At 37.6% G+C, this 46,145-nt stretch carries 37 protein-coding genes, 2 tRNA genes and 5 pseudogenes; 18 read left to right on the top strand and 26 right to left on the bottom strand.

Annotated features, from left to right (window positions below; translation table 11 throughout):
- The 3 genes and pseudogenes from V757_RS20580 to V757_RS20570 all read right to left on the bottom strand — a co-directional run.
- Positions 1-1,326 (bottom strand): RNA-binding domain-containing protein (locus V757_RS20580; RefSeq protein WP_218184491.1); only part of this gene is annotated, 1,326 nt, incomplete at its 3' end.
- A 207-nt stretch (positions 1,327-1,533) separates the two neighbouring features.
- The gene (locus V757_RS20575; protein ID WP_023950613.1) at positions 1,534-2,385 is read right to left on the bottom strand and encodes an undecaprenyl-diphosphate phosphatase; all 852 of its coding nucleotides are present in this window, start codon (positions 2,383-2,385) and stop codon (positions 1,534-1,536) included.
- 11 nt (positions 2,386-2,396) lie between these two features.
- Positions 2,397-3,174, bottom strand: a pseudogene (locus V757_RS20570) (inositol monophosphatase family protein).
- Positions 3,175-3,348: 174 nt separating this feature from the next.
- On the opposite strand from V757_RS20570, the gene V757_RS20565 reads away from it, so the two are divergent.
- Positions 3,349-4,134, top strand: a complete 786-nt coding sequence (locus V757_RS20565; protein WP_147628855.1) for an RNA methyltransferase — start codon at positions 3,349-3,351, stop codon at positions 4,132-4,134.
- Positions 4,135-4,318: 184 nt separating this feature from the next.
- Here the strand turns inward: V757_RS20565 and V757_RS20560 are convergent, their stop codons facing one another.
- A complete protein-coding gene (locus V757_RS20560; protein WP_023950609.1) occupies positions 4,319-5,149 on the bottom strand; it encodes a mechanosensitive ion channel family protein in 831 nt (276 codons plus the stop codon).
- A gap of 170 nt (positions 5,150-5,319) precedes the next feature.
- On the opposite strand from V757_RS20560, the pseudogene mutS reads away from it, so the two are divergent.
- Both mutS and V757_RS20550 read left to right on the top strand, forming a co-directional pair.
- Positions 5,320-7,969, top strand: a pseudogene (mutS, locus tag V757_RS20555) (DNA mismatch repair protein MutS).
- 12 nt (positions 7,970-7,981) lie between these two features.
- Positions 7,982-9,157, top strand: coding sequence for a JmjC domain-containing protein (locus tag V757_RS20550; RefSeq protein WP_390621559.1), 1,176 nt, complete (start codon positions 7,982-7,984; stop codon positions 9,155-9,157).
- A gap of 132 nt (positions 9,158-9,289) precedes the next feature.
- Here V757_RS20550 and bamC read toward each other — a convergent pair whose 3' ends face one another.
- The 10 genes and pseudogenes from bamC to kdpF form a co-directional block, all read right to left on the bottom strand.
- On the bottom strand, positions 9,290-10,408 hold the full coding sequence (bamC, locus tag V757_RS20545) for an outer membrane protein assembly factor BamC (protein WP_023950605.1): 1,119 nt from the start codon (positions 10,406-10,408) through the stop codon (positions 9,290-9,292).
- A gap of 20 nt (positions 10,409-10,428) precedes the next feature.
- Positions 10,429-11,334 carry a 4-hydroxy-tetrahydrodipicolinate synthase gene (gene dapA / locus V757_RS20540; RefSeq protein WP_023950603.1) on the bottom strand — a complete coding sequence of 302 codons (906 nt, stop codon included), beginning with the start codon at positions 11,332-11,334 and terminating at the stop codon, positions 10,429-10,431.
- 125 nt (positions 11,335-11,459) lie between these two features.
- Positions 11,460-12,092 (bottom strand): L-threonylcarbamoyladenylate synthase, encoded by a 633-nt coding sequence (locus V757_RS20535; protein ID WP_023950601.1) that lies wholly within the window; start codon positions 12,090-12,092, stop codon positions 11,460-11,462.
- A gap of 83 nt (positions 12,093-12,175) precedes the next feature.
- Positions 12,176-12,853, bottom strand: a complete 678-nt coding sequence (locus V757_RS20530; RefSeq protein ID WP_023950599.1) for a response regulator — start codon at positions 12,851-12,853, stop codon at positions 12,176-12,178.
- A gap of 77 nt (positions 12,854-12,930) precedes the next feature.
- Positions 12,931-14,673 (bottom strand): DUF4118 domain-containing protein, encoded by a 1,743-nt coding sequence (locus tag V757_RS20525; protein WP_052019294.1) that lies wholly within the window; start codon positions 14,671-14,673, stop codon positions 12,931-12,933.
- Positions 14,674-14,698: 25 nt separating this feature from the next.
- Positions 14,699-15,592, bottom strand: coding sequence for a histidine kinase (locus tag V757_RS28905; protein WP_052019292.1), 894 nt, complete (start codon positions 15,590-15,592; stop codon positions 14,699-14,701).
- Between the two features lie 18 nt (positions 15,593-15,610).
- On the bottom strand, positions 15,611-16,102 hold the full coding sequence (gene kdpC / locus V757_RS20520) for a potassium-transporting ATPase subunit KdpC (protein WP_315970374.1): 492 nt from the start codon (positions 16,100-16,102) through the stop codon (positions 15,611-15,613).
- A gap of 168 nt (positions 16,103-16,270) precedes the next feature.
- Positions 16,271-18,318: pseudogene (gene kdpB / locus V757_RS20515) on the bottom strand (potassium-transporting ATPase subunit KdpB).
- A 115-nt stretch (positions 18,319-18,433) separates the two neighbouring features.
- Entirely contained in the window at positions 18,434-20,143 is a 1,710-nt protein-coding gene (gene kdpA / locus V757_RS20510) for a potassium-transporting ATPase subunit KdpA (RefSeq protein WP_023950597.1), read from the bottom strand.
- Complete coding sequence (kdpF, locus tag V757_RS29945; RefSeq protein WP_071058186.1) at positions 20,143-20,223, bottom strand: K(+)-transporting ATPase subunit F; 81 nt, start codon at positions 20,221-20,223, stop codon at positions 20,143-20,145. The genes kdpA and kdpF overlap by 1 nt, the downstream gene beginning before the upstream one ends.
- A gap of 313 nt (positions 20,224-20,536) precedes the next feature.
- On the opposite strand from kdpF, the gene V757_RS20505 reads away from it, so the two are divergent.
- The 8 genes from V757_RS20505 (at position 20,537) to V757_RS20475 (ending at position 25,919) form a co-directional block, all read left to right on the top strand.
- A tRNA-Arg gene (locus tag V757_RS20505) sits at positions 20,537-20,613 on the top strand.
- Positions 20,614-20,925: 312 nt separating this feature from the next.
- Complete coding sequence (locus tag V757_RS29230) at positions 20,926-21,357, top strand: ABC transporter substrate-binding protein (RefSeq protein ID WP_245586981.1); 432 nt, start codon at positions 20,926-20,928, stop codon at positions 21,355-21,357.
- Positions 21,263-21,913, top strand: coding sequence for an ABC transporter substrate-binding protein (locus V757_RS20500; protein WP_315970375.1), 651 nt, complete (start codon positions 21,263-21,265; stop codon positions 21,911-21,913). Before V757_RS29230 ends, V757_RS20500 begins: the two co-directional genes overlap by 95 nt.
- A 17-nt stretch (positions 21,914-21,930) precedes the next feature.
- A complete protein-coding gene (locus V757_RS20495; protein ID WP_023950595.1) occupies positions 21,931-22,938 on the top strand; it encodes a FecCD family ABC transporter permease in 1,008 nt (335 codons plus the stop codon).
- Entirely contained in the window at positions 22,935-23,981 is a 1,047-nt protein-coding gene (locus V757_RS20490) for a FecCD family ABC transporter permease (RefSeq protein ID WP_023950593.1), read from the top strand. Before V757_RS20495 ends, V757_RS20490 begins: the two co-directional genes overlap by 4 nt.
- A 7-nt stretch (positions 23,982-23,988) precedes the next feature.
- On the top strand, positions 23,989-24,786 hold the full coding sequence (locus V757_RS20485; RefSeq protein WP_023950591.1) for an ABC transporter ATP-binding protein: 798 nt from the start codon (positions 23,989-23,991) through the stop codon (positions 24,784-24,786).
- A 30-nt stretch (positions 24,787-24,816) separates the two neighbouring features.
- Positions 24,817-25,626 carry a class I SAM-dependent methyltransferase gene (locus V757_RS20480; RefSeq protein WP_023950590.1) on the top strand — a complete coding sequence of 270 codons (810 nt, stop codon included), beginning with the start codon at positions 24,817-24,819 and terminating at the stop codon, positions 25,624-25,626.
- A gap of 217 nt (positions 25,627-25,843) precedes the next feature.
- Positions 25,844-25,919: transfer RNA gene (locus tag V757_RS20475), tRNA-His, on the top strand.
- 54 nt (positions 25,920-25,973) lie between these two features.
- Here the strand turns inward: V757_RS20475 and V757_RS20470 are convergent.
- Positions 25,974-26,294, bottom strand: coding sequence for a hypothetical protein (locus tag V757_RS20470; protein WP_023950588.1), 321 nt, complete (start codon positions 26,292-26,294; stop codon positions 25,974-25,976).
- 68 nt (positions 26,295-26,362) lie between these two features.
- Entirely contained in the window at positions 26,363-27,271 is a 909-nt protein-coding gene (locus tag V757_RS20465) for a LysR family transcriptional regulator (protein ID WP_023950586.1), read from the bottom strand.
- Positions 27,272-27,377: 106 nt separating this feature from the next.
- On the opposite strand from V757_RS20465, the pseudogene V757_RS20460 reads away from it, so the two are divergent.
- Both V757_RS20460 and gdhA read left to right on the top strand, forming a co-directional pair.
- Positions 27,378-30,904 (top strand): annotated as a pseudogene (locus V757_RS20460) (indolepyruvate ferredoxin oxidoreductase family protein).
- A 456-nt stretch (positions 30,905-31,360) separates the two neighbouring features.
- Entirely contained in the window at positions 31,361-32,716 is a 1,356-nt protein-coding gene (gene gdhA / locus V757_RS20455; RefSeq protein ID WP_023950584.1) for an NADP-specific glutamate dehydrogenase, read from the top strand.
- A gap of 173 nt (positions 32,717-32,889) precedes the next feature.
- Here gdhA and pnp read toward each other — a convergent pair whose 3' ends face one another.
- The gene (gene pnp / locus V757_RS20450) at positions 32,890-35,070 is read right to left on the bottom strand and encodes a polyribonucleotide nucleotidyltransferase (protein WP_023950582.1); all 2,181 of its coding nucleotides are present in this window, start codon (positions 35,068-35,070) and stop codon (positions 32,890-32,892) included.
- Between the two features lie 148 nt (positions 35,071-35,218).
- The gene (gene rpsO / locus V757_RS20445; protein WP_023950580.1) at positions 35,219-35,488 is read right to left on the bottom strand and encodes a 30S ribosomal protein S15; all 270 of its coding nucleotides are present in this window, start codon (positions 35,486-35,488) and stop codon (positions 35,219-35,221) included.
- Positions 35,489-35,647: 159 nt separating this feature from the next.
- Between rpsO and V757_RS20440 the strand changes: the two genes are divergently transcribed.
- Entirely contained in the window at positions 35,648-36,169 is a 522-nt protein-coding gene (locus V757_RS20440; RefSeq protein WP_023950578.1) for a hypothetical protein, read from the top strand.
- A gap of 117 nt (positions 36,170-36,286) precedes the next feature.
- Here V757_RS20440 and pssA read toward each other — a convergent pair whose 3' ends face one another.
- The 3 genes from pssA to V757_RS20425 all read right to left on the bottom strand — a co-directional run bounded on the left by pssA (position 36,287) and on the right by V757_RS20425 (position 39,227).
- Complete coding sequence (gene pssA / locus V757_RS20435; protein ID WP_023950577.1) at positions 36,287-37,078, bottom strand: CDP-diacylglycerol--serine O-phosphatidyltransferase; 792 nt, start codon at positions 37,076-37,078, stop codon at positions 36,287-36,289.
- A gap of 71 nt (positions 37,079-37,149) precedes the next feature.
- A complete protein-coding gene (locus V757_RS20430; RefSeq protein WP_023950575.1) occupies positions 37,150-38,301 on the bottom strand; it encodes a methionine aminotransferase in 1,152 nt (383 codons plus the stop codon).
- Positions 38,302-38,435: 134 nt separating this feature from the next.
- The gene (locus tag V757_RS20425) at positions 38,436-39,227 is read right to left on the bottom strand and encodes a transporter substrate-binding domain-containing protein (RefSeq protein ID WP_023950573.1); all 792 of its coding nucleotides are present in this window, start codon (positions 39,225-39,227) and stop codon (positions 38,436-38,438) included.
- Positions 39,228-39,575: 348 nt separating this feature from the next.
- On the opposite strand from V757_RS20425, the gene V757_RS28900 reads away from it, so the two are divergent.
- Positions 39,576-39,848, top strand: coding sequence for a hypothetical protein (locus V757_RS28900; RefSeq protein WP_218184490.1), 273 nt, complete (start codon positions 39,576-39,578; stop codon positions 39,846-39,848).
- Between the two features lie 41 nt (positions 39,849-39,889).
- Positions 39,890-40,228 carry an alpha/beta hydrolase family protein gene (locus V757_RS28750; RefSeq protein WP_081710665.1) on the top strand — a complete coding sequence of 113 codons (339 nt, stop codon included), beginning with the start codon at positions 39,890-39,892 and terminating at the stop codon, positions 40,226-40,228.
- Positions 40,229-40,927: 699 nt separating this feature from the next.
- On the opposite strand, the pseudogene V757_RS20415 reads toward V757_RS28750, so the two are convergent.
- Positions 40,928-41,262: pseudogene (locus V757_RS20415) on the bottom strand (transposase); the annotation flags it as partial.
- Between the two features lie 37 nt (positions 41,263-41,299).
- On the opposite strand from V757_RS20415, the gene V757_RS20410 reads away from it, so the two are divergent.
- Positions 41,300-41,872: a PAS and helix-turn-helix domain-containing protein gene (locus V757_RS20410; protein ID WP_023950569.1), complete on the top strand. Its 573-nt coding sequence runs from the start codon at positions 41,300-41,302 to the stop codon at positions 41,870-41,872.
- Between the two features lie 312 nt (positions 41,873-42,184).
- Here V757_RS20410 and V757_RS20405 read toward each other — a convergent pair whose 3' ends face one another.
- Both V757_RS20405 and V757_RS20400 read right to left on the bottom strand, forming a co-directional pair.
- Positions 42,185-43,690, bottom strand: a complete 1,506-nt coding sequence (locus V757_RS20405; protein WP_023950567.1) for an aldehyde dehydrogenase family protein — start codon at positions 43,688-43,690, stop codon at positions 42,185-42,187.
- On the bottom strand, positions 43,687-44,568 hold the full coding sequence (locus V757_RS20400) for an NAD(P)-dependent oxidoreductase (RefSeq protein WP_023950565.1): 882 nt from the start codon (positions 44,566-44,568) through the stop codon (positions 43,687-43,689). Before V757_RS20400 ends, V757_RS20405 begins: the two co-directional genes overlap by 4 nt.
- A gap of 120 nt (positions 44,569-44,688) precedes the next feature.
- Between V757_RS20400 and V757_RS20395 the strand changes: the two genes are divergently transcribed.
- Positions 44,689-45,582, top strand: a complete 894-nt coding sequence (locus tag V757_RS20395) for a LysR family transcriptional regulator (RefSeq protein ID WP_023950563.1) — start codon at positions 44,689-44,691, stop codon at positions 45,580-45,582.
- On the opposite strand, the gene V757_RS20390 is transcribed toward V757_RS20395, so the two are convergent.
- Both V757_RS20390 and V757_RS29940 read right to left on the bottom strand, forming a co-directional pair.
- Positions 45,560-45,970: a hypothetical protein gene (locus tag V757_RS20390; protein ID WP_023950561.1), complete on the bottom strand. Its 411-nt coding sequence runs from the start codon at positions 45,968-45,970 to the stop codon at positions 45,560-45,562. The genes V757_RS20395 and V757_RS20390 overlap by 23 nt on opposite strands.
- A gap of 33 nt (positions 45,971-46,003) precedes the next feature.
- Positions 46,004-46,145 (bottom strand): integrase core domain-containing protein (locus tag V757_RS29940; RefSeq protein ID WP_023950559.1); only part of this gene is annotated, 142 nt, incomplete at its 5' end.

Genomic DNA, 46,145 nt, shown 5'->3' with positions numbered 1-46,145 from the left:
ATCTTGGGGGGTATCTTGAATACTCCTCTCATCATTATCCAAAAAATCAGCATGAATTGGTAAATGAATTAGAAAATAGCTACGTTCATCATCAGTTTCAAAAATAGGTTCCGGAGAACCATTTTCCATCATTACTCGTAAAATTTTCGGAATACCTGTCGACCGACCTTCTGTTAAATCCAATTCTTTCAAAAACTCACCTATCCGACGGTTTCGATATCGGCGACTCACTGCTTTACCTAGTTGTAGTTTATCTAAGCTAATAGACCTATCAGGACCAGGGTAACTCAAAATACTTATTCCTGTCCGTTCTATTCTTACTTCTATCGGTTCACGAATTTCATAGGAACGATGATAAACGGCATTTACCAATGCCTCTTCGATCGCCTCAAATGGGAAGTTGAAAAATCGTTTAGATTCTGCCTGATCTGGTAATTTATGAATTCTTTCTTTCAGATATAGATTTTTGATAAATATTAAAGCATCCTGAACAATACGTCCAACAGGACCTTTAAATACTTTTTCATCAATCTGATTGCCACCAGTACCATCAGGAAAATACACCACTTCGATTTGACTATAGGGAAAAAAGCGTTCTGGCGTACTATTAAAAAACATCAGACCTACATTTTTAGGAAACAATGTTTCAGCTGTACCACCAATGATATTCATCCGTTGTCCTAATTCTATTACTGATAAAGATTTCGCTTCTTTAGCTAAATCACTTTTTATTTCTGTTAAAAACTCACGAATTAAGTGTGGCTCTAAATCATCAAGACTAGAGGCAATCTGCAATCTATCATCAAATGGAACTGAATTGGCAAGACTGATTAATTCTTGCTCATCAGCTCCAGTAGCTACCACTGTACTTGTATGCTTACGAATATAGTAAGCCCAACCTTTATTTTCTTTACCCAAGCTTTTTTTTGCTTTATATGGACGAACTTCACCACCTACAACCCAAAGTACCAGAATTAGTTTACCTTGAATATTATAAGTAGCTGTTAATGTATTGAAACTCGGCTGAATTGCATTTTTTTCTAAACTCACCAATTCTTTTTGAATAACATCAATCTGTTCGGACCGCAATCCAACTGGTGGAAGTTGAGGAATACCATCTTTTTCTTTTACCCCAATTACAATATACCCACCACCTAAATTATAAAAATCATTAGCAAAAGCACAAATTGTATGTAAAATACTTTCAGGATTCCAACCCTCTTTATACTCAATACGCTCACTTTCAATACTATGGTTAGCTAATAAATCATTAATATTAATGGGTAATTGATGCATACAAGTTCCTGTTAATTTTCCATCAATCATACATAGTTTTCAGTATTGATGGGATAGCCGTAGCAACTAGATATTACTCTATTGATAAAGTAATAGTTAATATATCATTTCTTAGATAAATTCGTTTAAATAGAGATAGATATAAATATCCATACCAGTTCATATTGCAGACTAAAAAAAACCTCTTGCCACTACAAGAGGTTTAATCTTTAAATTTATACTTATATCAGTTCAAATTTAAACCAGATTATAAGCCCATATCCCGACAATCAAACCAAAAATAATTCGATACCAGCCAAATGGTTTATATGAATACTTTGCCACAAAGCTTAATAACGCTTTTACCACTAGCAAAGCACTCAAGAATGCCATTACAAAACCAATCACAACGGCTAATAAATTACTCTCAGATAAATAAGAGCCATATTTGTAAAGACTCAATACCGTTGCAGCAATCATTGTCGGCATAGCTAAGAAGAAAGAAAATTCTGTCGCTGTTTTACGGTGAATACCTGCTAACATGCCAGCAATAATTGTTGATCCTGAACGTGATGTCCCCGGTATCATCGCTAAACATTGTGCAAAACCGACAACAAGCGCCTGTTTCACAGAAATATCTTCAATACGTTGTGTTTTATGACTTAAATCATCATCTGTTAGATGGGTATGCTTCGCCATTTCAGGGCGACTTTCTACCCATAACATAATGAGACCACCCACTACTAATGTAATGGCATAAACCATAAACTGACCATCTAATAATTGCTTGATATATTTAATCAGTAAAAGACCTATAATTGCCGCAGGTAAAAAAGCCAATAATAAATTACGGACAAAAAATAAATCACTACGGTTACGTTTAATCGTCCCTACACATACGTCACTAATTTTTTGGCGATAAATCCACATTACCGCTAAAATCGACCCCAATTGGATTACTATTTCATAGACCTTATCTTGACCTGCATCAAAGCCTATCCAGTCACCAACAATCAATAAATGGGCTGTACTTGAAATTGGTAAAAACTCAGTAACACCCTCTACAATACCTAAAAAAGCGGCTTTTAGTAAAAATAAAAAATCAAGCATTTTATATCCAATTAACCGTTAATGGCACTAACTAGATGGGGGAATAATTTGGGGGAGCCTGCAAGAACATTGCCTGTTCTCATCCAACCTTGCTCACCGTCAAAGTCACCAATTAATCCACCTGCTTCTAATACGAGTAGACTACCGGCAGCGACATCCCACGCTTGAAGATTGGCACCACAATAGCCGTCTAGACGACCACTTGCCACATAAGCTAATTCTAATACTGTTGAGCCTAAGCGACGATAAGCATTTACTTTTTTCAATTAAGTGATAAAAACGTGCTTTATCCTCGTCTGAAGAATTATAAGGTAAGCGCCCAGCAATTAATGCATCCTCTAATCGCGTACGATGACTAACACGGATACGACGATCATTTAAAAAAGCCCCTACACCACGAGAAGCTGTAAAAATCTCATTACGGTTAGGATCATAGACTAAACCATGCATAATCTTGCCTCGTTCGGCAACAGCAATAGAAATAGCATAGTCAGGCAGACCATGGATAAAGTTCTTAGTACCATCTAATGGATCAATAATCCATTGAAACTCAGGCTCACTCTTAGTACCCTTGGTAAGACCTGTTTCTTCACCTAAAATTGAATGTTCTGGATAGGCTTCGTGAATAATTTCGATGATGGCATTCTCTGATGCTCGATCAATATCTGTGACAAAGTCATGAGCCCCTTTGCGTGCCACTTGTACTTTTTCTAATTCAAGACTAGCACGATTAATAATATTACCCGCACGACGGGCAGCCTTGGTGGCAATCGTTAGAAACTGATGCATTTTTTTACTATGTTAAAGAGATTAAAGATAGTGCCAATAATACTGTGTCAAGGAATCAATCGTGAATCGAAGAGTCAAAGAATTATGGCTAAATAAGATAAACCATTATTTTAAAGGAGTATGTTCTTATATACTAGTGAAATTAATATTTTTTACTTATTTTTAAGGGTTATTATGCAAGACTATTTTAATCGTACTCGTTTTATTATGGTGGGAACTAGTCATCCAGGTAATGTTGGATCTGCTGCCCGTGCTATTAAAACGATGGGATTTAAAGAACTTGTGTTAGCAGCACCTCAATATCCAGATTTGCATAAACATCCTGATGCTATTGCCCTTGCTAGTGGTGCTGTCGATATTTTAGACACAGCCATTATTTGTAACACCTTAGAGCAAGCTTTAGCTCCTATTACTCTTGCTTTTGGCCTAACCGCACGTTCACGTGATATGGGACCGCCCGTTGTTGATATTCGACAAGCCGCCATTGAAAGTACCCACCACCTTAGTGACAATAGCAATACTCAAATTGCGATTATTCTAGGACCAGAAAGGATTGGGTTAGATAATCAACAGATAAGTCTTTGTCATCGTATCTGTCATATCCCCGCTAATCCAGCCTATAATTCTCTCAATGTTGCCCAGGCATTGCAATTAGCCGCATGGGAATTACGCTATGCTTATTCAAGCCAAGTAAAAGAGTCTACCACTCATGACCATCATCCACTTCTCGCCTCCCATGCAAAAGTAGAAGCATTAATTCAACATTGGCAAGAAGCTCTCGAACATATTGGTTTTCTCAATCCTGCTCATCCCAAAAAGCTGATGCCTCGTATGCGTCACTGGTTCAATCGTAGCCAACTGACTCAAGAAGAAACCGATATGATGCGCGGGGTATGCACACAAATTTTAAAACTACCTTCATCCTTTTCTAATCATCAAGAAAGCGATAACAATAAATAGCTCTATACACAATTAAATCTAGTTAGTTCACTAGTAAATTTTTTCAATCTAAAATATTTTTTGTTGCATAAGCTAAAACCTATTATCACCCCTAAAAAACAACTTAGCAAAAAGCTAAAATACCCTTTAGATGAAACACCTAAAGGGTATTAAGCCTTAATAGTAAATCAAATACACAATTTAATTACACTGTAGCATCCACCGTATTTTTACTAATTCTAGCTGGTACGGGTAATTGGAAATGCTGTTCTTCAAGTGCGATACGTACTTTTTTCATTAACGCTGCATTTACTGTCCAATATACATTAGCTGGCGTCCATAAACGTATAGTGATAACGACGACTGATTCACGATACTCGCTAACATAAATATCTGGTATAGGTTCATCTAGAATAAAATCTTGTTTATCCACTACCTCTTGTAACACTTGAATAGCTTTATTTAAATCATCACCATAACTCACTGTGACCAATATATCCATACGACGATTTTTATTCCGACTATAATTTGTGATAGTACTCCCCCATACAACACTATTAGGGATAGTCACTTGAATACCGTCATACTTGATAATTCGGGTCAAAAATAGACTAATTTCAGATACTACGCCTGAAACATTCGCACTAATAATATCTACACTCTCACCTGTTCTAATGGGTCTTAGCATAATTAACATAATACCTGCCGCAATATTTTGTAGAGTTCCTTGGAGAGCTAAACCAATCGCTAAACCTGCTGCACCTAAAGCCGCAATAAAAGAAGTTGTTTTAATGCCAAACTGAGTGAGTACACCCATAACAACAATAATGCGGATTGTCCAGAGAACAATGGCTTGTATCATAGGAACTGCCGTGTTATCAATAACACTGGACTTCATCGCCATTCGACGGATACCCCTAGCTACCCATTTAGAGATAAACCAACCAATGATAAAAATAATTATTGCTGAAAAGAAATTAAGCACAAAGTCTTCTACTAAAGGAGAATATCTCTCCCACATTTTCACCCAATCCATCAAGATAACCTTTTAAATTTTATGATTCCTATTATTGTAGTTTGTTTTTCTTTTTTTACTATTTCTAATCAATTCTAGTCCACATGAAATAATACTATTCATTACTGTTTTAACTATTGTGCATGTTAAAATTACCACAATGATTAATAGCAAAAACACGATATAACAGCATGTCTGATCAAACTACAGAACAAAATCCTTTTTCAGGGCATACCCCTATGATGCAACAATACTTACGCCTTAAAGCTGAGGTTGGCAACGTATTGTTATTCTATCGTATGGGTGACTTTTATGAAATGTTCTATGATGATGCGATTGATACAGCACGTTTGCTCAATCTAACATTAACCAAACGTGGACAATCTAATGGAGAGCCTATTCCTATGGCAGGTGTACCGGCTCATGCCATGGAACAATATTTAGCCCGTTTAGTCGCTATGGGGAAATCTGTTGCTATTGGTGAGCAAATAGGTGACCCAGCAACAAGCAAAGGACCTGTAGAGCGTAAAATTGTTCGTATTGTGACTCCAGGTACATTAACGGATGAAAATCTTCTTCCCTCTCGTTCCGACAAAACACTTCTCTCTGTATTTAAGCCACATAAAGGTAAACAACCTAAATTTGGTCTTGCATGGTTAAATCTAGCCAGTGGTGAATTTAAAATTTGCGAAACAGATGATGAAAATATTGAATCTGAAATCTTTAGAATTGCTCCTGCTGAAATTATCACGGCTGATTCTTTCAAATTTGAAACAACCTACTCAGCCGCAATGAGCAAAACAGCTGATTGGCATTTTGACTTAAAAGAAGCTACTCATCAGCTCACTCAATTTTTTCAGATTTCCTCATTAAGCTCTTTTGGAATTGAAGAGTTTACTAGTGCAATTTGTGCTGCTGGTGCATTATTACGTTATGTACAACGTACACAAAACCAATCACTCAGCCATATCCATAGTATTACTCAAGAACATAGCTCAGACTATATAATTCTTGATCCTGTTAGTACGCAAAAATCTTGAGCTCACAGAGACATTAAGCGGTGAAACTTCGCCTACGCTTTTTTCTCTATTGGATCATTGCCAAACTCCTATGGGTAGTCGTTTGCTTCGACATTGGTTACATCTCCCTTTGAGAGACAACTTAGTACGTGTTGAAGAAAGATTAAATTTTATTGAACACTTTTTAAGCCCTCGTACCTTAGAATTGCATCCTGACCAAGTATTGCAAACCATACGAGATAAATTAGCTATTTTTCCCGATATTGAGCGTATTAGTACACGTATTGCATTACTTTCTGTCAGACCTCGTGAATTAGCAAGCCTACGCGAAGCGCTTGCTAGCTTACCTGAATTAGCTGAGTTTCTAGTTCACTATATAAACTTAGACACAGAGACTGAATTAATTAACCCTTTATTGACACCAGCCCCTCTATATCCATTACTAGCTAAAAGCTTAGAACAAGAGCCTTCAGTGATGGTACGCGATGGTGGTGTGATTGCCAACGGGTTTGATATGGAGTTAGATGAGCTCAGACTATTAGCGAGTGATAGCGGCGCATTTCTCCTTGAATTAGAAGCACGTGAAAAAGAAAGTACAGGCATTCCCAATCTCCGTGTAGAATACAATCGCGTACATGGCTTTTTTATTGAGGTCACCAAATCGCACATAGATAAAGTCCCTGAACATTATCGTCGTAGACAAACACTTAAGAATGCTGAACGCTATATCACACCAGAATTAAAGTCATGGGAGGATAAAGTTCTTTCCGCAAAAGATCGCGCCTTAAGTAGAGAAAAATTTTTATTTGATCAATTATTACAATCCCTTCAACAATGGGTAACACCATTACAACAATTAGCTAAAACGCTAGCCTTAATTGATGTATATACAAGCTTAGCTCACCACGCTCGTGAATATGAATGGGTGCGCCCTGCTCTCACTGATCATCCTACTATTCATATTGAAAGTGGTCGTCACCCTGTCGTAGAACGTACTATAGAGCGCTTTACACCTAATGATTGCCATATGGATCCGCAGACCCGAATGTTATTAATTACGGGACCAAACATGGGGGGTAAATCAACCTATATGCGTCAAGTAGCGCTGATTGCTTTATTAGCCAGAATGGGAAGTTTTGTCCCTGCCACCTCAGCCTCCATAGGGACTATTGATCGTATTTTTACCCGTATTGGTGCAGCTGATGACCTAGCTGGTGGGCGATCTACCTTTATGATGGAAATGATTGAAGCTTCTGCTATTTTAGCTAATAGTACAGCACATAGTCTTGTTTTAATGGACGAAATTGGTCGTGGTACATCAACCTATGACGGTCTCTCTTTGGCATGGGCAATTGCATGTCGCTTATTAACCCATAATAAAGCACTTACTTTATTTGCTACGCATTACTTTGAAATCACTCAACTACCTGAGCAACTAGACGGTGTAAAAAACGTTCATCTTGCAGCTACTGAAACTTCTACGGGTATTGCTTTTTTACATGAGGTTCAAGCCGGCCCCGCTAGTCGTAGCTATGGTATTCAAGTCGCACAAAAGGCAGGTCTTCCTGCTGCAGTCATCAAACAAGCTAAAAAAGAACTTGAACGATTAGAGGCTAATACCGATCATACACCCACACCGCAGCTAGACTTATTTGTTCAAGCCCAGATTCAAGATGAGGAACAAAATGATAATTTTATGGAATTACAAGCCTTGCGCCAATTCATTAATGAATTAGACCCTGATAATATGAGTCCTCGAGAGGCACTCAATGCTTTATACAAACTTCGCAATCTTTTTGGAGACGACGAAGGTCGTCAATAAGCTATGACAATGATTAATTTAACGGAAAATACAGATTTATTAGGTGGCATTAGTCCAGAGAAATTTATGCAAGAATACTGGCAACGCAAACCAGTACTAATACGTCAAGCATTTAAAAATTTCTCTCTTCCGATCAGCATACCCAATTTAAAAAAACTCGCCAAGCAAGAGAATGTCGAGTCTCGTCTAGTATCCAATTTTAATGGTGAATGGAAGCTAAAAAAAGGACCTATTTCACGATTACCGAAAATGAGTGAAAATGACTGGACACTATTAGTTCAAAGTGTTGACTTACATGATGATAATGTGGCTAATCTAGCTCAATTGTTTCGCTTTGTCCCTGATGCACGTTTTGACGATGTGATGATTAGTCTTGCTTCTAAGGGTGGTGGTGTAGGTCCTCATTTTGACACTTATGATGTATTTCTACTTCAAGGTCATGGACAACGTCGCTGGAGAATCAGCCAACAAAAAGATCAAACGCTTATTCCAAACTTACCTTGCCGTATTCTTGAAAATTTCCAAGTAGAAGAAGAATGGGTACTAGAGCCAGGAGATATGCTCTATTTGCCACCACAATGTGCTCATGACGGTATTGCTGAGACAGAAGACTGTGTGACAATTTCTTTTGGATTCAGAACACTATCGTTTGCTAATATGGTCCGCGGCATTTTTGAAGCCGCTGCCGATCAAGTCAGTGTTAACTCTGGCTTAGGAAGTGGTGTCTATTCCGAACCAGCGATAAAAGGTTTTAAGGTTTCTGGCTACTATCACGACAAGGGTGCTAAAGCGAGCAGTCACCCTGCTGCATTACCTGAAAAAATGATTACAGATGCCCTAAAAGCAGCTGAAAAAATTAAATTCACTGAAGATCTAGCTGTACGTTTTCTTGGCTGTTGGCTAACAGAGCCCAATCAATTAAGTGTATTTGATTTTGCTGAAGAGGAAATAAATATTGAGGACTTACCAGCATCGACCTTAATTAAAACCGATAGAAAAACTCGCATCATTTATCGTGATAAACAATTGTTTATCAATGGGGAAGCTGTCACTATCAAATTAAATAAACTATTAAAACAGTTAGCGGATAATCGTTATATTACGGCTGGTGAAGCTTGTCTATCAGATATGGAAACCTTTGAATTGTTACATCGCTGGATTGATGATGGTTGGCTAGTATTGGCTTAATTTGAATAATAATTGGCTAATTAGCTTACTCTAATACAATCTAATTAAAACCCCGTAAGTAAATTCACTTACGGGGTTTTATATTCGATAAGCAGTATTCAATCGGAATGACTTTATACTTAACTCATTAAATTAAAGTTTTTCTCGTAATACGGAAAGGATTCGACGTGCCGTTTCAGATTGATCAACAGCTCCTTGTGCATTACGCACACTGATAACTGACTGAGCTCCTTCCCCAGTAACATTAATTGTATATGGAACAGCAATCTTATTACCCTTGTCACCAAACAAGCGCGAAATAATATTTGATGACTTACGTTTTTCGCCTGTATCCGTATCTAGATAACGAACAATATAATCCCCTTTACTTGCATCTGAACTATCAATGGTAAAACCAGCACTTGAAAGGGCTTGACCAACTTGGCGATAAGCGCTTTCTTGATTCGCATTCATCCCTAAAGCAACATTATTTCCTACAAAGTCTGCTTTATACGCCTTCTGTGATGCTGTCGAATTAGTTGCTTTCACGGCTTCACGAGCTTTCTCTTTGGGAGCCCCCATAAATGCCATTAAACGAGATAACATAATTGCATTTAACTCTTGCTGCTCTTCTGCTGGTAACCATTTAAATGATGTACCATCTCTATCCATAGATGTTTCTACCATACGCTCATGGCTAATGAAAACTTCTGTTTTGCCATTAACTCTTTCTAGGCGAGTAGTAAAACGCTCGCGCTCACCACTATCAGCCACCATATCAATAATAGAGCCTAAAGCACGACGTAAGAGTCCTCCTGGAATTTTGGCACGGTTCTCAGCCCAATCAGTTTCAACAATACCTGCTGCTGGATTGTCTCTGTTGATAGTAAACCCCTCATTGCCCCAGAAAGCAATGACATCTCGATAGACAACATTGGGATCACGATTAACTTGTAGCCATCGTTTATCACCTTCTCGTAGCACTTGCATCTCACCGTCAGTCGGTAAAACACCACCATTAGCACGTTGTTTTTGAGATTTAGCTAAAGCTTGATTATAAGCTGCTGCTGATGCAGCCCCATCATGTGTTGAATATTGTGGGTTAATCTGTGCAGATGATAAATCTGGCGGCAATGTTAATGGATCACCTCTTACTGTACTTTTATAATCGACTTGTTCTGACTCCATTAAATCATCAATCGTACTACATGCTGATAAAGAAAAACCGACTAATAAAACTGAAGCAATACGTTTCATGGTCATCATACGCATTTATTTATAACCCTTTTTAATTATTGAATCAAACCGGCTTGTTTCAATGCCTGTTCAACTAAAACTCTATTACCTTCTGACATATGAGATAAAGGTAAACGATAACCTAATTGAGATAAACCCATTCGTGCTACAGCATATTTCACTGGAATAGGATTAGCTTCAACAAATAATAAACGATTCAAGGTGGCTAAACGTCCATTTAATTCTCTAACTTTTGCCAAATCTCCTTGAGCTGCTGCTACACATAAATCATGCATCGCTCTTGGTGCAACATTAGCCGTCACCGAAATATTGGCACTACCACCAAGCAAAATTAATGCAGCGGCCGTTGGATCATCACCAGAATATACTTGAAAATGATCTGGCTTATCACGAAGAAGCTCACCTAGACGAGAAATATCACCACTAGCCTCTTTAATCCCCATAATGCCCGGGATTTGTGCAAGACGAATAATCGTCTCATTAGTCATATTAACCGATGTACGACCAGGAACATTATAAAGAATGATAGGTAACGATGTATTTTCGGCAATCGTTTTAAAATGCAAATACATCCCCTCTTGCGTAGGTTTATTATAGTAAGGAACTACTGATAAACCCGCTTGAGCACCTGCTTTTTCAGCATGTTGTGTTAAATAAATGGCTTCTTTTGTAGAATTACCACCAACACCAGCGATGATTGGAATACGACCATTAGCATGAGTCACAGCGACACGAATAAGTTCACCATGTTCCTCAAAATCAACGGTGGGTGACTCACCAGAAGTACCTACCACTACTAAAGCATCTGAACCCTCTTGCACATGCCAATCAATTAATTTTTTGTAAGCCTCAAAATCGATCTCACCATTTTCTAGCATCGGTGTGATTAACGCAGGAATACTGCCTTTAAACTGAGGATAGTCAAAAGCATTTGCTACCATAACTCTAGTCCTAAAATAATAGCCAAAATATAATTATGTTCTAGTTTAAATGAAAATGACCGTTAGCAATAGCAATAAAATGAAAAAAACAAAAGAAAACAGTCAATTTATTGATTCTTCATGTTTCAATCACTAAAGATACCTAATTTTTCGGGATCACCCATACCTAGACGAAGTACCTCTGGCACCTCACCAGTTAAATCAATCACCGTCGTTGGTTGAGCAGAAACAGCACCCGAAACGATTACACCATCTAACTGCCCTTTATAAAGATCAATAAAATCTTCATGATCGGTAAATGGATGTTCTTCATCTTTAGCAATAAACGTAGTTGATAATAAAGGCTCTCCCACCTCTTCAATCAATGCAAGTAAGACTGCATGCTGTGGTACCCTGATACCAATTGTCTTACGTGAAGGATGAGACACACGACGAGGAACCTCTTTACTTGCTTGAAGAATAAATGTCCACGGCCCCGGAGTCGCCAATTTAAGCAATCGATATTGCTGATTGTCTACTTTAGCAAAATGGGCAATTTCTGCTAAATCTCTACATAACAATGTCAATAAATGCTTATCATCCAGCCCCCTAATATGACGCAATTTTTTCGCTGCATCACTATCATCTAAGCGAGCCACTATTGCATAGCTAGAATCTGTTGGGACAGCTACTACTCCACCCTCTTTAATAATAGTCGCTGCTTGATAAATAAAGCGTTGCTGAGGATTGTCTGGGTGAATATCAAATAAAACAGTCATAGTGTCAAAATCAGTAGAATTTTTGAATTTAAATAAACATAATTACTAAAAACTTCTTTATAGTCTAGAAGTTTTTAACAGTATTACATTCTTAATCGATAACCCACGCCAATCTCAGTCAGTAAATAGTTAGGGCGTGACGGTTCATCCTCTAGTTTTTGACGTAAATTTGACATAAAAATACGTACATAATGCTCTTGTGTTTGATGCCCCTTTCCCCATACTTCATTCAAAATTTGCTGGTAAGTCAGTACTCTTTGAGCATTACGTAATAGTACGATTAACAACTTATATTCAATGGGGGTTAAATGTACAATTTCATTATTCTTAATGACTTGACGACAACTCAAATCAACCTCTATATTGCCTATATTTATGATGGCATTATCATTTTCACCATGTTGATAGCGTCGCAATTGGGCATTAATTCTTGCGATTAATTCACCAATGCTAAATGGTTTAATCAAATAATCATCGGCTCCTTGATTTAAGGCATTGATTTTATCTTGCTCATCTACTCGAGCAGATAAAACGACAATTGGCACATTCGACCAAGTACGTACATCACGGATAATATCCACACCATCACCATCAGGTAGACCTAAATCTAAAACGATTAAATCAGGTCTACGTGATGCCGCCTCAATCAGACCTCGCTGACCATTGAGAGCCATAAATGTTTGATACCCTTCATCTTCAAGAACTTTTAGGATAAATCGAGATATATGCTGTTCATCCTCTATAACTAAAATTTTTTTCATTTAAGTATGTTTCTAATTCTTAATCATTGAAAAATAGTTAACACCTATAGAACGCTATCATAATACGCCTTTCTGCGTTATTCAACAAATAATGGTAATTCAATGGTAAAACAAGCACCATGAGGAACGATATTATGCATTGTTAATGTCCCCTCTAATCGTTTGACTAAATCACGGCTTAATGCCAAACCTAAGCCTAAGCCAGTCACTGTGCTTTCTGTATTTATTCGTGTAAATCTTTCAAAAATTTTTTCTTGCATTTGTAAAGGTACCCCCATCCCCTCATCAATAACATTAATGTGATAATGTGATTTATCAGCAATCATTGCTTCGATATAGATTGGTGAGTGTGGAGGTGAATAATTAATAGCATTATTCAATAAATTATTTAAGATTCTTGCCAGTAGTAATTCATCTGTATAGACAAACTGTAATTCCTCGGGAATCTTTACACTAACATGCCGGTTATCCAGAGCAAACTCTAATTGATGTAACAATCCTCCTATCAACTCCTCTAAACTTATCCATTGCTGATTCACAGTTACCCCCCCTGATTGCAATACAGCATAATCCAAAATATTTACAACTAATCGTTGAATTGCTCTACTTTGTTGTTGAATATCTTTTACTAGCTGATATTGTTGTTGCTGATCTGTGACCTTTAACAAGCTATCCGCTAGCGTTGTTAACACGGTTAGAGGCGTCCGAATATCGTGGGATAACGCTGATAATAAAGTACTCCTAAGCTGTTCAGACTCTGCTTTCACCACAGCCTCTTGGGCGATTTTGGCAAAAAAAATTCGCTCTAAAGCCAAAGCTATTTGGGCTACTGCCACATCCAAAAAACGCTGTTGTTCTGGTGCGTTAAAAGAAGTCAAATCTTTAGGATATAAGGCCAATACTCCCAAAACATTTCCTGATGCAATCAATGGTCTATATTGCATTTTATTTGCCGCTAGTGTATGTGTGCCAACACCCGCTTTTTGCTTATTATCATAAACCCATTGAGCTACAATCCAGTCAAATTCTAAAGAAGCTTGAGTATTATTTGCTATTTTTAAACGTCCTTGATGATTTGGGGTAATTATCAATACATTTTGAGCTAAGTATTGTAATAACCATGCTGTTGCATGACTGGCTATTTGATCGGTTTTACGTGAAGCACTTAACCCTTGCGCTAATTGGCTGATTGATTTAGCTTGTTGTTCTCGATATCTCGCTGAATGTACTTGAAAACGTAAATTTACCGCTAGATTATTAATCAATAATGATACAATAATCAAAACACTAAAAGTTAATAGGTATTGTACATCTCTCACCGAAAAAGAAAATTTTGGTTCAACAAAGAAAAAATCAAAACTTAAAACACTAATAAAAACTGCAAAAATACCTGGTAAACGGCCAAATTTCACTGATACAAATACAATTACCAACAGATATAGCATTAACACATTCGCTAAATCAAGCCAATGAGTAATGGTTGCTAAAGAAATAACAACTATACATCCTAAAAATGCCATTAAATAACCATATAAGTTATCTTTAGACCAATAATTGCTACCATTATTTGAGCTCTCAGATCTAACCTCTTGAGATATAGGCTTATCATTCTCAGCTACTTGATTAACTAAAATTAAATCAAGCTTAGCATCTTGATTGGAAAGTTGATTAACCAATGAAGATCCAAAACTCATAATTTTGGGGCGCTGTTGTCCTATAACAATTCTACTTATATTAAATTGGTGTGCATAACTAACTAGCCCCTCAGCAATAGTATTAGCATTAATAATTTGCGTTGTAGCTCCAAGCTCCTCTGCCATTCTTAAAGCGTCTAATACTTTTTTTTTATTTTTTATTTATATAATGGGGAGTTTCAACATAAACCACATGCCATTTTGAATGTAAGCTGCCTGCCAATCTATATGCATGACGTATTAATACCTCATTATTTCCAGTGCTTGTTACTCCAACAAGTAATTGATCAGTTGTATTCCATATAGGCGATATTCGAGCTCTTTTTCGATAATCTCGCATATCTGCATCCACATGTTCCGCTGTTCTTCTTAAGGCCAATTCCCTTAAAGCAATTAAATTCCCTTTACGAAAGAAATTTTTAACCGCTTTTTTTGCTTGATTCGGAAGATAAACTTTTCCACTGTGAAATCTGTTTAATAACTCATTAGCTGACAAGTCTACTAATACAACCTCATTGGCTGAATCAAAAAACCAGTCAGGTACTGTTTCTCTTACCGTGATACCAGTAATTTGATTAACTACATCATTAACACTTTCCAGGTGCTGAACATTAAGAGTAGTATAAACATTGATACCTGCATTAATGAGTTCTTCCACATCTTGCCAGCGTTTTGCATGACGTGAAGTTGGTACATTACTATGTGCCAACTCATCAACTAGTAAAATATCAGGGCGTTGTTCTAAAGCAGCGTCTAAATCAAGCTCCTTAAGATCTTGTCCACGATATTGAATGGTCTTCAGTGGCAATACTGTCAAACCCTCAAGCAAAGCTGCTGTTTCACTACGACCATGAGTTTCAACAACTCCTACTACTACCTTAAGCCCCTTTTCTTGTGCTTGATGAGCAACCATGAGCATATCATATGTTTTACCAACACCAGCTGATGAGCCAAAAAAGATTTTTAGTTTACCTTTTTGGGTTTCAATAAATTCTTGATGTATTTGATCTAGTAATTCATCAGGTGATGGACGACTATCATTCATATCAGCTCCACATTTAGCTTACTTAATCATTGCATCTAACTCTAGGTTAACTCCGAGAACATTTACCGTAGGGTCACCTAACAATCCTATTATAGGAAAAGTAGTATGGTTTTGTATAATTTGTTGCACAATGGTTTGACTCACTCCACGCTCCCTAGCAATACGACCTACTTGCCAAGCAGCTGCCTCAGGAGATATATGTGGATCAAGTCCACTTGCTGAAGCTGTCACAAGATCTAAGGGGATAGGATTATTATTATTTGGGTGACTACTTTTCAAGGCATCCACATTCTCTTGAACATTTTTGACAAGTTCAGGATTCAATGGTCCAAAATTACTACCACCAGACGATTTTGCATCATATCCACTAGCCGAAGGGCGCCCCCAAAGATACTTAGGGGAATCGAACTTTTGTCCTATCAATTCAGATCCTATTATTTTTCCATTCGAATCATAGTACAAACTAGCATTCGCTTTTTCTGGTAACAATACTTGTGAAACAACTGTCATTCCCAAAGGTAAATAAGACCTAAAATAAGACTCAATAAAAAAAACAAATAAAAAGTAGGCTTCAAAAATGAAACTTTAGTCATTACACTCTCTTTGTTAGTTACCGTAATGGCACTATTTGTACTATTAAGAATCGTTGTATTATTCATGATATAACATTCTCCAATCCTAAACTAAATGAAAAACATTTAGAAAAATATCTATAGCTTTAATACAAACAAAAGGAAGTATTACCCCCCCAAAACCATAAATTAAAAAATTAATTCTTAGTAAAGTAGCTGCTTTAGTGGCACGATACCTTACCCCTTTTAAGGCAAGAGGAATTAGACCCACTATAATCAATGCATTAAAAATAATAGCCGATAAAATAGCAGATGAAGGGCTACCTAAATCCATAATATCTAGCACTTTTAATTCTGGATATGTACTAGCAAAAGCTGCAGGAATAATAGCAAAATATTTTGCAATATCATTGGCTAGACTAAACGTCGTTAAAGCACCGCGAGTCATTAACATTTGTTTTCCAATCTGCACTATTTCAATAAGTTTAGTTGGATTTGAGTCTAAATCAACCATATTAGCTGCCTCTTTAGCTGCTTGAGTACCACTATTCATCGCTACGGCAACATCAGCTTGAGCTAAAGCGGGAGCATCATTAGTGCCATCTCCTGTCATTGCTACTAATTTGCCCTGCTCCTGATAACTACGAATGCGCGTCAATTTTTGCTCAGGAGTAGCCTCTGCCATAAAGTCATCTACTCCTGCTTCTGCAGCAATAGCAGCTGCTGTTAACACATTATCACCAGTGATCATTACCGTACTAATACCCATATTGTGCAATTCAGCAAAACGCTCTCTAATACCTGCTTTCACTGTATCCTTTAATTCAACTACACCCAATATTTTTTTTTCTATCGGCAATTACCAACGGTGTACTACCTTGACGCGCAATACTTTCAACATGAAAAGTAATAATTTCAGGGACAATCCCCCACCAAATTTGTAACCCACCGAGAGATTGAATCAAACGCCCCCTTACGGATCTTACGCTCGTCTATATCTATACCACTCATTCTAGTCTGAGCACTAAACTCTATTACAGTAAAATCTTTTGACTCAGTCACTTCATTAGTGAATTTAAATTTTTGCTGAGCCAATTTAACAATACTTCGTCCCTCTGGCGTTTCATCCATGAATGATCCTATTAATGCTGCCTCAGCTAGTTCTTTATCGCTAACATCTGGAGCAGCTATAAATTGCGATGCCTGACGATTTCCGTATGTTATTGTCCCTGTCTTATCTAATAGCAATACATCTACATCCCCCGCTGCTTCAACAGCACGACCAGAAGTAGCCACTACATTAGCTTGCATCATACGGTTCATACCCGCAACACCAATGGCTGAAAGCAAGCCTCCAATTGTGGTAGGTATTAGACAAACTAGTAAAGCCACTAGTATAACTACTGTCACAGGCACACCTGTTCCCGAAGAAAGTACAGCAAACTTAGAGAACGGTAGCAAAGTCACACACACCATCAAAAAAATAAACGTCAATGCAACTAATAAAATAGTTAATGCAATCTCATTAGGCGTTTTCCTACGTTTAGCACCATCAACTAAAGCAATCATTCGATCTAAAAAGCCCTGCCCTTTATCTTGGGTAATCTTTATTATCAAATAATCAGATAAAACTCTTGTACCTCCTGTTACGGCACTGAAGTCTCCCCCACTCTCCCGGATAACAGGAGCAGACTCTCCTGTTATCGCAGACTCATCTACAGAGGCTAGTCCTTCTATTACCTCTCCATCAGCAGGAATCATTTCTCCTGCTTCTACAATGACAATATCACCCTTTTTTAAATCGCTCGCAAGTATCTCTGTGAACGTCTCTTTGTGGACTACACTCTCCAACTTTCGTGCTTTGATATCTTGGCGTGTTTGCCTTAAGCTATCTGCCTGCGCTTTACTTCGCCCCTCAGCTAAGGCCTCTGCAAAATTAGCAAATAAAATGGTAAACCATAGCCATAAACTAATGGATAAGTTGAAATAAGAGTCTGAATTATGACCTACAGCCCACATTTGAATAGTAAGTAATGTCGTCAATATGCTACCCACATACACAACGAACATGATTGGATTGCGCCACTGTTTTTTAGGATGCAACTTAATAAATGCCTGTTTTATTGCCTCTTTGATTAACTTTGCATTAAGCATGTTTTGTTTTGTTGCATTACCATGTGTATTGAAAGTAGTAGACTCACTATCATTCTTAGTTTTAGTTAATGATTTTATTTCTGGTTTCATCATACAAAATCCTTTAAATAATTCTTTAACGGTTTATCCAGATTTGTTCAATAATTGGACCTAAGGATAAAGCTGGAATAAAAGTCAATGCCCCCATCAATAGAACAGTACCGATTAACAAAATCACAAACAGCGGAGTATTTGTAGGTAAGGTACCAAGATTGACGGTTAAGCGTTTTTTTCTTCCCAGAGAACCTGCCAATGCTAGAACAGGCAAAATAACCCCAAAACGCCCTGCTAACATTGCAAAAGCTAACATTAAATTATAGAAAGGAGTATTAGCGCCTAAGCCGGCAAAAGCCGATCCGTTATTATTAGCCGCTGAACTAAACGCATAAAGTACTTCACTAAAACCATGTGCTGATGAATTAAAAATCCCATCTTGTCCCACTTGTAAAATAACACTAAGTGCTGTACCACTTAAAATAACTAAAGGTGACACTAGGAGTCCTATAACAACCATTTTCATGTCAAATGGCTCAATTTTTTTGCCTAAATATTCTGGCGTACGCCCTATCATTAAACCTGAAACAAAGACAGCTAGAATGGCAAATAACAACATGCCATACAATCCTGATCCCACTCCACCAAATATGACTTCACCTAATTGCATTTGAAGCATCGGTACTAACCCACCTAATGGAGTAAATGAATCATGCATAGCATTAACCGCTCCACATGAAGCAGCTGTAGTCACCGTAGCAAATAAACTTGAAGATACTATCCCAAAACGAGTTTCTTTCCCCTCCATATTTCCACTAACTGATGGATCAACCAATCCATGAACTTGATGAGCAAGCCATGTATTACCTGTTGACTCACTACTTAGTGTCAATAAGTACATTCCTATAAACAACACCGTCATAGCGGCTAAAATCACTATTCCATGACGTAGATCTCCACTCATCTTGCCCAAGCAAAAAGTTAATGCCGTTGGTATCAAGAAAATAGATAACATTTCAATTAAGTTTGATAATCCCGTTGGGTTTTCAAATGGATGCGCAGAGTTGGCATTAAAAAAGCCCCCCCCGTTTGTGCCTAACATTTTTATTGCCTCTTGTGAAGCAACAGGTCCTAAAGGAATAGATTGATGATCACCCTGTACACTTAGAAAATCTAAGCTTGGTGATAATGTTTGTATAACTCCCTGACTTACTAATAACAAAGCAACTATGATAGAAATAGGAAGCAAAATATAAATATTACTGCGCCATAAATCTACCCATGCATTACCAATGCCTTGTGAACCCTTACTAATTAACCCTCTAATTAAAGCAAATGCTACAGCGATACCGGTTGCTGCTGACAAAAAATTCTGCAAAGATAAACCTAACAACTGTGTCAAATAACTCATTGAGGATTCGCCACTGTAGCCTTGCCAATTAGTATTGGTCACAAAACTTACAGCCGTATTTATTGCTGAATGCCAGGTCGGTGCCTTAAAACTTTCAGGATTTAACGGTAAGAAGCCTTGTAACATTTGTAAAGCAAATAGTGTTATTAAACCTACTCCATTAAAAAGAACAATTGCATATGCATATTGTTTCCAATTCATTTCACTAAAGGTATTCCCAGAAGAATCCTTATATAGCATTCCCAAGCGACTGAACCACTTCTGTTCGGATGTAGATAAAGGTGCTTGCATTTTCCTTACAATAAAACCTGACAATGGATAAGCCAGGGCAAAAAGTATTAATAAAAATACAATAAGCGATAATATTGAAGAGGTACTCATTAAAAATCCTCCGTATATATCAATACATAAATCAAATAGATGAACAAGCCAAATGCCATCAATCCTGCCAATAATTGCATTTCATGCTCCTAAAAACAATAAAATTGGACGAAACTTATTATTTCAAAATAAATATAAAAATGGCATCAAGATTAAAATCAAAGATATAAAGAAAATGTAAAAATTAATACCATCACAAATGCTACTGGCAAGAGTTTGCAGATAAAGAGAGCCTATTAATGAGTTATTATTCTTCTCTAAATAGTAGACTGAGAATAAATTGCTTTTCCCTAAACTTAGCTTAAATAAACGTCTTCATTTTTTATAAAAGAATATTAATTAAGTTTGTTTTTAGAAATTATTTTAAAAATACAGTATAATTACCGACTTAGCGTCTCCATAGCTCAACTGGATAGAGCAACCGCCTTCTAAGCGGTAGGTTGTGAGTTCGATTCTCGCTGGAGGCGCCATCTTCTTATTACAAAATATTATTGTATACCCCCTGACACAAACTCATTTTGCCACTATGTGGGTATCCGTCATTTTGTCTAGACCTCTTTTCTTTCTAAAATTAACTTCCAATATACAAATAAAATAATTTCCCTTTCCACTAAAGTAACCTCATAATAAACAATTAACTTAGCTTCCTATAAAAGAATATTAGCTGCTTATTAAATTAAATAGCCATCTTAATAATATCTTGAAATAATAATTATTATCATTTATAATTATTATTAAAAATGATAATCATTTGCTTTATTATTTATAAAAGGCTTATTAATATGAAATTTCTTCACTCCAAAAGGTTTTTGTTAATTTTTGCTTTAGCCAATATATTTGTCTCTACATCAGTTGCGTCGCAAAATAATAACACGCTATCAATTACAGATGATCGCAATGTTACTGTTGAAGTCCCTGCTAAACCACAACGTATTGCAGCAATTTCGTATTTAGCTGTTGATGTTGGTTTAGCATTAGGTATCAAACCTGTTGCTACTACCTATATGATTCCGGGTCGTGATCCTGACTTTTTAGGAGGATTAACTAAAAATATAAAAAAAAATAGGTCAACGTGCCAGACCAAATTTAGAACTTCTCTCCGAAACAAAACCAGATACTATTATTGCGATAAAACGTTATACCGCTGCAAATGCAGAACAATTACAGAAGATTGCTCCTTATGTTGCATACAATATGGAACTCCTAAACGGTAGCTACAAAGAAGTAGCTGAAGTTGCCAAGATTATGGGTTATCCAGAACGTGGTAAACAACTTAATGAAGAATTTAAACAGCATTTAGCTAACTACCTAACAAAAGTCCCCAAAGATAAACATCCTAGCTTTGTTATTATGTGGGCTGGGTCATACTCGGCTTTTCACGATGAACAAACAGCAGCATCTATTATGACAGCTCTTGGTGGTAAGAATATTATGGGGTCTATGCCAGTTAACGGCCGCTTCACCTCAAATATCAGTTTAGAGACTTTATTAGAAAAGAATCCAGACATTATCATAGTATTAGAATGGCTAGTAGATGACAAGGGTAATACTGTTCGAACACATGAGGATAATCCTATTTGGAAACAACTATCAGCAGTAAAAAATGGGCGTGTAATTTATGCCGGGGATGAATGGTCTGAAGCTAATGGTCCAATTGCGCGTGAAATATTGCTAAAAGAGTCTGCCCATTATCTTTATCCAGAGATATTCCCTAAAATTGATGTAAAAGCAGAAGCTCTAAAAATGATTCCTGTAGAACTTCATAAATAACTTTTGTTCCAATCAATATGCGTACATCACGATCAATGGTGATAGGAATAGCTTCTATCTGTACGGCCGTTGCTGTCATATTTATTGGGTTAATGATTGGAGCACGGCCACTCACATGGGATACTATGATTAACGCTCTTTTCTCTCCTGATAATAAAATTGATTCTATTTTTGTTTGGACGCTACGTTTGCCTCGGAGCATTTGTGCTTTTATGGGAGGAGCCAGTCTAGCAGTCTCTGGTTATTTATTACAAACATTGACTCGCAACCCATTAGCAGGACCAGGATTGACTGGCGTAACATCTGGAGCCGTTGCAGCTATTGTATCCTGCTATATCTTTTTTCCAAAAATATCATCTGGCTCTTACTCTTTCATTGGTCTTCTAGGAGGACTTACTGCCGCATTGATGGTCTTTTGGATTACTCGTGGTAATTTAAAGCGTCCTTTACATTTAGCATTAGCAGGCATTAGTATCTCATTATTTTTCAATGCGATAACTACCTATTTACTCATCTCAATTGGTCCACAAGCTTCTTCATTATTATTTTGGTTAACGGGAGGTTTTCAAGGGCGAACTTGGTTACAACTAGCCTACATGTTACCTTGGATGACTATTGGCATTGGTGGGGCATTGTTGACTCGACGTATTTTTAGCTTAATGGTATTGAGTGATGAGGCAGCTAGCAGTATGGGACTACGTCTCAATCTCTGGAAGTCTATTTTTCTAGTTTTAGCCGTTATTTTAGTTGCAGGTGTTGTCCCAGTTGCAGGTCCAGTTGCTTTTGTTGGACTAGCAACACCACATATTGTCCGCTTATTGCAACCTGATGATCCCTGTTGGAGTGTGATATTAGCAGCTAGTTTGGGCGGTTTAATAGCAACAATAGCAGATATTATTGCACGCTCTATTGCTGCCCCCCAAGAATTACCTATCAGTATCATCATGGCATTAATTGGTGGGCCAGTATTTATTTATTTGATACAAAAGCCAAACTTTTCTTTGAATAAAGGATCAAAGAAATGAAGTCTATGCTAAGCACTAAAGAACATATCATACCTCAATATACATCTTGGAAACTGATTGTTGGTTGGGCCGTTTTAGCACTTATTTCAATTTTTTTGGCGATATTTTTGGGTGTTGTAGATATCCCCATAAGCGATATATTAGCGACTTTTACAGGTCAAGGCTCTAGCACTGCTCAGTCAATTATTATGGATATTCGATTACCACGAATTATTACAGGTATGCTAGCAGGTGTGCATTTGTCCGTAGCAGGTTTTATTTTACAAACTATCACTAGAAATCTATTAGCTGACCCATCAATTATGGGAATATCACAAGGAGCTACGCTAGCTATTACTATTTTTCTATTATTTACTGTTTACACTGGTAATGTAAGTGAATCTCAACCGGTAATGCCTATTGCTTGGCTACCAGGAATAGGGATGATTGGTGGTCTAATAGCCGGTGTAATTATTTATTTTTTTGCTTTGCAACGCGAATTGGGACCTCTACGAATTACTCTTTGTGGTATTGCGATAGGAGCAATTCTTCATGCTATAGCGCTAGGATTGATGGTTGGCTGGGGATCTCATCGGATTGAGGTTGTACTCGAATGGCTATCGGGATCACTTTATGCTCGTAGTTGGCAACATGTTTTATTTTTATTACCTTTTACAGTATTTGGGTTACTTAGTTTACCTCTATTGTCTCGCCCACTAAATCTACTACACTTTGAAACAACTGTAGCACAATCTTTTGGTTTATCCTATAAACGGCATTTTTCATTTGCATTAATACTCGCTTGTAGTCTTGCTGCTAGTGCCGTAGGTGTAGTAGGACCAATCATTTTTGTAGGTCTAATTGCGCCTCATTTAGCACGTTTTATTGCTGGTCGTCATTTATCTTTAGTTTTGCCACTAAGTATTGTATCGGGAATTATTATTGTCACCTTTAGTGATTTAATCGGACGTATGGTCGGGCAGGATTTTGAAATTCCTATCGGGGTTGTCACAGCACTGTGCGGTGTACCTTTATTAATTACATTATTACGCCGTACGATTTGAGGATACCATGTTACTTTCTTGCAAACAATTATCAGTCTCCTATGGTTTACACAAGGCACTTAATCAATTTGATTTTGAGCTAAATCCCGGAGAAATACATGTGCTTATCGGTCCAAACGGTTCTGGTAAAAGTACTGCTTTACAAGCTATGGCAGGATTGCTTTTACCTACTGAAGGAAGTGTGATACTAAATGAAAAAACGATAAAAAGCATGTCGCGTCGGGAAATAGCTCGCCACCTTGCCTTTTTACCTCAGCAACCGATAGCACCAGATGAAATGACCGTACAGCAATTGGTTAGACAAGGGCGTTTTGCTCATGTAGGGCTATTTCGACGCTACAGCCTCAAAGATGAAGAGACCATTGCATGGGCATTAGAAAGTACTAGTCTAGCTAACTTTGCAAATAAAAATCTGTGTGAATTATCAGGCGGTGAACGCCAGAGAGTATGGATTTCTGCTGCACTGGCACAAGAAGCTAAAATACTGTTGTTAGATGAGCCTACTTCATTTTTGGATATTGGCTATCAGATCGAAGTTCTTGATCTTGCTTATCGATTAAGCCGAGAAAAAGGCGTAGGAATTATCATTACAATTCATGATCTTAACCATGCTATGGCTATTTGTGACCGAATATCATTACTTCATCATGGAAATCTAGTATTTACAGGATCACCTCAAAAACTATCAGAATCAGGTCTCTTAGAGAAAGTTTTTAATGTCAGAGGACAATTTGTACAAATTGCGCAAAATGCTCCACCCCATTTTGATGTTAAACTAGCGCGATGGAATCAGCGCAATAGTTAAATTTATTTTTATACAGTTAAAGGAAAATTTATGCCATCTAATAATGAAATTCTTCAGCTACTTGCTCGCTGGGATCGTCAACAAGAAGGTTATATTAAACAAAGAGAAGAACGTTTTAATATAATGTTTGATATATTAGGCACTACTTTGGGAAATAATTTTACCGTCATTGATGCCGCTTGCGGACCTGGTTCACTTAGTTGTCGATTATTAGAGCGATTTCCTGAGGCTAAAGTCATTGCTATTGATGCTGATGTGATGTTACTTGAAATGGCAAAAGTATCATTAGCTCCCTATGCAGATAGAGCTATTCTTATAGAAGCTGACTTATCTAATGAAATCTGGCGTGACAAAGTAATAGAAGCAGCAAATACATTAAAGGTTGGCAAACCATCTGCGCTTGTTTCTACCACTGCCTTGCATTGGCTCTCCCCTGGTGCTCTAGCCGAATTCTATGGAGTGGTTGGCGAACTACTCATGCCCGGAGGTATTTTTATGAATGGCGATCATATGCGTTTTGATAGTCGTTGGCCAACGCTAAATTCATTGTCACTATCCATACGAAAACAAATTGAACAAGAAGCCGTAACAAACGGTGAAGATGATTGGGATACTTGGTGGATGAGAGCTAGCCAAATTACGCAATTAGCATCCCTTAAAGAGCGTCGTGACGCATTTTATACATCCAAAAAAACCAAACGCCAAACCAGTGGAGAAGATTGCTCCGTAGATTTTCATATAGCCGCCTTACGACATGCTGGATTTAATGAAGTAGGCACAATTTGGCAATACTTGGATAATTATGTTATTTTTGGTCGTTTACCAAAAATTAATGCATAACGTAATTACAGCAAATACTATTCACATGTAACAGCAATCTTCATTTTTCTAAGTACAACAGTCAAAATTATGCTGAGATTTTGACTGTTTACAAAATAATAGTTGAGATACTAATCAAATTGATTTTTATTATACTTAACGAATATTTTTGTAAAAAAAACAACAAAAAACTTGATTAAAGAAGTAGTCATCGATATAATTTTATTTCTTTACTGTGGTGACCGTAGCTCAGTTGGTAGAGTCCCGGATTGTGATTCCGGTTGTCGTGGGTTCGAGCCCCATCGGTCACCCCAATAGTACCATACCCTCATTTTTTCCTCCCCCTCTTCCTCTATCCTCTCTTAAACTTAATCAAATTTTCCTTCTACATAGTCTATATAAGAAGAGTCTACTTGCTCTGATTCATTTGATAAATCGACTTGATTACCTTGAGAATATGGTTGTCTACCCTCTGCATTAGCTACTATTGTTTGGGGCTGTTCGTGAGTAAGCTGTGTTTGTTGTGATTCTATTGGTGAACCCTCTATCATCTGTCCTTTTTTGGCACTATACAAAGCTCTCAGTAAACTATACATATAGACGACAAAAATGGCTAATATAGCGGCAATTAAAATATTGTCCAGTAATAGCCATAAAATAACAGTCAATATAATCGCTATTACCCACATAATCTATACCCTTAATTTAATACCTTGAACAATACCTAAAGCTCTTCAATAACACGGAAAAATAATAACTATTTTACGCTAGCATAAGCCAAAAACTGATTAAACGCTTCAGAGGCTTTACTTAATTTTTTATTTTTTAACCAAAAAACACCACCCTCTAAATCAGGTACGCCATTTGCAATTTTAATAGCATTGATTTTTTTACCATCTAACGACCAAGAACGATATACCATATCCGATAAAATAGTGACACCTAACCCTTGTCCTACAAACCCCCGTACCGATTCGAGAGAACTAGTTTTTAAGACATAGTTAGGTGTTAAATTTGCTTCCTTCCAAAATTTTTCCGTAAACTCCAATGCATTATCTACAGTAATCATGATGTAAGGATAAGGTGCGATATCCTCTAACGTGACTTGTTCTTTTTCACCAAGAGGATGCGTAGCAGATAACCAGAGTCTTCTCGTTGATCGAATTAGCAGTTCTGTTTCATAATGGTGACGCTCTTGTATGTTGGAAATAGAACCAATGGCTATCTCAATCTCTCCACTGCGTAATCCTCGCTCCATTTCATCTAATGTCATATCGTATAAATCTATTGTGACTAATGGATTCGCTTTTTTAAAGCGTGCAATCAATTCGGGCAAAAAATAGCCAAGCATCGTATAAGATGCTCCAACTTTGATACAACCACTCACGCCATGAATTGTTTTCAACTCAGGGAGCGTCATCGCTTCTTTGACAGAGTCCAAGATAAAGACAGCATGTCGATAAAAAGCTTGTCCAGCTTCCGTCAGACTCACTCCATGCTGTAATCTATCAAAAAGCAACACTCCTAATTCCTCCTCAAGACTTAGTACAGCACTCGTAATAGCTGACTGAGAAACATGTTCATGCAAAGCAGCTATGGAGAATCGCCCTACTCGTGCAGCACTGACAAAATACCGCATTTGTTTTAACGTCACATTTTTAGACATTTGTTTTTTTAATACCTGATAGAAATATAATTAATTTTACGATAACACAAAAAGAGGCTAAACTAAACCAAAAAATCACCACTATAAAATTTAGCGGAGACAACCGATGAATGCACCCCTAACTAAAGAACAGCTAGAGCTGATTCAAAATACGACTCTGGATGATAAATACACAGCTAACAACAAACGTGTATTTATGAGTGGTACGCAAGCCCTAGTGAGATTACCTCTTTTACAAAAAGAGCGTGATTTGGCTGCTGGCTTAAACACGGCTGGCTTTATTTCTGGTTACCGTGGTTCACCATTAGGCAATGTGGATTTAAGCCTATGGAAAGCCAAAAAACATTTGAAATCCCATGATATTGTGTTCCAGCCTGGCCTTAATGAGGAATTAGCTGCTACTGCTGTATGGGGTTCACAACAGCTAAATCTTTTCCAAGGCGCTAATCGTGATGGTGTATTTGGAATGTGGTATGGTAAAGGTCCTGGTCTTGACCGCTCTATGGACGTTTTCAAACATGCCAATAACGCCGGATCGTCAAAATTTGGGGGTGTTCTACTTATTGCTGGTGATGACCATGCCGCCAAATCTTCTACTGTCGCCTACCAATCAGAACATGATTTACAAGCAGCAGGTATTCCCGTACTTTACCCCTCCAATGTACAAGAGTATTTAGACTATGGTTTACACGGTTGGGCCATGAGTCGTTATTCAGGTCTATGGGTTAGTCTAAAATGCGTAACCGATGTTGTAGAATCTTCATCTTCTGTTGAGGTTAATCCAAACCGTGTTAAATCAGTTATTCCTGATAACTTTACGTTACCTGAAGGTGGGCTAAATATTCGTTGGCCTGATACACCAGCCGCGCAAGAAGAGCGCATGAATAATTATAAACTCTATGCTGCGCTTGCCTATGTACGTGCTAATAAGTTAGACAAGATTGTAATCGACTCGCCTAAGGCAAAATTTGGCATTATGACAGCGGGCAAGGCCTATTTAGATGTTCGTCAAGCCTTAGTTGATTTAGGTCTTGATGAGCAAACCTGTAGCGATATTGGTATCCGTGTGTATAAAGTTGGCTGTGTATGGCCTCTTGAGTCACAAGGGGCTCGTGAATTTGCTGAAGGCTTAAACGAAATTTTAGTCGTTGAAGAAAAACGCCAAATCATGGAATATGCCATTAAAGAGCAACTCTATAACTGGCGTGATGATGTCCGTCCTGAAATTTATGGTAAGTATGATGCACGCGAAGATGGTGGTGGTGAATGGTCTTTGCCTAGAGGTCCATGGTTATTACCCCCTAATCTTGATTTATCCTCTGCGGTTATCGCAAAAGCAATTGCTAAACGCCTAGAAAAACAAGACTTACCTGCTGATGTCCGTGAGAGAATTCGCGCACGTATTGAAATCATCAATCGCAAAGAGAAAGAAAGTAAACATATTTCTGTGATTACTGAACGCAAGCCATGGTTCTGTTCAGGTTGTCCGCACAATACGTCAACTCGTGTTCCTGAAGGGTCTCGCGCTGTAGCCGGTATTGGTTGTCACTATATGACTATTTGGATGGACAGGGACACTAATACATTCTCACAAATGGGTGGAGAAGGTGTTGGCTGGATTGGGCAAAAAGACTTTACAGATGAAAAACACATTTTTGCAAACCTGGGCGATGGTACGTATTTCCACTCTGGTATCTTAGCGGTTCGTGCCTCTATCGCCGCCAAAGCCAATATCACTTACAAAATTCTCTACAATGATGCAGTAGCGATGACAGGAGGTCAGCCTATTGACGGCACACTAACTGTGCCTCAAATTCACGATCAATTAGTGGCTGAAGGAATCACCAAAATTGTAATTGTCAGTGATGAACCAGATAATATTCGTAAACTTGGTATTCGCAGCGAAACTGAAATTCGTCATCGTGATGACTTAGATGAAGTTCAACGTCAATTGCGTGATATTGAAGGAACAACAGCAATTATTTATGTTCAAACCTGTGCGACAGAGAAACGTCGTCGCCGTAAACGTGGCGATTATCCTGACCCTGCACTACGCACCTTTATTAACGAAGATGTGTGTGAAGGCTGTGGTGACTGTGGTGTTCAATCAAACTGCTTGTCTATTGAACCACATGAAACACCGATGGGAATCAAACGTAAAATTAACCAATCTAGCTGTAACAAAGACTTTTCTTGTCAAAAAGGCTTCTGCCCTAGTTTTGTGACCGCTAAAGGTGCTCAATTAATTAAACCAACCTCTCAAGGCAACACTCTAGATAAAAAAGATATTCCTCAACCTGAGTTTGTGTCAATTAATCGTTCATACAATATTCTAGTGCCTGGTGTTGGTGGTACTGGTGTAGTCACGATTGGAGCTTTACTTGGTATGGCGGCACACTTAGAAGGCAAAGGCGTTAATATTTTGGATATTACTGGTCTTGCCCAAAAAGGAGGGGCTGTTGTTAGTCATATTCAAATTGGTAATCGTCCAGATGACTTATATGCAACACGTATTGGTACAGGTGAAGCAGATTTGATTATTGCCTGTGACTCTATTGTAGCAACATCTAAAGAAATTACCTCTAAAGTTCAAAAAGGTCGAACCTATGCTGACCGTAAATACAGCAAAGTCCCCTACTGCTGAATTATTTGGTAATCCAAAATGGCGCTTCCCTTCCCTCGCGACACAACAAGATTTACACCAAGTGGTGGGTATAGAGTCATGTGATTTTATCGTATGCTTCCTTCTATGCGTTTACTTTATTAGGGGATGCTATTTACGCCAATCCATTATTGTTAGGTTATGTATGGCAAAAAGGTAAAGTACCGCTACGTCTTGAGATGATTCAACGTGCTATTGAGCTCAATGGTGTCACTGTTGAGAAAAACTTAGATGCTTTCTATTGGGGGCGTTACCTTGCTCATTTTGGCAATGACAGCCTTAAAACACAAGGTATTCAAGAGGAAAAAACTGTGTCATTCACAGAAAATACCTCTGCTCTGTTAAAACGTCTATCAAGCTATTTAACAGATTATCAAAATGCTGCTTACGCTGATAAGTTTTTAAAAGCGATTGAACCAATCAAAGCCACCGAAGAGAAAGTTCTAGGGACAGGTCATCATGCATTAACAGATGCTGCTGCTAAAAATTTAGCAAAAGTAATGGCATATAAAGATGAGTACGAAGTGGCGCGACTCTATACAAGACCAGAATATATGGAACAATTGCGTAAAACCTTTGCTGGAGAACCTGGTAAAGATTACGAAATCTTAGTTCATATGGCTCCTCCAACATTTAGTAAGAAAAAAGCAGATGGACATTTGCAGAAAAAAGCTTATGGTCCTTGGGTATTTAACGCTTTTAAACTTCTCACTAAGATGAAGGGTTTACGTGGTACTGGTTTAGATATATTTGGCAAAACCGAAGAACGTCGTGCAGAGCGTGCTTTAATTCAAGACTATATGGATCTCTTGACAACGCTAGAAAACAAACTATCAACTGATAATATAGATGTTGCAATAGCACTGGCGGAACTACCCGATGAAGTTCGCGGTTACGGCCATGTCAAAGAGAAAAATCTAAAAAAATATTATGCTAAAAAAGCTGAATTATTACAAAAACTTAACGCATAAAACACTGTAAGTTTGTTAGTCAATCAACCTCGATGGAGAGTTATCTCTATCGAGGCTTTTTTCATTTGTACATGGAGCCATATTTTCGGCGTGCAGGTTTTCATAAGATGACATGACTGATTAGTCTCTATTCGGCTCATAAACCTGCTCGTCAAAATCAATCAAAAAAATTTAGTAGCAGGCTTTCAACCTCGATGGAGAGTTATCTCTATCGAGGCTTTTTTCATTTGTACATGGAGCCATATTTTCGGCGTGCAGGTTTTCATAAGGCGATGTGATTGATTAGTCTCTATTCTACTCATAAACCTGCACGTCAAAATCAATCAAAAAAATTTAAGCAGCAGGTTTTCAATCTCGATGGAGTTATCTCTATTGAGGTTTTTTTTCACTCTTATGACAAAAATACGGGTAAGATAATATCCTTCATTAACAAATCATCTGTATGGAATTATTATCATGTCGCTTATTAAAGATACTTTGTCCAGAATTCAACAATCTAGCCCTGGAGAACCAGAGTTTTATCAAGCTGTTGAAGAGGTTTTAGAATCACTAGAACCTTTATTCAAAAAGGAAAAAAAGTATAGCGAGCATAATATTATCCAACGCATTGTTGAACCGGAACGCATGATTACATTCAGAGTAACTTGGATTGATGATAAAGGTAAAATTCAAGTAAATAAAGGTTATCGTGTTCAGTTCAGCTCAGCCATTGGCCCATACAAAGGAGGGCTACGTTTTCACCCTAGCGTAAATAGCGGTATTATCAAGTTCTTAGGGTTTGAACAAATTTTCAAGAATTCCTTAACTGGATTACCTATTGGTGGCGGTAAAGGTGGCTCTGATTTTGATCCAAAAGGCAAATCTGATAATGAGATTATGCGTTTCTGTCAGTCTTTCATGACAGAGTTATATCGACATATTGGCGACACCATTGATATTCCAGCTGGCGATATTGGAGTCGGTGGCCGTGAAATTGGTTATTTATATGGTCAATACAAGCGATTAACTGGTAGTTATGAAGGCGTACTAACTGGTAAAAAAATCCCTTGGGGAGGATCATTAGCTCGTACAGAGGCAACAGGATATGGTGCTGTTTATTTTGCAGATAGTCTTCTAACTAGCCGTAATGATCAATTAGCAGGTAAGACAGCTGTGGTTTCTGGGTCGGGTAATGTAGCGATTTATACCATCAAAAAATTAATTGAAATGGGGGCTACTCCTGTCAGTTGTAGCGACTCTAGAGGATTTATCTACCATAAAACAGGGATTAACCTTAATACATTACAACAACTTAAAGAACAAGGTAAAAATGAATCTCTGGAAGAATACGCTAAGATTCATAAAGATGCTAAATATACTCCCGTCAAAGACTATCCAAAAGGTCGTAATCCAGTATGGTCAATCAAGTGCGACTTGGCATTTCCTTCCGCAACTCAAAATGAATTAAATCTTGCTGATGCTAAAGAGTTATTAAAAAATGGTTGTATCTTAGTCGCTGAAGGTGCAAATATGCCATCAACCCCTGAAGCAGTACATGCCTTTCTTGAAGCCAAAATTCTTTATGGTCCAGGCAAAGCAGCCAATGCCGGAGGTGTTGCTACTAGCCAATTAGAAATGTCTCAAAATGCTAGTATGTTGCAATGGTCATTTGAAGAAGTAGACGGCCGTCTCCGAAATATTATGCATAATATTTATTTAAGTGCATCACAAACAGCTGAAGAATTTGGACAACCACATAACCTAGTATTAGGTGCCAATATTGCTGGTTTCCGTAAAGTAGCCAATGCTATGATTGATCAAGGTGCCGTCTAAGCAATCAATAACAATAAATATAAGCGAAAGGAGTATGTTTCTTTTTAATTCATACTCTTTCACGGCTTAAATAGACATGGCTATAGAGAACTCACCTCTCTACCGCTTAACAAAAAAATAAGAGCACTTTTTAAGGTGCTCTTATTGTTTAAGTTTAAATAATAGTTAAACTATTATTCAGCAGATGGCTGTCCTTCCGCAGAAGACTCAATCGTTGTTGTCGATTGTTGAGGTACAGAGCCCTCTAATCCTTCTAAACCACCTAAGGCTTTAGCTGATAAACGTACACGACCACGGTCATCGGCTTCAATCACTTTTACTTTTACTTTTTGACCAACACTTAATACATCATTGATATCATTGATGCGATAGTTAGCAATTTCAGAAATATGTAATAAGCCATCTTTACCTGGTAGGATTTGTACAATACCACCAAAATCTAATAGACGCTGTACAGTACCTTCGTATACTTGACCAACCTCTACTACTGCAGTCAATTCTGCAATGCGACGTTCAGCTTCTTTCGCTTTTTCTAAATCAGCAGAAGAAATGGTCACAACACCTTCGTCTGTAATATCAATTGAACAACCTGTTTCTTCTGTTAAAGCACGGATAGTTGCACCACCTTTACCAATCACATCACGAATTTTTTCAGGATTGATTTTCATCGTTAACATACGCGGTGCAAAGCTAGATAATTCTTCTCGAGAACCTCCGATTGCCGTTTTCATTTTACCTAAAATATGTAAACGACCTTCGCGTGCTTGTGCTAAAGCAACTTGCATGATTTCTTTAGTAATACCTTGGATTTTGATATCCATTTGTAGAGCAGTGATGCCATTTTCAGTACCTGCTACTTTGAAATCCATATCCCCTAAGTGGTCTTCATCACCAAGAATATCTGTTAATACTGCAAATTTATTACCTTCTTTGATTAGACCCATCGCCACACCAGCCACATGATCACTCACTGGTACACCAGCATCCATCATGGCTAATGAGCCACCACACACTGAAGCCATTGAAGATGAACCATTTGACTCAGTAATTTCAGAAACTAAACGGATAGTGTATTGGAAATCATCATGCTTAGGTAATGTTGGAACTAGAGCACGTTTCGCTAAACGGCCATGACCAATTTCACGTCGTTTTGGACTACCAAAGCGACCACATTCACCTGTTGCAAATGGAGGCATATTGTAGTGAAGCATAAAACGGTCACGAGTTTCACCTAATACAGAGTCAATAATTTGCTCATCTGCTTTAGTCCCTAATGTTGCCACCACTAAGGCTTGCGTTTCACCACGAGTAAATAATACACTACCATGTGTACGGGGTAGTACACCTAGACGGATAGAGATTGGACGAACTGTACGTGTATCACGACCATCAATACGAGGCTCACCATTAAGAATTTGACCTCTTACAATCGCTGACTCTAGCTCAAAAATAATATTATCTACAGCCACTTCATCTGGTGATTCTTCACCACGCTCTTCTGCTTGTTTAGCAAGTGCTTCTTTTGTTTGGGCAGCGACTTCTTTTAATTTGCTAGAGCGATCTTGTTTTTGACGAATTTGGTAGGCAGCTTTTAACCCATCCTCTGCTACAGCTTTAACTGCAGAAATTAATGTTTCATTCTTCGGTGCGGCTTCCCAATCCCATTCTGGTTTACCAGCTTCAGCGACTAAAGCATGAATCGCATCAATTGCTGCTTGCATTTGCTCATGACCAAATACAACACCACCAAGCATAACTTCTTCACTTAATTGTTTAGCTTCTGACTCAACCATTAATACAGCAGTTTCAGTACCAGCAACGACTAAATCCATATCAGACTGTTCAACTTGACTTACTGTTGGATTTAACACATATTGACCATTAATATAACCCACACGAGCAGCACCAATAGGACCATTAAATGGCACACCAGATACAGCTAATGCTGCTGAAGTACCGAGCATGGACACTATATCAGGATCAATCTCTGGATCAACTGATAATACATGTACAATAACTTGTACTTCATTGTAAAAACCTTCAGGGAATAAAGGACGTAATGGACGATCAATCAAACGAGACGTTAGGGTTTCTTTCTCACTAGGTTTACCTTCACGTTTAAAAAAACCACCTGGAATACGGCCTGCTGCATATGTTTTTTCAACATAATCAACGGTTAATGGGAAAAAATCTTGACCTGCTTTTGCTTCTTTTGCCGCTACCACTGTTGCTAATACAACAGTATCTCCCATAGATGCCACTACGGCACCAGAAGCTTGACGTGCGATTTCACCTGTTTCAAAAACAACCGTATGAGCGCCATACTGAAATGATTTAGTCACTTTATTGAACATATGTTCTTTCCTTTTTAATAAATTGCCTTTATCCACTACAAAATACACCATGATGCTATGTATTTAGGCAAATCAAACAATAAAAAACCGCACACAGATCCAATAGGCGCTGTGTACGGTCTTGAACCCTAAAACCACAAAGGGTGAATTACTTACGTAAACCTAATTTCTCAATTAAAGCACGGTAAGCATCTGGGTTACGACCTTTTAAGTAGTCTAATAACTTACGACGACGGCTAACCATACGCAATAAACCACGACGAGAGTGGTGGTCTTTTTTATGCGTTTTAAAGTGTTCTGTTAACTCGTTAATATGAGCAGTTAATAAAGCCACTTGAACTTCAGGAGATCCTGTATCACCTGGTGTACGAGCAAATTGGCCTATGATATCTGCTTTATTGATGTCTGCTACTGACATGATTTATTCCTTTTTACTAGCGTTAGCGATGAATAGGTGCTAACGTGAATTAATGTTAAAATAAAAGCTACGCTATCACACTTAAATGACAACGTAATTTGCAATTATATATTATTTTTTATCCAAAAGACAATGCAATTACCTATTTAGGAAAAAATGATGTTTACCCCAAAACTATACTTACGTTTTGCCAGTGCTATTATTCCAGTGCTATTATCCGCCTGTTCAACTTACCGAGATATTCCTAGCAATAGTCCTGTTGATGCTGTCTATGCAAAAATGGGCCCTCCTTCCTATCAATGCAAAACAAAAGATGGCGTTCAGCGTTTGATTTGGACTCAACAACCAAATGGGCAATATGCTTATGCAACCAACGTCTCTAGTACTGGTCATATTGATAAAGTAGTTTCTATATTGAACGAAGATTATTTTCGTCAACTTGATAAAGGCACATGGACTCAACAAGATGTTGTCTGTATGTTTGGTCCTCCTGCTGAAACAGGTCGTATTGGCTGGGGTGAAAAAAATGAGCTTGTATGGACCTATCGTTATAAACAATCAAATTACTGGAATAACTTGATGTATGTTTACTTTGGTCGCTATGGTGAGGCTGTTACGCATTATCATTCAGGCCCAGATCCCCGTTACGAAAGAGATAGATTTTTTATTTTTGGGGATTAAACAAAAAGCATTAAAAATCTACAGAAAAACATTAAAAAAGCTAGGGCACATATTAGGTATCCTAGCTTTTTCTATTGAAGAAATAAAAACCATTAATTAGATTTTCTATTATCTCATTCACTCCTCTTGATCATGAGAAATATCTTCTTTATGCCTGATATCCACTAATTCTCTCGCTTTTTTCCAACGAAAATAATAAATCACCCAACCAGATAAAGCGTAAATCACAAATAACAAAAATAGCATAATCGCTGGATCTAATGCGATAATGGCAAAGGTAAGTACCAAGGCTAATAATAACCATGCTGGTGGTTTTTTCTTGCCCTCTACACTAACATCGTTACGCTTTAGAATTGATTTACCACTAAAGAATGGCGCAGTTGAAATCATCGTTAAACCGGCATAGATAGTTAGAAATACGGCTATCCAATGCATAAAATCAGTTTCTGGCAAACGATTTTCGGCACTTAACCAAACAAATCCACTAAGTAATGCTGCCGCTGAGGGACTCGGTAATCCCTGAAAAAATCGACTATCGACAACATTAATATTCGTATTAAACCTAGCTAATCTTAAGGCAGCCCCTGCGACATAAATAAATGTCGCAATAAGACCTAAACGCCCCAAATTGTCTAACATAAAGGCATACATCACCATTGCAGGCGCAACACCAAAAGAAACCATATCCGCCATAGAATCATATTGTTCGCCAAAAGCTGACTGCGTATTCGTCAGACGAGCCACTCGCCCATCCATACCATCTAATAGCATCGCTACAAAAATGGCGGTAGATGCCAATTCAAAACGCCCATTCATCGCAAGCATAATGGCAAATACACCTGCAAATAGATTACCTGTCGTAAAGGCATTTGGTAATAAATAAAATCCACGATGTGGTTTCTGAGTCATTCTGTACTCCTGACGGAAAAACAATTGACTATTTTAACCTTTTGATAACACATTGCCCACTATTTAGTTAACTAAGCATTTTTTAACCGTTCTGCCCCAATTCTCAAGGTCTCATCATCTCGAGCAAATGTTAAGCGGATTAAACCTGTATCACGTGGTTGGCTATAAAAAGCCCCCACAGGGATAGCACCAACACCCACCTCGGTGATTAAATATTTGACCATATCCATATCAGAACAAGGCATAAAATGATCAAACTTTAGTAACTGAAAGAACCCTCCTTTTGAAGGGATAACTTCAAAACGAGAGCCCTCAATACCTTGGATAAGAATATCGCGTTTACGCTCAAAAAATTCGCCCAATTTTAAATAGAGATCAGGACGCTCCAATACTTCTGCTAACGCATATTGAATAGGAGTATTAGCACTAAACATCAAAAATTGGTGAACAAGACGAATTTGTTCCATCAGCTCAGCAGGCGCTACACAACATCCCACACGCCAACCAGTTACTTGATAAGTTTTACCGAACGATGTGACTACAATAGAACGAGCGGCAAGAGATGGATAACGTGACATTGAACGATGAGGTTCTTCATCAAAAACCATATGCTCATAAACCTCATCAGAGAGAATAATAATATTGGTATTTTCTGTTAATACCATTAAGGCATCTATATCGCTCTCTGTTAAAATACGGCCTGTTGGATTATGGGGTGAATTAAGAATAATCATTCGAGTTTTAGGACTGATTAAACTTTTCACTTGATCCCAATCAATATCAAATTTTGGTGCTTTCAGCTCAACAATCACTGGAATAGCGCCTTGCAATTGAATAATAGGTATATAGCTATCAAATCCAGGCTCAAAACAAATTATCTCATCCCCTGAATGAACCAAGCTAGCGATACTAGAATAAATGGCTTCACTAGCACTAGGCATAATGGTAATTTCATTGTCTACATCATAACGATGTCCATACAAATGCTCAATTTTTTCAACCATTCGCTGACGTAGTGGTTCAATACCAATCATCGGTGCATATTGATTATGTCCTGCTTGCATCGCTTTATACACAGAATCCATCATTTCTGGCGCTAGCATAAAATTAGGAGCCCCTTGAGAGAGTCCAATCACATCAGGATACTGTTTCAACAAATCAGCCATTACAGTGAAAATAGTGGTGCCAACGCTAGGCATTTTAGATTGAACTTGAATAGACATAATTATCAATAAATTTGGTTAAAAATAAAGCACAAAGAAATTACGACTAGCCCAATATTTCTCACTAGACTAGCCGTATTTAAATGACAAATGATTTAACCTCTAAATAAACCATTCATCAATCATACATCCTATTATTTGGTTTTAACGACCCAATCGCCACCAAAATATTTTTGAGTTAAGTTAGAGATAACACCCTCTTCTTTCAATGCTTGTAGAGCTTCATCTAAGCGTTTTTTAAGTTTGTCATCATCTTTACGTACACCAAACGCAATACCTTCACCTAAAATAGCTTCGTCCTTAGCAAACTCATCGACAATTTTAAAGTTTTTCGCTTCTGGTTTATTCAAGAAAGTTTCTTTAGCGACTGGTGTATTCAAAAAAGTACTAGCGACACGGCCGTTTAATAAATCCACAAATGCTTGATCTTGATTACCATAAGAAATCACTTTTACACCTTTAGATTGCCAGTGTTTTTTAGCATATGTTTCTTGTGCAGAACCTTGCAATACAGAAACTGTCACATTATTTTTAAGTAAGCTATCCGCACTTAAATCAACATTAACATCACTTTTAACCACTAATTGTGATGGTGATTGGTAAATAGGTTGAGTGAAGTTAATCACTTTCTTACGTTGTTCAGTGATATTCATTGTAGAGTTAATGAAATCAAATTTACGGGCATTTAAGGCAGGAATCAAGCCATCAAAACTAGATTCAACCCACTCACATGTAACGTTCATTTTTGCACAAACAGCATCGGCTAAATCAACATCAAATCCCATTAATTTACCACTAGCATCCTTATACTCATAGGGAGGATACATCGCCTCAACACCAATTTTTAGTGTTTCTGCTTGTGCAGTAGCAGACAAAAGAGCACCCATTGCAACAGTTGTCGCAACAAATAACGTTTTTAATTTCATATTTCACTCCAAAAAAGAAACCTATTTCTCCTTTAGACCATCCCATCTTTAGACCTCACGTCTAAACGGACAATCTAAAAACCCTGTAGCAAATAGCCTTCCAATCAATAAAAAGCTCCCTATCCACAAGGTCTACATATACTTATCATATATTGATTTAATCATATACTAAGTGTTTCACAAAATCAAAAAATGAAAGGGCTTTTTTTGTTTAATATTTCCTATTTTCCTAATACTAATACTTGTATTAATTTTTGTTTTAACGCTTATATTGCCAAAGATACTACTATTATTTATCCTAATATTTTCAGAAAAGTGTTAGAAAATAAATTTAAGCGATGGGAGAATATGATGAAGTTTACTAAAATCAGTTATCTTTTTACCCTACTACTGATGACTGGCACAACAATGATTACTCATGCAAGCCCTTCAATAGCAGATAACCCCTTAAAAAACCAACCCTTTGCCAACCAAACAGCTACCAGTTTTAGTTTAGATTTTGACGCTAGTAAATTTGTCTCACAAACAACTGAAGTAGACGGCCAACCATTACATTATCGTGCCATCGAAAAAATCGTTTATGTAAAAAATCCTGTCGAAGCAGACTACCAAACACTTTAGATACTGCACCTATTTTTTTACCTAATTCAATTGGTGGCTATATGCCAGCAATGGCAAGCACCGCTGAAGCCAAAGGTATGGAAGGAAAAACAAGCACTATTTTACAAGCACTCCAACATGGTTATGTCGTAGCTTCTGTCGGATCAAGAGGACGTACACTTGGCACAAAAGGTCATTACACAGGGAAAGCGCCTACAGCTATTATTGATTTAAAATCTGCTGTCCGATATTTACATGCCAATGATGCAAAAATGCCCGGTAATGCTAATAAGATTGTCTCTAATGGCACATCCGCTGGTGGAGCCATGTCTGCACTGCTAGGAGCAAGTGGTGATAGCCATGATTATGATGAATATTTCTCAGAGCTTGGTGCTGTTTAACGCTAGCGATAGAATTTTTGCGGTTTCTGCCTATTGTCCCATTACTAATTTAGAACATGCCGATATGGCTTATGAGTGGGAATTTCATACATTAACATCGTATGAACAGATGGATATGTCAAAATTGAATGCTCAAAGCTACAATGATCGATTTAAGCCAATGCCTATGATTACGGGCACTCTTAATACCTCTCAAATAGCTACTTCAAAAAACTTACAACAGCAATTTCCGGACTATTTCAACAGCCTACACTTAACAGATAACAATGGTAAGGCACTACTTTTGGATAAACATGGTAATGGTTCATTTAAAAACTTTATGGCGACGTACCTTATTGCCTCAGCCAATAAAGCCATCACTGAAGGACAAGATTTAAGCCATCTAAACTATTTAACCCTTAAAAATGGGCAGGTTGTAGCCATAGATTTTGAAGGTTACGTTCAACATAAAAAACGGATGAAAACACCGCCTGCCTTTGATAGCCTTAATTTAAGTGCAGGTGAGAATAACTTATTTGGTGACTCCAATACTGACAATAAACACTTTACTTCTTATAGCTTTAAACACAGTACTGTCCAAGGACAATTAGCTGATAAAAATATTATTCGTTTGATGAATGCTATGAATTACGTCAATAATCCTCATACCTCAAAACATTGGCGTATCCGTGCGGGAACAGATGATTATGATACCTCTCATGCCACTCGTACACTCGCTCTAAATTGCGTGACCGCGCGTTGCGCCATCTCTTTGCGTCGAGATGGCGTTACCACTTTTTTTCAATCGCCTCGCGAGCAATCTCAGCCTTTAGACGTTCTTCGGCATACATCTTTTTAAGGCGCTGATTCTCCGCTTCAAGCTCTTTAAGGCGAGACATCATGGAGGCATCCATGCCACCGTATTTAGCACGCCACTTGTAGAAAGTAGCGCTGCTCATGCCATGCTCTCGGCAGAGCTCTGGCACTGGTGTACCAGCTTCGGCTTGTTTAAGAATGGCCATGATTTGGCTGTCGGTATATCGTGATCTTTTCATTGAATTTCCTTTATAAGAAATTCTACTTCTAATTGCTATGGTTTTGTGGGAGGATTACCCCTCTTACTCTGCCGAAGAACTGATTTATTTAGGCTTTAAATATTCTCCTAGCGCTCAACTTATCACTAGCAATCGTTTTATTATTGAATATAATTTGGCATTTGCTGAGCTTTTCGGATATGACTTAAATGAATTAAAGGGGCAGTCCATTTTACGACTATATCCTACCAACTTAGACTTCCAAAAAAAGGGGGAAGTATGGGGAAAGGCATTACAAAAAAATCCTGTTTACCAAGACGAACGCTTTATGTTGCATAAAGACCAGACTGTTTTTTGGGTCAACTTTACTGGTCGAACATTAAATCAAGAGAATCCTTTTGAATTGGTGAGCTGGACAGTTACAAAAATTTCTCATAACAAAGCAAAAATTCTTACTAAGAGAGAACAAGAGATTGCTTCTTATATGGCTAATGGCTTAACAAGCAAAAAAATAGCTAATGAGCTCGGACTTTCTCCTCGCACTGTAGAAATCCACCGGAGTAAAGTCATGAAAAAATTAGATGCTAAAAATATTCAGGAATTAGTTTCTAAATTTATTCAAACCTCATAGTAAATACAGGAAAAATTACTATAAAACCGATTATTTCCTTTGATACACAAGCTCGCTTCCAGCTTAGTTCAGAAAACTATTTTAACTGAGTTAAAATAAATAGTTCATTAACTATAAATGCACTACAAACACTATCTTTACTACACTTTCGCTGAGTGTATTGTCCCAATTAACCCTCATTAAAAATGGACACCCTAATATAAACTAACCTCATATATTAGGGTGTTCTTATCGCAACCTTCTTACTATTATCATCAGTAGGTATATAAATAAGATATTTAAAATTTCCTTTCTTTTTCAGAATAGAGTTACTTATCCGCTATACCCAAACACATTAGACGACTGCTTCGCTGTTTCTACCCAGACGCTTTTGACTTGACTATAAGCTCTTAATGCTTCAATTCCAGATGATCGACCATAGCCACTTTCACCATATCCCCCAAAAGGCGAACTCACATGAATAGTTTTATAGCCATTAATCCAAAATGTGCCTGCGTTTATTTTTTGTGCAATTCTATGTGCTCTTGCTACATTATTTGTCCACACAGCACCAGCTAATCCATACTTGCTATCATTAGCTAATGCTATCGCTTCTTCTTCTGTTTCAAAAGGAATCGCCACAACCACAGGACCAAAAATTTCTTCTTGTGCACATTTCATTTGATTATGCCCAAGTAATACAGTTGGATTCACGATATAACCAGTATTTTGAGGAAGCGGATTAGCATTTTCAGGAGGAACGGTCGCCCCATCTGAAAGTGCCTTTTCAATCATTTTTTTGACATGTTGGTATTGTTTTTCATTATGTATTGGAGCAATCTGGGTAGTTGCTTCAATCGGATTACCCACGATAAATTTCTTAGTTGCCCTTGCTAAATCATTAGTAAACCTTTCGTAAATACTTTTTTGAATAAGTACACGTGAGCCCGATACACAGCTTTGCCCAGTTCCACTGAAAATAGCGCTCTGAGCCCCTTTCAACGCTGCATCATAATCACAATCATCAAAAACAATATTTGCTGATTTTCCCCCCAATTCTAAAATTGAAGGAACGCCTTTCTGTGCAGCAGCAATAGAAATTTTTTTACCCGTCGCTGGAGAACCAACAAAAACGACTTTTTGTATATCACATTCATTAATAATTGCTTGACCAATAGTATGTCCGTAGCCTGCAACAACATTAATCAATCCTCGAGGTATCCTAGCTTGTTCAGAAAGAAATGCTATTAATAATGAAGTAATCGGTGTTAGTTCTGAAGGTTTCAAAATTACACTATTACCTGCCGTAATGGCTGGAGCAATCTGCCAACCCGCCGTAAAAATAGGAGCATTCCAAGGAGTAATTTGAAATACAACGCCTAATGGCTCTAATAATGTGTAATTTAAATGTGTTGTGGGTACAGCAATGACATCACCATGTAATTTATCTGTCCAACCAGCATAATACTCGAACATTTCCGCTACTTTTAATACCTCCACTTTTGCATCACCTAAGGCTTTATTGCTACTAAGTGACTCAATTTCCGCTAACTCAGGAATCCATGAGCGGATAATAGCGCCTAATTTAAAAATCCTACGTCCTCTCTCTGCTGCCGTTAATGATCGCCATTCTGACTGGGCAAGCTTTGTACATTTATTCAAAACAGAAATAATATTTGTATTCGCATCTGAATAAGCAAAAATCTCTTGTTTATCAAATGATGACTTAACCGAAATACGTTCCTGTCCTCCTACTACCCATTCCCCATTAATATAACTAGCAATTTGTTCAAAACTAGGAGCAATTTTTTGAATTAATTCACGCAATTCAACTTTCATTTTTTGTCCTTATTCATCATTGAATTTAAAGTCACTATCTTATTAAAATCTTGTCTATCCTCAAGATAATTCTTACTCAACTCCCATTGACTAACGGCCGCATTGCTTACAGGCAAATCCAAATTTAACTGTGTCAGTAAGTCTTTTGCCAATTGAACATCTTTACGCATTAACCCCATTGTAAAACCTGAATCAAAAGCATTATTTAAAATCCATTTTTCATAATTGACTTGTGACACAGCACTACGACCAGATCCTTTATTAACCCCAAGAATGAGTTTTTCTGGTTTAATGCCTGCTTTTTCTGCCATATGCACTGCTTCAGACATTGTCAATAAATGCATCGCTACTAATAAATTATTTGCTATTTTGACAATATTACCTGCTCCTACCTCTCCCACAAGAATTTGTTCTGCACTCATCAATTTCAACAAAGGCAACACTGCATTAAAATTAGCATCACTGGCACCAATAAACATAGTCATTGTTCCACTACTTGCCCCTAGAGGCCCCCCTGTGACAGGAGCATCAATAAAAGCAATGCTTTTTTCTTCGGCTTGCCGTGAAATTTTTTGACTAACTTCCGCCGTAGATGTACTTGTATCAATAATATAAATTTTGCCTCTCGCAAGGCTAAGAATACCCTCTGCCCCCAAACATACTGTCTCAACATCACCTGCTTTTGGTAAGGATAAAATTAGATAATCATTTTGATTGACTATTTCATCCAATGATGTTGCTATCTGAATCCCTTTTTCTTTAGCTCTTTGCTGTGCTGTAACTGAAACATCCAACCCCATAACCTCAACTTGTTTGGATTGTAAGTGACTAGCCATACCCAGCCCCATATTACCTAAACCAATAACACCAACCTTCATTTTTATTCCTTAATAAAGACAATTACAAAAAAGTTTAAAAAAAATAATTGTTGTTATTCAAGCACATGAATTATAATTATTGTTGCCTATTAAGCAACAAATTAGCATGGACGATCTAAGATGTTAAATAATCAACGATTAAGGTATTTTTATAAAACTGTACAATATCAAGGCATTCGCGCTGCCGCTGAGGCACTAAACATTGCCCCCTCAGTCATTAGCAGACAAATTGCACTACTAGAAAAGGAACTAGATATACCTCTTTTAGAACGGGGAATGCGTGGTGCTGTACCTACTGAGGCTGGGGAAAAAGTAGTTACTTTTTATATGAAACAGCAAGAAGCTGAAAACACCTTAAAAGATGATATTTTTTTATTAAAAGGAATGCACACTGGAAAAATTATTCTAGCAACTGGTGTGGGTTACTTACCTATTGTCGAGAAAGTAATCACCTCCTTTTCAAAACAATTCCCCGGGATACATATTAAACTTACCACTGCTAATAGTAACGAGATTATCTCTAAAGTAGCCGACAATAAAGCCCATATAGGCATTATTTTTAATCCACCTTCACATCCTAGCATTAGAGTGCATAAAGAATTTACCCATCCCTTAAAATTATTTTGTAATCGTCAAAGCCCTCTGGTAAATAGTTCTATGGTACCAATTTCATTCAAAGAGCTTATTAATGAACGAGTAGCTCTACCGGATCATGCACACGGTATCCGTCAGATTATTCAACGAGCTGAACAAGAAGAAGAAATTTATTTCCAACCCAGTTTAATATGTAATCATCTCCAATTATTAAAGCAATATACCTTAACTGGAGGTATTACTTTTCTTCCTGCCTTTATGTTAACAGACGAGGATAAGGCACTAATTGATGCACTAGAACTTCAACAATCTTTTTTGAATCAAACAAAAACACAAATAATAAGTCGCAGGGGAAGAAACCTTACACCTGCGACCCAATTACTACTTAAAGAAATTATTAAAGTAATGCCTGAGCAATAATAGCAGAACCTACAAATGTACCTACAAACGTCAATAATGCGACGATAGCAATTTTAAAACCAGCTGCTTTAAACAATCTAATTTCCATTTTAGAAATAGCCAAACCAGCATATGCAAGTACAGGCGTAATCATTGGTAATAGCCCTATCTTTGAGGTATAAGCAATTACTTCTTGACTAAATGGAAATTGTGGAATGGAAAAAATAATAGCCACAATAGAAATCCAAGCCACCGCAGGAACACCAATTTTGACATATTGATAGATAACATAGCCAAGGACGCTACATAACCAGAAAATAGCCATACCAGGTAAACCGTCAATAAAAGAAACCCCTGTACTAACCCAATTAACAATTAATGCAACCACACTGACCATAACTAATGCCATAATTGTCTTGTACCCATCCCATTTTTAGTACAACTATAAAGTAGAAACGGAATGTTTTTGTTTGTACATTAAAGGGGTGAGCCCCTTTAGTGCATCATGAGGTCTTTGCGTATTATAAATCGTTAACCACTCCTCGGTTAGTTGTTTAACCTGTTTTAGTGTTTTCTGAAGTACG

This window comes from Pelistega indica (assembly GCF_000506865.1).
Classification (GTDB): Bacteria; Pseudomonadota; Gammaproteobacteria; order Burkholderiales; family Burkholderiaceae_B; genus Taylorella; species Taylorella indica.
This window is presented reverse-complemented; position numbering and strand designations above follow the sequence as displayed.

Bases quoted from the DNA above. Each gene is read 5' to 3' on its own strand.
- V757_RS28900 (WP_218184490.1), top strand. From the start codon at position 39,576: ATGATGAAGTTTACTAAAATCAGTTATCTTTTTACCCTACTACTGATG.
- V757_RS20560 (WP_023950609.1), bottom strand. From the start codon at position 5,149: ATGGATTGGGTGAAAATGTGGGAGAGATATTCTCCTTTAGTAGAAGAC.
- V757_RS20530 (WP_023950599.1), bottom strand. From the start codon at position 12,853: ATGAAAAAAATTTTAGTTATAGAGGATGAACAGCATATATCTCGATTT.
- kdpA (WP_023950597.1), bottom strand. From the start codon at position 20,143: ATGAGTACCTCTTCAATATTATCGCTTATTGTATTTTTATTAATACTT.
- V757_RS20430 (WP_023950575.1), bottom strand. From the start codon at position 38,301: ATGTCTATTCAAGTTCAATCTAAAATGCCTAGCGTTGGCACCACTATT.
- V757_RS20470 (WP_023950588.1), bottom strand. From the start codon at position 26,294: ATGTGGGTAATAGCGATTATATTGACTGTTATTTTATGGCTATTACTG.
- V757_RS28750 (WP_081710665.1), top strand. From the start codon at position 39,890: ATGCCAGCAATGGCAAGCACCGCTGAAGCCAAAGGTATGGAAGGAAAA.
- pssA (WP_023950577.1), bottom strand. From the start codon at position 37,078: ATGACTCAGAAACCACATCGTGGATTTTATTTATTACCAAATGCCTTT.
- kdpC (WP_315970374.1), bottom strand. From the start codon at position 16,102: ATGACAGTTGTTTCACAAGTATTGTTACCAGAAAAAGCGAATGCTAGT.
- rpsO (WP_023950580.1), bottom strand. From the start codon at position 35,488: ATGTCAGTAGCAGACATCAATAAAGCAGATATCATAGGCCAATTTGCT.
- V757_RS20395 (WP_023950563.1), top strand. From the start codon at position 44,689: ATGTTAAATAATCAACGATTAAGGTATTTTTATAAAACTGTACAATAT.
- V757_RS20400 (WP_023950565.1), bottom strand. From the start codon at position 44,568: ATGAAGGTTGGTGTTATTGGTTTAGGTAATATGGGGCTGGGTATGGCT.
- gdhA (WP_023950584.1), top strand. From the start codon at position 31,361: ATGTCGCTTATTAAAGATACTTTGTCCAGAATTCAACAATCTAGCCCT.
- V757_RS20495 (WP_023950595.1), top strand. From the start codon at position 21,931: ATGCGTACATCACGATCAATGGTGATAGGAATAGCTTCTATCTGTACG.
- V757_RS20485 (WP_023950591.1), top strand. From the start codon at position 23,989: ATGTTACTTTCTTGCAAACAATTATCAGTCTCCTATGGTTTACACAAG.
- V757_RS20525 (WP_052019294.1), bottom strand. From the start codon at position 14,673: ATGGCAGAGGAGCTTGGAGCTACAACGCAAATTATTAATGCTAATACT.
- V757_RS20575 (WP_023950613.1), bottom strand. From the start codon at position 2,385: ATGCTTGATTTTTTATTTTTACTAAAAGCCGCTTTTTTAGGTATTGTA.
- V757_RS20425 (WP_023950573.1), bottom strand. From the start codon at position 39,227: ATGAAATTAAAAACGTTATTTGTTGCGACAACTGTTGCAATGGGTGCT.
- V757_RS20535 (WP_023950601.1), bottom strand. From the start codon at position 12,092: ATGACTGTTTTATTTGATATTCACCCAGACAATCCTCAGCAACGCTTT.
- V757_RS20465 (WP_023950586.1), bottom strand. From the start codon at position 27,271: ATGTCTAAAAATGTGACGTTAAAACAAATGCGGTATTTTGTCAGTGCT.
- V757_RS20440 (WP_023950578.1), top strand. From the start codon at position 35,648: ATGTTTACCCCAAAACTATACTTACGTTTTGCCAGTGCTATTATTCCA.
- V757_RS20390 (WP_023950561.1), bottom strand. From the start codon at position 45,970: ATGGCATTAGTTATGGTCAGTGTGGTTGCATTAATTGTTAATTGGGTT.
- kdpF (WP_071058186.1), bottom strand. From the start codon at position 20,223: ATGCAATTATTGGCAGGATTGATGGCATTTGGCTTGTTCATCTATTTG.
- V757_RS20490 (WP_023950593.1), top strand. From the start codon at position 22,935: ATGAAGTCTATGCTAAGCACTAAAGAACATATCATACCTCAATATACA.
- V757_RS28905 (WP_052019292.1), bottom strand. From the start codon at position 15,592: ATGAATGATAGTCGTCCATCACCTGATGAATTACTAGATCAAATACAT.
- V757_RS20565 (WP_147628855.1), top strand. From the start codon at position 3,349: ATGCAAGACTATTTTAATCGTACTCGTTTTATTATGGTGGGAACTAGT.
- bamC (WP_023950605.1), bottom strand. From the start codon at position 10,408: ATGCGTATGATGACCATGAAACGTATTGCTTCAGTTTTATTAGTCGGT.
- pnp (WP_023950582.1), bottom strand. From the start codon at position 35,070: ATGTTCAATAAAGTGACTAAATCATTTCAGTATGGCGCTCATACGGTT.
- V757_RS29230 (WP_245586981.1), top strand. From the start codon at position 20,926: ATGAAATTTCTTCACTCCAAAAGGTTTTTGTTAATTTTTGCTTTAGCC.
- V757_RS20405 (WP_023950567.1), bottom strand. From the start codon at position 43,690: ATGAAAGTTGAATTGCGTGAATTAATTCAAAAAATTGCTCCTAGTTTT.
- dapA (WP_023950603.1), bottom strand. From the start codon at position 11,334: ATGGTAGCAAATGCTTTTGACTATCCTCAGTTTAAAGGCAGTATTCCT.
- V757_RS20480 (WP_023950590.1), top strand. From the start codon at position 24,817: ATGCCATCTAATAATGAAATTCTTCAGCTACTTGCTCGCTGGGATCGT.
- V757_RS20410 (WP_023950569.1), top strand. From the start codon at position 41,300: ATGGTTTTGTGGGAGGATTACCCCTCTTACTCTGCCGAAGAACTGATT.